This window comes from Azotobacter salinestris (genome assembly GCF_009363155.1).
In the GTDB taxonomy this organism is placed as follows: Bacteria; Pseudomonadota; Gammaproteobacteria; order Pseudomonadales; family Pseudomonadaceae; genus Azotobacter; species Azotobacter salinestris.
In genome coordinates, this window is sequence record NZ_CP045302.1 from 2,250,724 (window position 1) to 2,306,963 (window position 56,240).

Below are 56,240 nucleotides of genomic sequence, written 5' to 3' on the forward strand. Positions count from 1 at the left end.
GACCCAGGACACCCAGCCGGAGCACCTGCGCGAGGCCGATCTGGCCGGCCACCTGGGCAACGGCAACGGCGGCCCGGACAAGCCCAGCGGCAAGGCCGGCCAGGAAGGCAAGGCCCGCCCGCAGGACGACGACTACCAGTTGAGCCAGGCGCTCAACCTGCTCAAGGGGCTCAACTTGACCCGCGGGCAGCAGCAGTAGGCCGCGCAGCGAGCGGGTGGAGGGCCGCGCCGGCGCCCTCCGCCCGGCACCGGCCGGCTCAGCGCACCACTATGCCGCGGCCGGCCAGATAGGCCTTGGCTTCCGGCACCGTGTACTCGCCGAAGTGGAAGATGCTCGCCGCCAGCACCGCGTCGGCCTTGCCCTCGAGGATGCCGGCCGCCAGGTGCTCGAGGTTGCCGACGCCGCCCGAGGCGATCACCGGGATGCCTACCGCCTCGCTGATGGCGCGAGTCACCCCCAGGTCGAAGCCATTCTTCATGCCGTCCTGGTCCATGCTGGTCAGCAGAATCTCGCCGGCACCCAACCCCTCCATCTTCTTCGCCCAGGCCACCGCATCCAGTCCGGTGGGCTTGCGCCCGCCGTGGGTGAAGATTTCCCAGCGCGGCGCCTCGCCCGGACCCGACACCCGCTTGGCGTCGATGGCAACCACGATGCACTGCGAACCGAAGCGCTCGGCGGCCTCGCCGACGAACTCCGGGTTGAACACTGCGGCGGTGTTGATCGACACCTTGTCGGCACCGGCGTTCAGCAGGTTGCGGATGTCCTGTACGGTACGCACGCCGCCGCCCACGGTCAGCGGAATGAACACCTGGCTGGCCATGCGCTCGACGGTGTGCAGGGTGGTGTCGCGGCCTTCCGAGCTGGCGGTGATGTCGAGAAAGGTGATTTCGTCGGCGCCCTGCTCGTCGTAGCGGCGGGCGATCTCCACCGGGTCGCCGGCATCGCGGATATTCTCGAACTTGACGCCCTTGACCACGCGACCGTTGTCCACGTCAAGGCAGGGGATGATGCGTTTGGCGAGGGCCATGGCAATCTCTCTCGTCGATTGCATGCCGGCAATCTCGGCATGCGGCTTCTCGTGCTGATGGTTCCCACGCTCCGGCGTGGGAGCCTCGCTCGGGACGCTAAGCGTCCCCGGTTGCGCTCCCACGCCAGAGCGTGGGAGCGATCAAGCGCACCCTACGCGATAGATCACTGGAAACTGTCGCACAGCGCCTGGGCTTCGGCCACGTCGAGGGTGCCTTCATAGATGGCACGGCCGGTGATGGCGCCGACGATGCCCGGGGCACGCGCGTCCAGCAGCTTCTGGATGTCACCGAGGTTGTGGATACCGCCGGAGGCGATCACCGGGATGCGGGTGGCGATGGCCAGGGCTGCGGTGGCCTCGACGTTGCAGCCCTGCATCATGCCGTCCTTGGCGATATCGGTGTAGACGATGGCGGAGACGCCGTCGGCCTCGAAGCGCCTGGCCAGGTCGACGACCTGCACGGTGCTGACCTCGGCCCAGCCGTCGGTGGCGACGAAACCGTCCTTGGCGTCCAGACCGACGATCACCTTGCCGGGGAAGGCGCGGCAGGCCTCGCCGACGAACTCCGGCTGCTTGACCGCCTTGGTGCCAATGATCACGTAGCCGACCCCGGCCCTGACGTAGTGCTCGATGGTCTCCAGCGAACGGATGCCGCCGCCGATCTGGATCGGCAGGCTCGGGTAGCGTTTGGCGATGGCGGTGACCACCTCGCCGTTGACCGGCTGGCCCTCGAAGGCGCCGTTGAGGTCGACCAGGTGCAGACGGCGGCAGCCGGCCTCGACCCATTTGGCGGCCATCGCCACCGGGTCGTTAGAGAACACCGTGGCATCCTCCATCAGGCCCTGGCGCAGGCGCACGCAGGCACCGTCCTTGAGATCGATTGCGGGGATAATCAGCATGTCTTTTTCCTAACGTCAGAAGAGCCCGTAGGGTGGAAAACCGCGCAGCGTTTTCCACCAGAATCCTGCGGCGCCTACCAGCGCCCGTCCCAGGCGGCGAAGTTCTGCAGCAGCTGCAGACCGTGGGTATGGCTCTTTTCCGGGTGGAACTGCACGGCGAAGCGCGAGCCCTCGGCCAGCGCGGCGGCGAAGTCGACCCCGTAGTGGCCGCGGCCGACCACCTGGCGCGGATTGCCGGCCTCGATGTAGTAGCTGTGCACGAAGTAGAAGCGGCCGTGGTCCGGGATGTTGTGCCAGAGCGGATGGTCGACGCTCTGGGCGACCTCGTTCCAGCCCATGTGCGGCACCTTGAGGTGTTCGCCGTCCTCGACCAGATCCTTGCCGAAGAAGCGCACCCGTCCGGGGAACAGGCCGATGCAGTCGACCCCGCCGTTCTCCTCGCTGTGCTCCATCAACGCCTGCATGCCGACGCAGATGCCGAGGAACGGCCGGTTGGCGCTCACTTCGCGGACCAGGGCGTCGAAACCCAGCCGACGGATCTCGGCCATGCAGTCGCGGATCGCGCCAACGCCGGGGAACACTACCCGGTCGGCCTCGCGGATCACCTGAGCGTCACTGGTGATCAGCACCCGGCCGGCGCCGACGTGCTCCAGCGCCTTGGCCACCGAGTGCAGGTTGCCCATGCCATAGTCGATCACGGCTACCGTCTGCATCACAGGCACCCCTTGGTGGAAGGCGTCTGCCCGGCCATGCGCGGATCGAGCTCGATGGCCATGCGCAGGGCACGGCCGAAGGCCTTGAACACCGTCTCGATCTGGTGATGGGTGTTGCTGCCGCGCAGGTTGTCGATGTGCAGGGTCACTTGCGCGTGGTTGACGAAGCCCTGGAAGAACTCCTGGAACAGGTCCACGTCGAAGCTGCCGACCCGGGCGCGGGTGTAGGGCACGTGCATCGAGAGGCCAGGACGGCCGGAGAAGTCGATCACCACACGCGACAGTGCCTCGTCCAGCGGCACGTAGGAGTGGCCGTAGCGGACGATGCCCTTCTTGTCGCCGATGGCCTTGGCGAAGGCCTGGCCGAGGGTGATGCCGACGTCTTCCACGGTGTGATGGTCGTCGATATGCAGGTCGCCCCGGCACTCGATATCCAGGTCGATCAGGCCGTGGCGGGCGATCTGGTCGAGCATGTGCTCGAGGAAGGGCACGCCGATGGCGAACCGGGCCTTGCCGGTGCCGTCCAGGTTGATCGAGACCTTGATCTGGGTCTCCAGGGTGTTGCGCTCGACGCAAGCCGTACGTTCGGCCATCACAGCTCCGCTAGTCGTGGGACGAAAGGTCGCCATTATAGGCGCAAACCCGGAGGGCGGATAAGCCGTCCGGCACGGCCTGCCCGGTGCACGGACGGGCTCCGCTGGTTATCCTTGCCGATCCAGCAAGCGACAAGGCCCCCGAAAACCATGCCCGTCCACGTCGAAACGTTCACCACCGCCAGCCCCCAGGACCGCATCGACCTGGCGAAGATCTATGCCGATGCCCCCGCCTGGCTGCTGGCCCCCCATGCCGACGCCGAGCACCTGATCGCCACCGGGCTCGATCATGGCACGCTGATCGCCGGCCGCTTCAACGACCGCCTGCTCGGCGCCGCGCTGCTGGAAAGGAACGACGACTGCTGGCGGCTGTCGCACCTCTGCGTGCGCCGGATCACCCGCGGCCGCGGCGTCGCCCGCCGCCTGCTCGACGAGGCCCGGCGTCTCGCCGCGCAAGCCGGCAAGCCCCTGCATCTGGCCGGCCCCACCGACCAGCTGGAAGCCCAGGCCCTGGCCGCCCGCACCCAATTGCCGCTGGACGCCCTCTGAGGCCTCCGCCCGCCCCCGGCCGCCGGGCGCGCGGCTCGGCCACCATGGCGGGCCGCTATACTCGGCGGCCGATATCCCATCGCGAACCCCCAACAAGGACTCCGCCCATGAAAACGCTCGGCAAAATCCTTGGCCTGCTCGTTCTCGGGCTGCTGCTGATCGCCGTCGGCCTCGGCTTCGCCCTCACCCAGCTGTTCGACCCCAACGACTACAAGGACGAGATCCGCCAGCTCGCCCGCGACAAGGCCAATCTGGAACTGACCCTGAACGGCGATATCGGCTGGAGCCTGTTCCCCTGGCTTGGCCTGCAGCTGCAGCAGACCAGCGTGGCCAGCACCCGCACCCCCGACCAGCCAGTCGCCGACCTGGAGATGATCGGCCTGTCGGTGCGGGTGCTGCCGCTGCTGCGCCGGGAAATCCAGATGAGCGACATCCGCGTCGACGGCCTCAACCTGCACCTGCGCCGCGACAAGCAGGGCCGCGGCAACTGGGAGGACCTCGGCCGCCCGGCCCAGGCCAAGCAGCCGGAGGTCGCTGCCGGGGAAACCGCAGCGCCGGCCGGAGTACCCGTCGAGACGCCCGCCGACAACGGCGCCCGGGCGCTGCGCCTGGACATCGACAGCCTGACGCTGAACAACGCCCGGCTGGACTACCTGGACGAACGCAGCGGGCAGAAATTCAGCGCCGAGAGCATCCAGCTCACCAGCGGCGCGATCCGCCCGGACAGCGACATCCCCCTCAAGCTGACCGCCTTCTTCGGCAGCAACCAGCCGGTGATGCGCGCGCGCACCGACCTCGAGGGCATGCTGCGCTTCGACCCCGCGCTCCAGCGCTTCCAGCTGGGCAACGCCCGGCTGTCCGGCGAGGCCTCCGGCGAGCCGCTCAAGGGCAAGAGCCTGAATTTTGCCGCCCAGGGCGAGTTGCTCGCCGATCTGGCCGCCCAGGTGGCCGAATGGAATGGTCTCAAGCTCACCGCCAACCAGCTGCGCGCCATCGGCGAGTTGAAGGTGCGCGAACTGGACAAGGCCCCGCAGCTGAGCGGCGGCCTGTCGATCGCCCAGTTCAACCCGCGCGAATTTCTCGCCGGCCTCGGCCAGGAACTGCCGGCGACGGCCGACCCCGCCAGCCTGACCCGCCTCGAACTGAACACCCAGTTGAGCGGCTCGCCGAGCGCCGTGGCCTTCGACAAGCTCGACCTGAAGCTGGACGACAGCCAGTTCACCGGCCGCATCGCCGTCGCCGATCTCGCCCGCCAGGCCCTGCGCGTGCAGCTCAAGGGCGACCGGCTGGACCTCGACCGCTACCTGGCGCCGAAGAGCGAGAAGAAAGAGGCCGCCGGTGCCGCGCGCCAGGCCGAGGTCAAGGGCGCCGTGGCCAGCGCCATCCAGAACAGCGACACCCCGCTGCCCGATGCCCCCACCCAGCAGGCCTGGAGCGAAGAGGCCGTGCTGCCGGTCGACACCCTGCGCAAGCTGGATCTGCAGGCCAACCTCGATGTCGGCCAGTTGACCCTCGACCGGCTGCCGATCGGCAACGCCCACCTGCAGGCCACCGCCAAGGACGGCCTGTTGACTCTGCAGAGCCTGCGCGGCGAACTCTTCGGCGGCAGCTTCGACAGCCAGGCCCGCCTCGACGTCCGCCCGTCCACTCCCCAGTTGAGCGTGCTGAAGCGCCTCAGCCGGATTCCGGTGGAAAAATTTATCGAGACGGAAGGCAAGGAAAAGCCCCCGGTCAAGGGCCTGCTCGACCTGAACGCCGACCTGGAAACCCGCGGCAATAGCCAGAAGGCCTGGGTCGAGGGGCTCAACGGCACGGCCAGCTTCGTCCTCCACGACGGCGTGCTGCCCGACGCCAACCTCGAGCAGCAGCTGTGCCTGGCCATCGCCACCCTCAACCGCAAGGGGCTGAACAATCCGCCCAGCGCCAAGGACACGCCCTTCGAGGAGCTCAGCGGCAGCCTGCGGTTCACCAATGGCGTCGCCAGCAACCCGGACCTCAAGGCACGCATCCCCGGCCTGACGGTCAACGGCAACGGCGACCTGGACCTGCGCGTGCTCGGCATGGACTACCGCATCGGCGTGATCATCGAGGGCGACAAGCGCGCCATGCCCGATGCCGCCTGCCAGGTCAACGAGCGCTACGTCGGCCTGGAATGGCCGGTCCGCTGCCGCGGCCCGCTGGAACTGGGCGCCAAGGCCTGCCGCCTGGATCGCGACGGACTGCGCCAGATCGCCGCCAAGCTGGCCGGCGAGAAGCTCAACCAGAAGCTCGAGGAGAAGCTCGGCGACAAGGTCAGCCCGGAACTCAAGGACGCGCTGAAGGGGCTGTTCAACCGATGAGCCCCGAACAGTTCGGCAGCGCCGTGCTCGCCTGGTACGACCGCCACGGCCGCAAGGACCTGCCCTGGCAGCAGGACATCACGCCCTACCGGGTGTGGGTCTCGGAAATCATGCTGCAGCAGACCCAGGTCGCCACCGTGCTCGGCTACTACGAGCGCTTCATGGCCGCCCTGCCGACGGTGGAGGCGCTCGCCGCGGCGCCCGAGGACGAGGTGCTGCACCTGTGGACCGGGCTCGGCTACTACAGCCGCGCGCGCAACCTGCACAGGACCGCGAAGATCGTCGTCGAGCAGTACGCCGGCGCGTTTCCCCGCTCGCTGGAGGCCCTCGCCGGACTGCCCGGCATCGGCCGCTCCACCGCCGGCGCCATCGCCAGCATCAGCATGGGGCTGCGCGCATCGATCCTCGACGGCAACGTCAAGCGCGTGCTGGCCCGCTACCTGGCCGAGGACGGCTATCCGGGCGAGCCCGGGGTGGCGAAGCGCCTGTGGAACGCCGCCGAGCGTCTCACCCCCGAGGCGCGGGTCAACCACTACACCCAGGCGATGATGGACCTCGGCGCCACCCTCTGCACCCGTGCTCGCCCGGCCTGCCTGCTCTGCCCGTTGCAGAGCGGCTGCCGCGCCCACCTGCTCGGCCGCGAGACGGACTACCCGACGCCCAAGCCGCGCCGGGAGCTGCCGCGAAAGCGCACCCTGATGCCGCTGCTGGCCAGCCGCGACGGCGCCATCCTGCTCTACCGGCGCCCCTCCAGCGGACTCTGGGGCGGACTCTGGAGCCTGCCGGAGCTGGACGACATCGAAGCGCTCGCCCCGCTCGCCGCCCGCCATGCCCTGCGCCTCGGCGAGCGCCGCGCGCTGCCCGGCCTGACCCACACCTTCAGCCATTTCCAGCTGGCCATCGAGCCCTGGCTCATCGCGGTGGAAAGCGCCGCCCCCGCCGTGGCCGAGGCCGACTGGCTCTGGTATAACCTCGCCGCTCCGCCGCGCCTGGGCCTCGCCGCCCCGGTGAAGAAGCTGCTCAAGCACGTCCAGAGCGAACTGCAGCCTCCGGCGGATCAGCCGACTTCGAGGAGAGACCCATGACCCGCACCGTGCATTGCCGCAAGTACAAAGAGGAACTGCCCGGCCTCGACCGTCCGCCCTACCCGGGCCCCAAGGGCGAGGACATCTACAACAACGTCTCGAAGCAGGCCTGGGACGAATGGCAGAAGCACCAGACCATGCTGATCAACGAGCGCCGGCTGAACATGATGAATGCCGAGGACCGCAAGTTCCTCCAGGGCGAGATGGACAAGTTCCTCTCCGGCGAGGAATACGCCCAGGCCGAGGGCTACGTGCAGCCGAAGGAGTGAGCCTTCGACCGACGCGCCGGCTCACGCTAACCGCTTCAAAAAGCTAATTTTTTCGCCGGCTGCAGTTGACGCTCCGGCGGTAAAGAAGGTTTAATGCCGGCCGTTGTTGCCCAGGTAGCTCAGTTGGTAGAGCAGGGGATTGAAAATCCCCGTGTCGGCGGTTCGATTCCGTCCCTGGGCACCATTTCCCTCGAGTGGTACTCCCGCAGTCGCAACGCCCTTTCGCCCAGGTAGCTCAGTTGGTAGAGCAGGGGATTGAAAATCCCCGTGTCGGCGGTTCGATTCCGTCCCTGGGCACCATATTCGACGAAGGCCCCCGTACACCACGATGTGCGGGGGCCTTCGTGTTTCCGGCCCGCTCACTCCTGGGCTGAGCCCGCATCGACGCGCCGATGCCCTCCCGCCTTCCTGCCGGACACTCGCCAAGGCCCTTTTCCACACACCGGCCATGGCTATTCGAGGCCAGGTGTCGGCCAGCCGACAGACAAGCCCCTGCCTCCCCGCTACCGTGCCTGGGAATACCTTGTCTGCGGCATGGCCGCCGACGCGAAAAGGCTACGTTCGGAATTCACATTTGCTACTGATCCGCAGGCGACGAGCAGACTCGTGCGCCTCCCGGAACAGGAGAGAAGGCATGTCCAGAACCATCTTCACCGTGGTCGAGAATTGTGTCGCCTGCAAGTCGTGCGAAATCGCCTGCGCGGTCGAACACTCGCAGTCGAAAACCCTGGCCGGCGCCATCCTGGAGACGCCGCCCCCGCAGCGGCGCATCAACGTCGAAGGCGTCGGCGCCTACAGCTACCCGTCGCGCTGCCAGCATTGCAGCGACGCCTCGTGCATCACCGCCTGCCCCACCGGCGCCATGCAGCGCGATTGCGGTACCGATGCGGTGTTTTCCGACTCCAACAAGTGCATCGGTTGCTGGATGTGCGTGGTCGTCTGCCCCTTCGGCGGGGTGACGGCCGACCAGTCGAGCAAGAAGGCGCTGAAATGCGACCGCTGCCCCGAGCGCACGGCCAGGGGCGAGGCGCCAGCCTGCGTGGCGGCCTGCCCGACCGGCACCCTCCTCTACCTCACGCCGGAAGAATTTGCGGCGCAGCGCCGACAGGCCACGGCCCGCGCGGCCGTCTGCGGCGAGCAGCCCGCGCAAACCAATGGCATGGACATTCTGCGATCCTTGAAGGGAGCCAACTGATATGGCCGACACCACTCTTCCCGTCATCGAGGGCGCCCTTCTCAAGGTCGCCCACGACAAAGGCTTTGCCACCGCCCGCGACCGTCTGGAGGTCATGAGCCCGCAGTGCGGCTTCGGCGAACTGGGCACCTGCTGCCGCATCTGCTACATGGGCCCGTGCCGCATCGACCCGTTCGGCAACGGCCCGAAGACCGGCGTGTGCGGCCTGACGCCTGACGCCATGGTCGCCCGCAACCTGCTGCGCGACACCGTGGGCGGCACCGCCTCCCACGTCGGTCATGCTCGCCATGTGCTCCTGACCCTGCGCGACGCGCTGAACGGCAAGGCCCCCTATCAGGTCAAGGGCGTGTCCAAGGTGATGGCCCTGGCCAAGACCTTCGGCGTGCCGACCGAGGGCCGTGAAGTCAACGACATCTGCCGCGATCTGGTGAACATCGCCCTGGAGGACTTCGGCCGCCAGGACGAGCTGCCGAACAACTGGGTCAGCAAGCGCGCGCCGGCCGCGGAGCAGGCGCTGTGGAGCGATCTGGGGCTGATGTACTCCAACCCGCACAACGAGATCGAGACGGCGATGCACGCCACCTCGATGGGCAACGACGCCGATCCGGTCTCGCTGATGCTGCGGGTGCTGAAGATGAGCCTGATCGACGGCTGGACCGGCCTGACCCTGTGCGTCGACCTGCAGGACATCCTCTTCGGCGTGCCGGAGATCGCGGTGACCGAGGCCGCCGTCGGCGTGCTGGAGGAGAACAGCGTCAACCTCGCCGCCCACGGCCACAACCCGGTGCTCTCGGAAAAGATCCTCGAATGGGCCGAGAAGCTGGAGGGCGAGGCCCTCGCCGCCGGCGCCGAGCGCATCAACGTGGTCGGCGTGTGCTGCACCGGCAACGAGCTGAGCATGCGCCACGGCGTCAAGCTGGCCGCGCACAACTCGCAGACCGAGCTGATTCTCGCCACCGGCGCGGTCGATGCCATGGTGGTGGACATCCAGTGCATCTGGCCGCAGTTGGCCCAGGTCGCCAAGTGCTTCGACACCGCCTTCATCACCACCGACGCCATGGTGCGGATTCCCGACGCCCGGCACATCCCGTTCGAGCCACACCACGCCGACGAGAGCGCCCGGCAGATCGTCCAGGCGGCCATCGACGCCTTTCGCCGCCGGCGCGGCAAGCCGGTCGACATTCCCCAGCACAAGAGCACGGCGGTGGCCGGCCTGTCGGTGGAAGCGATCATCGACCTGCTCTCCAAGCTGGATGCCGAGGACCCGCTCAAGCCGGTGATCGACAACGTGGCCAACGGCAACATCTTCGGCTTCGTCGGGGTGGTCGGCTGCTCGAGCATCAAGTTCCGCGACAACGCCATGACCGAGGAGATGGTCAAGCACCTGCTGCGCCAGAACGTGCTGGTGCTGACCACCGGCTGCACCGCGCACATCTGCGCCCAGGACGGCCTGATGACCAGCGAGGCGACCTACCGCTACTGCGGCGACGGCCTCAAGGCGGTGCTCGTGGTGCTGGGCAAGGCCGCCGGCCTCGACGGCCCGCTGCCGCCGGTCTGGCACATGGGCGCCTGCGTCGACAACTCGCGCATCGTCGACCTGATGGTGGCGCTGGCCGAGCGCCTCGGCGTCAAGGTCGGCCAGCTGCCCGCGGTGGGTTCGGCGCCGGAGCTGGTGCAGGAGAAGGCCGTGTCCATCGGCGGCTCCTTTCTGGCGCTCGGCGTGTCCTGCCACATCGCCCCGGCCCCGCGCATCCTCGGCGGCCCGATGGTCACCAAGCTGCTCACCGAGGACCTGCAGGAGCTGACCGGCGCCGTGGTGCGGGTGGAACTGGAGCCCAAGGGCGCCGCCGACTGGATGGTCGCGCATATCGCCGGGAAGCGCGCGGCGCTCGGCATCTGACGGAGGCGGCATGAAGATCGTCATCATCGGCAACGGACCGGCGGCGATCGCCGCCGCCGAGACCCTCCGCGGACAGGACCGGAGCTGCGAGATCGTCATGCTCTCCCGGGAGAGCGTGCCCTTCTATTCCCCCTGCCCGCTGGCCGAGTACGTGGAAGGCAGCGTCCCCAAGGACCATCTCTTCCTGCGCGACCCGGACTTCTACGCCCGCACCGGGATCGACATCCGCTACGGATGCCCGGTGCGGCGGATCGACCCGCAGGCCCGCCAGGTCTGGACCGGGGACCAGGCCGTCGGCTACGACCGGCTGCTGATCGCTTCCGGCTCCAGGGCGTTCGTCCCGCCGATTCCCGGCCTCGCCACCGCCAGGGGGGTGTTCGAGCTGAAGACCCTGGGCGATGCCGACGGCATTCTGGAAAGGATCAGGAGCGCCCGGCGCGCCGTGGTCATCGGCTCCGGCTTCATCGGCCTGGAAGCCGTGCAGGCCCTGGTCCGCCAGGGGCTCGAGGTGACTCTGCTGGAAGCGCGCGAGCATGTGCTTCCGGCGATGCTGGACAGCGAAATGGCCGCCCTCGTCGAGCGGCGGCTGGTCGCGCACGGCGTGCAGGTGCGCACCGGCTGCGGCGCTGAGCGCATCCTCGAAGGCGACGACGGCGTGCGCGCCGTGCTGGCCGCTGGAGTCGAAATTCCCTGCGAGCTGGTGATCTGCGCCGCCGGGGTGCGTGCCGACCTGTCGATCCTCGAGGGCAGCGGCATCGCCAGCAACCTGGGCATCCTGGTCGACGCGCGGATGCAGACCAGCGTCGAAGGCGTGTTCGCCGCCGGCGACGTCATCGAGCGCCCGGACGCCCCGGACAAGCACCGGGTGGTGCCCAACTGGCCGAACGCGGTCTCCACCGGCCGGATCGCGGCATGGAACATGCTTGGCATCGACAGGCACCATCCGGGACTGGAAGCGGTCAACGTCGTGCGCGTCTTCGACCTGCCCATCGCCTCGTTCGGCGTGCAGGCCGGTGAAACCTGCCTGCGCTGGCAGGACGGCAAAGGCGCGGTGCGCAAGGTTCTGCTCAAGGAAGGCCGGGTGGCCGGCGGCCAACTGATCGGCGAGATCAACGGCACCGGCGTGCTGCACGGAATGATGAAGAAGGGCATCGCCGTCGAGCGCTTCGGCACCGACCTGGTCCATCCCGGTTTCGGTTACATCCACACCCTGGAACCCCTGAGGGCTATCAAATGGGCCTGAAAATCGCCATCAGCGGCAAGGGCGGGGTCGGCAAGACGACCCTGACCGGCCTGCTCGCTCACCACTACGCCAAACAGGGCCGCCGGGTCCTGGCCATCGACGCCGACCCCTCGCCCTGCCTGGGGCCGGCGCTGGGCTTCTCCGAGTCGGCGCTGCTCGACCTGCTGCCGATCTCCGAAATGGCCGAGCTGATCGCCGAGCGTACCGGCAGCGATCCGCGCGCCGGCAGCGGCGGGATGTTCAAGCTCAATCCGCGGGTCTCCGACATCCCCGAGCGCTTCTCCGCGAGCCTGGGCAACATCCGCCTGCTGCTGCTGGGCGCCGTGCAGCAGGGCGGCTCGGGCTGCATCTGCCCGGCCAGCACCCTGCTCAAGCGACTGGTGCGGCACGTGCTGCTGGAGCGCGACGAGGTGGTCCTGCTCGACCTCTATGCCGGCGTCGAGCACCTCGGCCGCGGCACCGCCGAGGCCGTCGATGTGATGCTGGCGGTGGCCGAGCCGACCAACCGCAGCATGCGCACCGTCCGCCAGGTCCAGGTGCTGGCCCGCGACATCGGCATCGAGAAACTGCTGCTGGTCGGCAACAAGGCGGGCGGCGCGGAGGACCGGGCGTTCTTCGAGGGCGCCGCCGTGAACATGCCGCTGGCCGGCTGCCTGGAGATGACCCCGGCGGCGATGGCCGCCGACCGCTCCGGCGCGCCGCTCTACGAACTGTCGCCCGAGCTGGCCCGGGAAGTCGCCTCGATTGCCGAAGCCATCGAGCGGCTGGCCCGATCCGGCGAACCTGCCTAGAGGAGCAAACGAGCATGTGCGAGAACTGCAATTGCGGCACCGCGTCCAGCGGCCATGTCCATGCTGCACAGGGACAGGCCTTCGAGCACGAGCATGAGCACATCCATGCCGACGGCACGGTGCACAGCCATGTCCACTTCCACCTGGCGCCCCATGCGCCGGGCGCCGTCCACCACCACTCCCATTCCAACCTGCCGGGGGCGAGACGCCCCGCCGACGGGCAGCACTGAGCCCGCCGGAACCGACCCCAGGAACTATCGACATGAAAACACGCCACCTTCTGCCCCTGCTCGCCCTGCCCCTGCTGCCCGGCGCCGCCTTCGCCCACCCCGGGCATGACGGGAGCGGCCTGATTGCCGGCCTGCTGCACCCCTTCGGCGGCGCCGACCACCTGCTGGCGATGCTGGCCATCGGCATCTGGGCCGCCCTGCAGCCGCGCGCCATGAAATTCGCCATGCCGGGGGCCTTCCTCGCCGTCCTGCTGGGCGGCTTCCTGCTGGGCGCCAACGGCATCGGCCTGCCGCTGGTGGAAACCGGCATCGCCCTCTCGGTGCTGCTGCTCGGCCTGCTGATCGCCTCCGCCGCACGCCTGCCGGCCAGCGTCTCGCTGGCCCTGGCCGGCGTCTTCGCCCTGTTCCACGGCCACGCCCACGGCGCCGAAGCCAGCGGCAGCCTGGCCGCCTTCGCCGGCGGCTTCCTCGCCGCCAGCCTGGCCCTGCACCTGGGCGGCGGCCTGCTCGCCGCGGCCGTGCAGCGCCGCCTGCCCCTGCTGACCCGCGGCGCCGGCGCGCTCATCGCCGCCAGCGGCGCGCTGATGATGATCTGAGCGCCAGGCCCGCGCCCTGACGAAGAGGCTCACCCGTGCGGTGGGCCTTTTCGCTTTCTGGCCGGCTCAGACGCCCCGGGGCTCGCCGTGCGGCTCCCGCGCTCCGGCAGCGCCGACACCTCCGCTCCCCTGCCCGAAGACCAGCGCCGCCATGCGCGCGTGCTCCCCGGCCGTCGGCAGCGCGCTCGCGTCGACGGCGCCGGCGGCTTCGCCATTGCCCGCGGCCGGTACCGGCCGGAAGCGACCGTCGGCATCTATTTCCACCCAGCCGTACCACTCGTTCAGCAACTGCTCGGCGACGCCGTCCCGCAGGCGCACATACCAGTCGGCGAGCCGGAAGCGCCTGCCGGCCAGCGCGGGCAATGCGGACTCGGCGTGCACCAGCGCCACGTAGAGTGGGTGCGGCAGGGAATGGATCTGCCCGGCCTCGTCCAGCAGGAAGGTATGGGACCGGTACTCACCCGGCTCCGGCGTGCCGCCCCGGCCGAATTCGCTCAGGGTGAACACCGGCGCGAAGCCGCCGCCCTCGGTGCGGAAGTTGGTGGTCTGCCCCTGGTAGACGCGCGCGGCCAGCCACTGGATCCGCCCGTCGTAGACGTAGGCGCGCAGGTCGTATTTCATCGGGCGGCCCGCCGCGGTACGCCGCTCGCCCGGCGCCACCAGCGCCTGGGCGACGTAGCCGCCGCCCAGGATGTCCTGCCAGACGCGCCTGGTGAGCTTGTCGCCGCGGTAGGCGCCACGGCTGCCGAAGCCGCTGACCGGCTTGAAGAACAGCCCGCGCCGTTCGGCCCACAGGCGCTCGGCATCCTCGGCCCGCACCAGCCGCGTGCGCGGCACGTCGCGCAGCAGGATCGCCTGCGTCTCCTGCGCGACGCCCAGGCGCGCCAGCACCTCGGGATCGCTCAGATCGGCCAGGCGCCGCTTGTCGGCGTAGAGGGCGTGCGCCTGCGGATGCGGTGTCAGCACCACGGCATCGCTCAGATAGGCCTCGCGCAAGGCCCGGCAAGCGTCGCCCTGCAGATAGAAATCGGTCAGGCGGTTGTACACCAGGTCGATGGCCTGCTCGCCGAGAAACAGCGCGCCGTCGTGCAACGTGAAGTCCGCCGGGTCGGCGATCAGGGTCTCGATGCCGTGCCCGCCGAGCAGGTGCCGGAACAGCAAGAACTCCGGATACAGGTATTGGCGCTCCGGCGCCTCGTCGACGATCGCCACACGGCGCAGCGGCGCCTGCTGGCCGGCCGCGCGCCACTCGCGCCGGAACATCTCCAGCATGGCCCGCTCGAAGCCCTCCACGCCTTCGCGGCTCGGCAGCAGCGGCGCGACGCCCTCGCAGCAGACGCGCTGCGCCCGCGCCAGCACCGCGTTGAGCATCGCCCCGCCGGCATTGGTGTTGATTTCGATGAGGCCGAGCGTGTCGCCCTCGACGTGGAAGTCGTAGCCGAAGAACACGCCCCTGACCCCGCGCACGTCGTGGCGGGCGATGGCCGGCGCCGCCGCCAGTGCCTGTTCGCGCCACGCCGGCAACGCCACCACCTGCTCCACTGCCCTGACCACCGCCTCGATGCGCTGCAGCTGCGCCGGCGCCACGAACACGGGGTACTCGGCGAAGACATGCGGACAGCGCTCGCGCAGCAGCGCCGCGAGCCGCGGATCGCCCAGCTCGGTTGCGAGGGCCGCGTCGAGGGCCCGGTGATCGAGACTGATGCAGAAACAGGCATCGTTCAGCGCATCGACCGTAGTCCCGCAGGCCTGGCGGAGAAGGCCGGCGCCAGCGGCAGGCCCGGTCGCCCGGCCGCAGCCGGAATGTTCATCGCCCATACTTCCTCCCTTCCCGCGCCGTGCCGGACGCTCTGGACACCAGCATAGCCAGCGGGCACGGACGACCACGGTGATCCGGCGCAACCGAAACGCAATGGCCGGACACGAAAACGCCGGGCGAACCCGGCGTAAACGGAAAGCGGCGAAGCGGACGGCAGGAGCTACAGCGGCTGCTCCCTGGACTCGCGCTCCTGCTGGACGATCTCGGCGCCCGCCGTGGCGGGCTTCTTGGGCTTGATCAGGCTGAAGTCGATCAGGTTCTTCGGCTGCCCCGGATTGCCGATCAGCAGCGGGCGCGGGCGGAACTCGGCGCTCACCAGGCTCTTGCTCGGGTCGAACGCGTCGAAGCGCAGGCCGGCCAGGTCCGCCCAGGTGTGGATGAAGTGCGAGCTGCTGTAGGGGCGGTTCAGCGCGGACGCGAAGTCGCGCGGCTGCTGCGCCTGCCACTTCGGCGAGTTCCAGAGGATGAAGGGCACGGTGTACATCGGACCGGTCGGCGCGGCCTCGTTGCGGCCGAGCACCTCTGGATCGGGCGCATCGAACACCGCCTCGCCGTGGTCGGCCAGATACAACAGGAAGCCGCTGGGATCGGTGGCGCGGAAGCGCTCGATCAGCGAGGAGACGACATGGTCGTTGTACAGCACGGCGTTGTCGTAGCTGTTGTAGGTCGGCAGCTGGTCGTCGGTGACGCTGTCCGGCACGCCGCGGCGGTCGGTGAAGCGCTCGAACTCCTCCGGGTAGCGGTACTGGTAGCGCATGTGGGTGCCCAGCAGGTGCACCACCACGAACTTGCGCGGCGCGTCGTCGGCCAGCACCTGGGCGAACGGCTCTAGCACGCTGCCGTCGTACTGGCGGGCGTTCTGGTCGCGGTTGTTGTTCAGGTAGAACTGCTCGTCCGCCTGCTTGGAGAAGGTGGTGAGCATGGTGTTGCGCTTGGTGATGGTCTGCTGGTTGGTGATCCAGTAGGTCTTGTAGCCGGCCTGCTTCATCACGCTGACCAGCGATGGCGTGGTCCGGTACAGGTCCGGACTCTCCTGGTCGGCGAAGGTCAGCACCTGCTGCAGCGCCTCGATGGTGTAGGGGCGCGGGGTGACCACGTTGTCGAACACCTGCAGCTCGCCGCGCAGCCTGTCGAGGTTGGGCGTGGTCGGCCGCGAATAGCCGTAGAGGCTCAGGCGCTGTCGGTTGGTCGACTCGCCGATCACCAGCACCAGGGTCGAGGGCTCTCCGGCGTGGGCGTCGACCAGGTTCTTCAGCGGCGGGATCTGCTCGCGGCTGGCCAGCAGGGCCTCCATGTTGGTCAGCTGCTGCAGGTAGTGGCGATAGCCGATCACCAGCTGCCAGGGCGCGGCCGCCTCGATGCGCTTCTCGAAATCCTCCAGGGCGGCCAGGGGCTCCTCGTGCTTGAAGAACTGGCGCACGCCCTGGTAGCCGACCGAGACGGTGAACAGCAGCAGGCTGGCGAGCAGCGCCGCCCGGCGCGGCAGGTACACCGGGCGCACCTTGCGCCACAGCAGCCAGCCGCCCAGACCGTAGGCGACCACGGCCAGCACGATGCTCCAGGAGAAGTAGTGGCCCAGGTACTCGGTCGCCTCGTTCACGTTCGACTCGAACATGATGAAGATGACGCTCTGCGAGAACTCCTGGCCGTACACCAGGAAATAGGCGAAGCCGGTCAGCGAGCACAGCCAGAGCACGGCGCCGATCGCCCCCGCCAGCAGCCGGGCGCGACCGGGAAACAGCAGCAGCGGTACCAGCCACAGGGCGCTGGCCAGCAGAGCCTGGCGGGAGCCGGTGGAGCCGGTGGTGCCCGAGGCCCAGAGCAGGGCCTGGGTCACGCCGGAGAAATACCAGAAAAACAGGAACATCCAGCCCAGTCCGGCCCAATCGATACCGCTACGCCCGGCGGGTGCAGATTTCGTCGTTGCCATGAAGTTCCTCGATCACTGCATGCGGATGCCGGGCTCGCCCGGCCTTGCATGGACTATGCCGCACCTCCGGTGAAAACTTCGTCAAAAAACCTAACGACCAAACGCCAGTCCGAGAGGGTGCAACACTGACCGCCAGCGGCTACGGATGGCCGTCTCAGGAACAGGTCGACGCCTCTGCCGCCAGGCGGACCACCTCGTCGAAAATGCGTGCGGCAACCTCGTCCAGAGCGGCGGCAACCGGGCCGCTCAGGGGGGTGCCGACGGTGAAGCGGCTGCCCTCCACCGCATAGACGACCATCCGTGGCGGCGCCGTTCCGAGGGCACGGGCCAGCCCCACCGCCTCGGCCAGCCCGAAGCCGTGGCTGGAGGTGAGCGAAAACTCTTGAAACAACTCGTCCGCCGCCAGGTCGAGACGGCGGATGCGCCCCGGCTCGCCCTGCGGCGTCGACGCATCGACACAGACCAGCGCCTGCAGGTCGCGCCACTCCTCGACCAGCCCCAGCACGTCGCCGCTGCACAGCCGCAGTGCGACGCCCGGCGGCAACCGGCCGTGCAAGCGGGCAGCGACCGCCGGGCCAACGCCATCGTCGCCGCGCTCCGGGTTGCCCAGCGCGAGCAGCTGTAGCCGAGCGCTCATGTGCGGTGCATGGACAGTCTGAGGAAGTGGGTCGAGCAGGAGATGCAGGGGTCGTAGTTGCGGATGGCGAGCTCGCAGCGCTGGCGGATGACCTCCTCCGGCTGGTCGAGCAGCGGCGTGGCAACCGCCTCCAGATCCGCCTCGATGCTCGGCTGGTTCTGCGCGGTGGGCGGGACGATGCGCGCGTCCTCGATCGAGCCGTCGGCAGCCACCTCGTAGCGGTGCCAGAGGGTGCCGCGCGGTGCCTCGGTGCAGCCGAAGCCGGTGGCGGCGCGCGGCTCCACCGGCACGGCGGCGACGGCCGGCATCCGGTAGGCGGCGATGATGCCGAGCGCCTCCTCGCAGGCATAGAGAATCTCCAGGGCGCGCACGACAATGCTCTGGAAGGGGTTGCGGCACACCGCCCCGAGGCCGACCTCGCGGGCGAGCGCCTGGATATGCCCCGGCAGCCGGTCGAAGTTCAGTGCATAGCGCGCCAGCGGCCCGACCAGGTAGGCGCCGCGGCGCTTGATCTGCGCGTGCAGCGCCGTCGAGTGGGGCACCTGGCGCTCCTCGAATTCGGTTTCGAAATCGGCGATGTCGAGGTCGAGGCCGCGGCTGGACGCCAGCCGGCCCTCGCTGAGGGGATATTCGTGCGGATGGCGCAGCGCGACGAACTCGTAGTCCCGCTCGAGCTGCGGAAAGGCAAAGCCCGCCACCCAGCGCACCAGCTCGACAGCGCTCTCGCGGGCGCGGCCCAGCTCCTCGGCCAGCGGCATCAGTTCGGCATGGCTCGGCACCCGGTAGAAGCCGCCGACGCGGACGTTGACCGGATGGATCTCGCGCCCGCCGAGCAGACGGATTATCGAATTGCCGGCCTTCTTCAGGGCCAGGGCGCTGCGCACCCGCTCGCCGTGCTCGGCCGCCATGCGGATCGCATCCGGATAGCCGAGAAAGTCCGGGGCGTGCAGCATGACCACGTGCAGCGCATGGCTCTCGATCCACTCGCCGCAGTAGATAAGCCGGCGCAGCGCCCGCAGTTGCCCTTCGACCCGCACGCCGAAGGCGTTCTCCAGGGCGTGCACCGCGCTCATCTGGTAGGCCACCGGGCAGATGCCGCAGATCCGCGCAACGATGTCCGGGGTTTCAGCGAAGCCCCGCCCGCGCAGGAAGGCCTCGAAGAAGCGCGGTGGCTCGAAGATGCCGAGCCGCGCCGCGCTGACCCGACCGTTCTCGATGTGCAGGTCGAGAGAGCCCTCGCCCTCGACGCGTGCCAGGTAGTCGACCCGAATCCGCTTAGTCGTCATGGGCCTCGCCCTCCTCGCGGAACGCCGGCGCCCAGGCGTTGAAGGTGTGGAAGGCGCGGCGGATGTCCCGCGGCGCGACGCCCATGGCGCTCCACTGGCGCGCCAGCATGGCGGTGTCCGGGGTTTCCATCGGCCCGTAGCAGCCGTAGCAGCCGCGCCGGCAGCCCGGGCAGAGGGCGCCACAACCGGCGTGGGTCACCGGGCCCAGGCAGGGCGTGCCCTGCACCATCACGCAGAGGTTGCCGCGCCGCTTGCACTCGATGCACACGCTGTAGGTGGGGATCGCAGGCTTGCGCCCAGCGAGGAAGGCCGAGATTACTTCCAGCAATTGCACCTTGTTGATCGGGCAGCCGCGCAGCTCGAAGTCCACCGGCACGTGGGCGGCGATCGGCGTCGAGGTGGCCAGGGTCTCGATGTACTGCGGCGAGGCATAGACGACCGCGAGATAGTCGTTCACGTCGGCGAAGTTGCGCAGCGCCTGGATGCCGCCAGCGGTGGCGCAGGCGCCGATGGTGACGAGGAATTTCGACTGCCGGCGCACCTCGCGGATGCGTTCGGCATCGTGGGCCGTGGTGATCGAGCCCTCCACCAGCGAGAGGTCATAGGGGCCTTCTGCGAGGGTGCTGGAGGCCTCGGCGAAGTAGGCGATCTCCAGGGCATCGGCGAGCAGCAGCAGCTCGTCCTCGCAGTCGAGCAACGACAGCTGGCAGCCGTCGCAGGAGGCGAACTTCCAGACCGCCAGGCGCGGGCGCGGATTCTTCTTGTCCATATCAGGCCTCCGGCACGCCGAGGATGCCGCCGCTGCGGGCGCTGCGCGGCAATGGCCCGTACCGGCCGACGGCGCCTCGTCCCAGTAAGCCTGCCCGGCAGGCGAGCACTGCACCATAGCCGCTCATTCGGAGTTCCTCCCAGCCGCCAGGCCTGGAGTCTAGATCAACCTCGGCAGGCGGAGCCTGACGAAATCCAGCCCTTGGCCATGTTCCGGCATCCGACGCCTTTGCATGTTGCCTTTCGTCGCGATGCTGCCTCTATCTAAGTGATGGCAAAATGATTTCGCAGACTGGGAAGAAAATAACAACGACGGGAGATGTCCGCACATGCACCAGGAAACACATACCCCGCAGGCATCCGCTCCGGTCCCCGACCGGCTTTCGACGCGCCAGCTGCTCAGACGCATCCGCCTGGTCGAGTTCGGCGGCATCCTCTGCACCGGCATACTGGTCGGCCTGGCCACCCTGCTGCCGATGCACTGGCAGAGCCACCGGGAAGTCGAGCAGTCCCTGGAGTTCCACCTGCATACCCAGGCCCAGGCGGCCAGCCAACTGTTCGCCCACTACAGCAGTCTGGCCTCCCAACTGACCAGCCGCACGCAGATCCGCAACGCCATGGAGCGCCATGCCAGCGGCCAGCTCTCCCGCGCCGAGCTGGGGGCCTACGCCGCGCCGCGCCTGCGCGACGCCCTGCAGCACTCCCCGGAGCTGCTCGGGCTGGTCCGCCTGGACCGCGACGGCCACCCCCTGGCCAGACTCGGTCTGAACCCGCCGGAAAGCCTCTGGCAGCTGCCGGAAGAGAGCGGCGACGCGCAGCAGCGGCACGGCCCCTTCATGCTCGACGGACGCGCAGTGCTGGTGATCGGCACGCCGATCCTCGCCCACGACGGCCAGCGCCTGGGCACCGACATCGCCACCTTCGGCCTGGCCAGTCTGGAGCAGGTGCTGAGCGGCCAGCCACCGCACGCCGGGGCGGTCCGCTGGTACCTGGCGCATCTCGCCGACGGCAACCTGGCGCAGTTCGCCGGAAGCGTCGCCGGATTCGTCAGGCTCGCCGCGGACCATCCCCTCCACGCCCTGCTCGCCGATCTGCCGGCCCTGGCCGTGCCGGCGCCCGACCACGCGAGCCGGCTGGCCTTCGCCGACCGGCTGCCGGGCCTCCCCGACTGGGCGCTGATCCTTACCGCCGAAGACACGGCGATCCACGCGTTCGCCGCCCGGGAGCTGCGCTGGCCGATAATCGCCATCCTCCTGCTGATGCTGTTCAGCAGCGCCCTGACCTTCATCGCCGTGCGCCCGCTGGCGCGGCGCATCATCGATCAGGCCCAGCACCTGGCCCTGGCCGCCAACGTGATCCGCTGCAGTGGCGAGGGCATCCTGCTGCTCGACGCGCAGCGGCGGATCCTGGAGATCAACCCGGCCGGCTGCCGCATGCTCGGCCAGGACGAGGCCCGGCTGCACGGCACCCGCCTCTGCGCGCTGACCCTGCCCAACGGGGAGGAGCAGTGCGAGGCCGCCTGGCAGCGTTCCGAACAGACTGGACACTGGCAAGGCGAACTGCCCCTGCGCTGCGCCGATGGGACGCTCATCGCCCGGCTGTCGCTGGTCGCGGTGCGCGACGAGTCGGGGGCACTCGCCCACTACAGCCTGATCATCACCGACGTCACCGCGCAGAAGGCCGCCGAGGCGCGCATCCGCCAGCAGGCCCACTACGACGAACTGACCGGCCTGCCGAACCGGGCGCTGATGCAGGACCGCCTGACCCAGGCGCTGCGCCAGGCGCGCCGGTCCGGCAGCCCGCTGGCCGTGCTGTTCCTCGACCTCGATCACTTCAAGCAGGTCAACGACAACCACGGCCACGCCCTCGGCGACCGCCTGCTGCAGGCCGTCGCCGAGCGCCTGACCGACATCGTGCGCGAAGCGGACAGCGTCGCCCGGCTGGGCGGCGACGAATTCCTGGCAATCCTCACGGATACCCCGCCCGAGGGCACGGCACTGGTGGCGGCGAAGATCGTGCGCAGCCTGCAGGAACCTTTCCTCCTCGATGGGCACGAGCTGCACATCGGCACCAGCATCGGCATCAGCCTGTACCCGCAGCACGGCGAGAGCCACGAGCGTCTGGTCGAGCAGGCCGACGCGGCCATGTACGCGGCCAAGAAGGCCGGACGCAACACCCATCGCTTCTGGTCGGCCGGGCTGGCGGTGACCGGGTCGGCCGATGCCTGAGTGCGGCCCGTGCCCCGGACGGCTCCGGCCAGGGCGGTCAGATCTCCGGCACGGCGAGGATGCCCGCGATACGGTCGTAGCGCAGCACCGGTCCTTCCCGGCAGACGAAGAAGGGCCCGAACTGGCAGTGGCCGCACTGGGCGACGGCACATTTCATGTTGCGCTCCATGGACAGGTGGATGCGCTCGGGCCTGATCCCGGCGGCGAGCAGCGCATTGGCGGTGAATCGCATCATCACCTCCGGTCCGCAGACCAGCGCCAGCGTCTCCACGGGGTCGAGGCCGGCATGCGGGATCAGCGCCGGCACCACGCCGACATGGCCGCGCCAGTCGGCGTCGGCATGGTCGACGGTCAGCAGCACCTCGAGGTCGGAACGCCGGCGCCAGTGCTCCAGCTCGCGGCGATAGAGGATGTCTTCGGGGCTGCGGCTGCCGACCATGATCACCACCCGGCCGTAGCGCTCGCGCCGGGCAAGGAGCGCGTAGACCGCCGGGCGCAGCGGCGCGAGGCCGAGCCCGCCGGCGACCAGCAGCACGTCGGCGCCCTCGGCCTCGGCCAGCGGCCAGCCGCTGCCGAAAGGGCCGCGCACGCCGATGCTCGCGCCAACCTCCAGACGGGTCAGCGCGCCGCTGACCGCGCCGACGTTGCGCACCGTGTGCACGAAGGCCGTGCCGCGCTCGGCGTCGCCGCTCAGGCTGATGGCCACCTCGCCGACGCCGAACACGTAGAGCATGTTGAACTGGCCGGGCAGAAAATCCGGCCGCTCGCCGGCCAGCGGGGCGAGCTCCAGGGTCACGGCGCCGATCAGCTCGCGGCGGCGCCGCTCGACCCGCCAGGGCTGCGGCAGGAAGGGATCGGGCGCGGCCATCTCAGCGCTTTCCGTAGACGTCCAGCAGCTGCAGGCGGGTGGCCTGCAGCCGCTCCACCAGGATCGGCAGAAAGCGCTTCATCATCTCGTAGCCGAGATGGTGGTCCGCCTCGCACTTGCCGCGCAGGCAGGCGGCATCGATGCCGATCGCCCGGGTCAGCTCCACGGCGCGGGCGGCGAGACGCCAGCGGTAGGGCGGCAGCAGCCAGGAGGCGCCGACGATCTCGCCCTCGCCGAGGGTGGCGAAGACCACCGGCGGCCGTCCCGGCTCGATCAGCTCCAGGGCCACCTTGCCGTGGCGGATGAGGAAGAACTCGTCGGCCGGATCGCCCTCGCGGAACAGGTACTGGCCGGCGGCGAAGCGCACGTTGCGCGCGCAGCCGGCGACCAGCCGGCCATGCGCGGCCTCGAAGCCGGCGAAGAAGGGATGCCGGCCGAGGATGTCCTCAAGGCTCTCCATGGGTTCCTCCCTGGACGTGCGGGGTGGCGCGGATGGCCGCCGCCTCTTCCGTGATGTCGATGCCCACCGGGCACCAGGTGATGCAGCGCCCGCAGCCGACGCAGCCGGAACTGCCGAACTGGTCGAACCAGGTGGACAGCTTGTGGGTCATCCACTGGCGGTAGCGCCCCTTGTCGGTCTGCCGCACGCTGCCGCCGTGGATGTAGGAGAAATCCAGGGTGAAGCAGGAATCCCACAGGCGTACCCGCTCGGCGGAGCCGCCCGCCAGGTCGCTGTGATCCTCCGCCGTGGTGCAGAAGCAGGTCGGGCAGACCATGGTGCAGTTGGCGCAGGTCAGGCAGCGCCCGGCGACCTCGTCCCAGCGCGGATGCTCCGGATTGTCCTGCAGCAGCGCCTGCAGGCCGGCGGTGTCCAGCTGGCGCCCCATGCGGCCGGCGGTACGCGCGACGACTGCCGCGGCCGCCGCCCGGTCGGCATCCAGCGCCGGCCGCTGCGGCAGGCCGGCCAAAATATCTGCACCCGCCGCGCTGCCGACCTCGACCAGGAACTCGTGGCGGCCCCCGTCGAGCAGCTCGGTCAGCGCCAGGTCGAAGGCGCCTTCGGCCTTGGGCCCGGAGCCCATGGACACGCAGAAGCAGGTGTCGCCGGCCTCGGAGCAGTTCAGCGCGACGATGAAGGCGTCGCGCCGCCGGCGCTCGTAGGCGGTATCCCGATAGTCGCCCTCGCCGAGCACCCGGTCCTGGATGGCGATGGCCTTGAGATCGCAGGCGCGCACGCCGAGAAAGGCGTATCTGGGCGTCGCCTCGGTGGCGGTGGTGAAGAGCAGTCCGCCCTCCCCCTGCCGCACCCGCCAAAGGGTTTCGACCGGCGGATGCAGGAAGCGCTTCCACGACTGGGGCGTGGCGGCGAAGCCGAACAGCGCCTGATCGTCGCGCCGCTCCAGGCGGTACTGGCCGGGCGCCTGGCGGTCGGTCCAGCCGGCCGGCAGGTCGGCCACCCCGGCGATCTCGTCGTAGACGATCGCCTCGTCGCGCACAAGCGGCCCGAGTACCTGGAAGCCGCGGGCGGCAAGGGCCTCGATCAGGGCCTGCAGGCCATCGAGATCGAGGACCGCACCGGTCGTTGTGGTCGGCAGAGCGTCCATCTCTCTCGCCTCCTCGCCATGTCGGGGATCGAACCTGCCGGCGGGTTCAGCGGACCCCCTGGCCGGGCTTGAGCCCGCCGCAGTCGCTGCCCACCCAGCGGGCATGGGATTCCATGTGGGTGACGCCGCTCTTGCCGGCGGTGACGATGTTCACCACGGTGGTGAATTCGCGCTCGCTGGCGAAGCGGGTCTCGCCCTCGCCCTGGGAGTCCGGGCAGTGGAAGCGGAACTTCCAGAGCTGGTCGCTGCGCTCGGTCACTTCCTGGTTGCAGCCGGGGCGGTCATCCTGGAACGGCAGCGCCTGGGACTTGACCTGCTCCTCGCTCAGACAGGCGCGCACGCCCTTGTCGCCCATCTCGACGCCTTGGCGGGCCAGCATCTCCTCCATCGCCTGGCGCTGTTCGGGCGGCAGCTTCTGCATTTGCGCGCGGACCTCCTGCATGTCGGGCAGCGGCATGCCGCCCGCCACCACGCCCCTGGATTCGAACTCCCAGAGGCCGGGGAGGATTTCCAGCGCCTGCGCCGGCAGCGCGGACACCGCCAGAGCGGTCGTGAGCAACAAGAATAGCGGGGATTTCATGGGGGAACTCCTGTTCGAAGGGCCGGAAGGCCTCAAAGCGCGTGCCGCTCGGCCTCGGCCAGGGGCATGACGGTGACGCTCACCTCCGGGTCGTGGCTGCCACCGCCGAGGATCACCCCGCGCAGCGGCGAGACGTCGGCGAAGTCGCGGCCCCAGGCCAGGGTGATGTGTTCGAGGGCCGGGCGCATGTTGTTGGTCGGATCGAAGTCGACCCAGCCCTGGCGCGGGCAGTAGACCGAGATCCAGGCATGCGAGGCGTCGGCGCCGATCAGCCGCGGCTGGCCGGGCGGCGGCGTGGTCAGCAGGTAGCCGCTGACGTAGCGCGCCGCGAGTCCCCGGGAGCGCAGGCAGGCGAGCATCAGGTGGGCGAAGTCCTGGCAGACGCCGCGGCGCTCCTCGAGCACCTGGGCCAGGGGCGTAGCCACCTGGGTCGCCGAGGCATCGAAGGTGAACTCCTCGAAGATCTTCTCCATCAGCGCCTGCACCGCCAGCAGCAGCGGCCGCCCGGCGACGAAGCAGTCGTCGGCGTAGGCGGCAAAGGTCTGCTCGAGCAGCACGTAGGGCGAGTCGAAGCGAAAGCGCGCCGCCTCCAGTTGCTCGGCGTCCAGCGGCCGGCCGCTGTAGGCCAGGTCCAGGCAGACCTGCTCCCAGGCCGGCGAGTCGCCCAGCTCGAAGGCCGGACGCGGCAGCACCTCCACCTGCAGGCGGGCGCGCACCTCCAGTTCGTCGTGGGGACACTCGAAGGCCATGCGGGTCAGCGGGTTGCCGAAGGCATCGAGGTCGTCGATCCGCCAGGTCGGCGGCGGGCCGATATGCAGCTCGCGGCTGTGGCAGCGCTGCCAGGCGCAATCGCGCGGCCACAGGTGGGCCAACTGCTTGGCCAGGGACACCGGCGCCGAGTAGCGGTAGCAGGTGGCGTGGACGATGCGGTAATGGGCAGAGGTCATCGCGACTGGGTCCGTTGGCTGGCGTCGACGTGAACGAAGAAGCGCAGGCCGAGGTGGTCGGAAAGCCGTCCCACCTCCGCGGCGACCTCGCACAGCAGATCGGCCAGCTCGTTCGGCGCGGCGGGGTTGTCGGGGTAGGCGAAGGGGTTGTACTCCAGACGGCCAAGGTCGAAGGCGGCCAGGCGGTCGTGCAGGGCCTGCAGGTCCACCTCAGGGGCCATCTCGAAGCTCGCGCCGAGGCGGCGCAGCGAGGTGCGCAGCACGTGCAGCTGGTAGAGCACCGCGTGGGGATTCTGCTCGTCGAGCAGGAGCAGGTCGAGTACCGGGATCAGTTGCGCCGTGGCCAGGTAGCGGGTGCGATAGGTGATGCTGCTGTTGCCCAGCTCAAGCAGCCAGGCCAGCGCCGACTGGTCGTGCACGGCGGGGCCGCGCAGGAAGCCGGCGATGCTCTCGGCGAGGAACTGCAGGCGCTCGATGCGGCAGCCGATCAGCAGGAACAGCCAGCCGTGGTCGCGGGTCATGTCGTCGAGGACGAAGCCGGCGAGGGCCGCCATGGACACCAGCTGGCTGTCGAGGAAATCCAGCAGCTCGCCCAGATCCGCCTGCTCGTTCTCCAGGCAATGCGCCGCCCGCTGCAGTTCCAGCAGGGCTTGCCAATTCTGCTGCGAGAGCTTGCCGCGCACGCTGGCCGCGGCCATGTGCAGGTACTGCAGGTTGTTGCGCAGGCTGGACGGCCAGTCCTTGCCGAGCACGGCGCGGCGCAACCGGCCCTCCAGGTCGCAGTCGCAGGTGGGCACCGGCAGCAGGCCGAGGCCCTCGGCCATTGCCAGGGCGGCCTGCTGGGCCTGGGGGTCGTTGCCGTTGTCGACGTAGCCGGCCAGCATGATGCGCAGCAGACGCGCGCCCTCCTCGCAGCGCTCGCTGTAGCGGCCGAACCAGTAGAGGTTCTCCACCACCCGCGACGGCAGGTAGGGATCGCTGCGCACGATGTCGGACACGCCCAGCGGGCGCACCCACTGCCAGGGTTCGCTGGCCGCATGGCGCCCGCCGAGCACCCAGGTGTCCTTGCTCGCCCCGCCGCGCTGCATCGACAGCATCTCGGCATTGGCGTGGGCGGCGACCCGGGTCAGGCCGCCGGGCATCACCCGGTAGCCGTCGGCGCTGGCCACGGCGAACACCCGCATGCCGATCGGCCGCGCCTCCAGCTTGCCGTGCTCGCCCTGCCACACCGGGGCCCGCGACAGCTGCGGGCGCTCCAGGCCGACATAGGCGTAGGGCCGCTGGCGCAGGCGCTCGGCCAGCGCCGCACGCTGCCTGGCGTCCAGCTCGGGACCGAACAGCGGATCGAAGTGGCGCGACGGATAGGCCGAGCGGATCATCAGCTGCGGCAACTTCTTCAGCACCTCCTGCAGCACCGGCGGCTCGCCGCACCACCAGCTGGCGATGGACGGCAGCAACAGCTCCTCGCCGAGCAACTTCTGGCTGATCGCCGGCAGGAAGCCCGGCAGCCCCGGGGATTCCAGCACACCGCTGCCGAGGGCGTTGGCCACCAGCACCCGGCCCTCGCGGACCGCCTCGAGCAGGCCGGGCACACCGAGGGCGGAGTCGGTGCGCAGCTCCAGCGGATCGCAGTAGTCGTCGTCGAGGCGGCGCAGCAGGGCGTGGACCCGCTTCAGGCCGCCCAGGGTCTTCAGGTAGACGGTGGCGTCGCGCACCGTCAGGTCGCTGCCCTCGACCAGCGGATAGCCGAGCTGGCGGGCCAGGTAGAGGTGCTCGAAGTAGGTCTCGTTGAAGCGCCCGGGGGTCAGCAGCACCACCAGCGGCGTCTCGCCGTCGGTCGGCGCCTCGCGCGCCAGGGTCTCGCGCAGGGTGTGGAAGTAGCCGGCCACGTACTGCACGCGCAAGTCGCGGTACAGGTCGGGGAAGGCGCGCGAGACGAACTGGCGGTTCTCCAGCGCGTAGCCGGCGCCGGAGGGGGCCTGGGTGCGGTCGGCGGTGACCCACCAGCGGCCGTCCGGCGCCCGCGCCAGGTCCACCGCGTAGACGTGCAGCCAGGTGCCGCCCGGCTGCTCGATGCCGCGGCAGGGCCAGAGGAAGTTGCTGTGGCCGAACACCAGGTCGGTGGGCAGCAGCCCCTCGGCGAGCAGTCGCTGCGGACCGTAGATGTCGGCCAGCACCGCGTTCAGCAGGGTCGCGCGCTGAGCTACGCCCTCGGCGAGCTGCTCCCACTCCTTGGCGGGAATGATGTTGGGCAGCAGGTCCAGCTCCCAGGGTCGGTCGGCGCCGTCGGGATCGGCGTAGACGTTGTAGGTCACCCCGTTTTCCTGGATCTGCCGGGTCAGCAGGGCCTGACGCTGGCGCAGCTGCGCCGGCGTGAAGCGCCGCAGGGAATCGAACATCGCGCGCCAGTGCGGACGCACCCTGCCGGTGGCGTCGAAGACTTCATGGTAGGTTGCGCCTTCGCGCGGATAGTCGGCAAACAGATTGGACATGGGTGACTCGAAATCAGGGAGATTGCGCCTTGCGCTCCCCTCCCCGGCGCAGGGGCCCGGGGAGGAGATCCGCGCAGATCGGTCCCTCCGGGCCACTCCGCCGGGACGGAAGGACACTCAGCGGCGGCGCAGGTCCAGGGTCATCGGCATCTCCCTGTTCTCGACCGGCACGACAGGCACGACAGGCACGACAGGCACCAGTTTGCCCGGTGTGTGGCCGATACGGAAGAAGCGCGACAGACGGCGGCTTTCCGCCTCGTAGGCGTTGACCGGCTGGGTCTCGTAGCTGAGCCCGCCCGGATGGCTGACATGGTACTGGCAACCGCCCAGGGAACGCTGCATCCAGGTGTCGACCAGGTCGAACACCAGCGGCGCATGCACGCCGATGGTCGGGTGCAGGCTGGAGGCCGGCTGCCAGGCGCGATAGCGCACGCCGCCGACGAACTCGCCGACCGTGCCGGTCGGGCGCAGCGGCACCGGCTGGCCGTTGCAGGTCAGCACGTAGCGGTCCTGGGGCATGCCGCTGACGCTCACCTGCAGGCGCTCCAGGGAGGAGTCGACGTAGCGCGCGGTGCCTCCGGTGGCGCCCTCCTCGCCCATCACGTGCCAGGGTTCCAGCGCCTGACGCACCTCCAGCGCCATGCCCTGCACGGCGAAGTCGCCGAGTCTCGGGAAGCGGAACTCGAAGTGCGGGGCGAACCACTCCGGACGCAGCGGATAGCCGTGCCGGTCCATTTCGTAGAGCACGTCGTGGAAGTCCTGGGCGACGAAGTGCGGCAGCAGGAAGCGGTCGTGCAGCTCGGTGCCCCAGCGCACCAGGCGCTGCGGCTGGTACGGCTCGTCCCAGAAGCGCGCGATCAAGGAGCGCAGCAGCAACTGCTGGGCCAGGCTCATCTGCTCGTGCGGCGGCATCTCGAAGCCGCGGAACTCGAGCAGGCCGAGGCGCCCGCTGGCGCTGTCCGGCGAGTACAGCTTGTCGATGCAGAACTCGGCGCGGTGGGTATTGCCGCTGACGTCCACCAGCAGGTTGCGCAGCAGGCGGTCGACCAGCCACGGCGGGCAGGCGGCGCCCGGCTCGGGCATCTGCTGGAAGGCGATCTCCAGCTCGTAGAGCGCGTCGTTGCGCGCCTCGTCCACCCTCGGCGCCTGCGAGGTCGGGCCGATGAACAGGCCGGAGAACAGGTAGGACAGCGACGGGTGGTTGTGCCAGTAGCTGATCAGGCTGCGCAGGAGGTCGGGGCGGCGCAGGAACGGCGAGTCGGCCGGGGTCGCACCGCCGAGGACGAAGTGGTTGCCGCCGCCGGTGCCGACGTGGCGGCCGTCGATCATGAACTTCTCGCTGGACAGCCGCGTCTGGCGCGCCGCCTCGTAGAGGAACTCGGTGCGTTCGACCAGCTCGTCCCAGTTCTCCGCCGGATGGATGTTCACCTCGATCACGCCCGGGTCCGGGGTGACGCGGAAATGTCGCATGCGCGGGTCGGCCGGCGGCTCGTAGCCTTCCAGCAGCACTGGACAGTCCAGTTCGCGGGCGGTCGTCTCGATGGCCGCGACCAGCTCCAGGTAGTCCTCCAGCCGCTCCAGGGGCGGCATGAAGAGGTACAGGCGGCCGTCGCGCGGCTCGACGCAGAGCGCGGTGCGCACGATGCCGCGGGCCGACTCGAAGGGCGCCGGCGCCGCCTGGCGCGCGCCCTCGGCCGGGCCGACCTCGCCGCGCCCGGCAGCGCCGAGAGCCGCGCCGGCACGCGCCACGCCCAGCTGGCCGGCCGGCACGCTGCGCAGCTGCTGGAGGATGCGCTGGCGGCTCGGCAGCGGCGGGAACGGCTGGTTGGGGTCCGGCGCATGCACGTAGGGCTGGTCCATGTCGCGGGCCCAGGGCAGCGAGTCCAGCGGCAGGCGCCAGCCCAGCGGCGAGTCGCCGGGGATCAGCCGGCAGTATTCGTCGCGCAGGAACCAGGAGCCGGTCAGCCACTGGCTGCCGTCGAGGCTGCGCATCAGCGGCAGGACATGCCCGACCGCATGGTTCAGCCCCTGCTCGAAGACCCGGCGCAGGCGCTCGCGCTCCAGCGGATCGGCCAGCCGCGCGTCTTCCGGGGTGACGTTCTCCGGCAGCTGGCGCTCGCGCCACAGGTAGTACATCCAGTCCTCGTAGGCTGGGAAGAAGTGCTCGCCGGTCACCCCGAGGAAGCCGCAGAGGGTGTCGAGGAAGCGTGCGCTCAGCTGCGCGTCGGCCCCGTAGTGGCGGCTCTCGTCGGCATACAGCGCCGGGTCCTGCCAGACCGGCTCGCCGTCCTTGCGCCAGAAGCAGTTGAGCGACCAGCGCGGCAGCTGCTCGCCCGGATACCACTTGCCCTGGCCGAAATGCGCCAGGCCCTGCGGCGCGTAGTGGTGGCGCAGGCGGTGAAACAGCTCGGCGGCCAGACGGCGCTTGTTCGGCCCCATGGCCTCGGTGTTCCACTCGGGATCGTCCGGATAGTCGAAGGCGACGAAGGTCGGCTCGCCGCCCATGGTCAGGCGCACGTCGCCGCGCGACAGGTCGGCATCGACCTGGCGGCCGAGCGCGAGGATCGCCCGCCACTGCTCCTCGCTGTAGGGCCTGGTCACCCGCGGCGCTTCCCAGATGCGCTCGACGCGCATCTCGTGGGAGAACTCGCACTCGCACTCGTCGACCAGGCCGCTGACCGGCGCCGCCGAGGACGGCTCGGGGCTGCACGCCAGCGGGATGTGGCCCTCGCCGGCGAACAGCCCGCTGGTCGGGTCGAGGCCGATCCAGCCGGCGCCCGGCAGGTACACCTCGCACCAGGCGTGCAGGTCGGTGAAGTCCACCTCGGTGCCGCTGGGGCCGTCGAGCGACTTCACGTCGGGCTTGAGCTGGATCAGGTAGCCGGAGACGAAGCGCGCCGCCAGGCCCGTGTGGCGCAGCAGCTGCACCAGCAGCCAGGCCGAATCGCGGCAGGAGCCGGAGGCCTTCTCCAGGGTCTCCTCGGGCGTCTGCACCCCCGGCTCCATGCGGATCAGGTAGCGCACGTCGCGCGCCACGCGCTGGTTCAGGGCGACCAGAAAGTCCACGCTGCGGGTCGGCGTCAGGTCGATGCCGGCCAGGTAGCGGGCGAACAGCGGCGTCGCCGGCAGCTTCACCCGATAGGGTGCCAGCTCGCGCTGCTCGCCCTCGGTGTAGTCGAAGGGAATGGTCTCGGCGTAGGGCTCGAGGAAGAAGTCGAAGGGGTTGAACACCGCCATCTCGGCGACCAGATCGACCTCGACTTTCAGCTCGCGGGTCTTTTCCGGAAACACCAGACGCGCCAGGTAGTTGCCCTGCGGGTCCTGCTGCCAGTTGATGAAATGCTCGCCCGGCGCCACCTTCAGCGCATACGAGAGGATGCGGGTGCGGCTGTGGGGTGCCGGACGCAGACGGACGATCTGCGGCCCCACGTTGACCAGCCGGTCGTAGCGATAGTGGGTGACATGGTGCAAAGCGACATGAATCGACAAGGCGGGCCTCCTGCGCGGCCAGAGCGATGACAGATGGGAAAGATGTTAGCAACTCTCATACCTACATCTTTATGTCAACGCGGGGGACTTTACGCCCCCTTTTGGGTCTGCGAATGGCAAAACGGCGCCCCGCGTGAGCCAAAAAAGTGCATGGCTCCGCGTCCTGATCCGCCTGCCGGGAAACCGGCCGAATTCTAGCAGGCGTCCCGAAGCCCGCATCGGCGTTCCGACAAAGCTGCCTGTCCCCTATGCCGTGCGCCGAAATCCCCCCGCTATAATCGCCGCCCCAGCCGAGCCACTCACGAACCATGCCAGACGTCCTACCTCTCAGCGGCCCGCGACTGCTCGAACGCTTCCGCGCCCTCGACGACTTCCTGCTCGCCCACCAGGACCTCTGGCGGCCGCGGCCATTCAACTTCCTGCAGCTGCCCTGGGAAGCACGGCACCCCGAACTGGCCGCCTGGCTGCGCCGACGCTCCCTGGAAGACGCCGAGGCCGCCCATAACCACCCCGAACACCTTGCCGCCCCCGCGCCCTTCGGCACACTGGCCGCCACCTCGCTCGCCCTGAGCGAAACCGGCGAGCTGCCCACCACGGAGCAGCCCCGAGCCCCGGAGCGCTTCGCGGTCGACGTGCCGGGGCGCAAGTGGCAGCAGATCCGCCACTTCGCCAGCCGCCTGCAGTTCGCTACCCCGCCTGCCCACTGGCTCGACTGGTGCGCCGGCAAGGGCCACCTCGGCCGCGCCCTGGCCCACGACGGCACGCCCCTGACCTGCCTGGAATACGACGCCGAACTGGTCGCCTCCGGCCAGGCGCTTAGCGACCGCCTGCAACTGGCGGCCGAACACCGCCTGCAGGACGTGCTCGCCGCCGACGCCGCCGACCGGCTCGACGCCCGCCACACTCCGCTGGCGCTGCATGCCTGCGGCGAACTCCACGTGCGCCTGCTGCAGCTGGCCAGCGCCGCCGGCTGCCGGCAACTGGCGGTGGCGCCCTGCTGCTACAACCGCATCGACAGCAAGGACTACCGGCCGCTGTCCGCCGCCGCCCGCGCCTCGCCGCTGCGGCTGTCCCGCGACGATCTGCGCCTGCCGCTCAGCGAAACCGTCACCGCCAGCGCCCGGGTGCGCCGCCAGCGCGACCAGTCGATGGCCCGCCGCCTGGCCTTCGACCTGCTGCAGCGGGAACTGCGCGGCGTCGACGCCTACCTGCCGACCCCCTCGCTGCCCCTCGCCTGGCTGCAGAAGGACTTCGCCGACTACTGCCGCGAGCTCGCCGCCCTCAAGGACCTTCCCGCCCCCGCCCCGCGCGACTGGCAGGCCCTGGAAGCCCGCGGCTGGCAGCGCCTGGCCGAAGTGCGCAACCTCGAACTGCCGCGCGCCCTGTTTCGCCGCCCGCTGGAGCTCTGGCTGCTGCTCGACCGCGCGCTCTACCTGGAGGAACAGGGCTACCAGGTCCGCCTGGGCCGCTTCTGCGTCCCCCGGCTGACCCCGCGCAACCACCTGCTGCTGGCCGAACGGGTTACCCACACCGCCTGTGGATAACTTTGTTGATGATTTCCGGAAAAACTTGCCCGCAGCCCATCGATGGCGCCATCCGGAGCACTGCTCGCTTTTCGACCAAAAACCAAAAATCCTGAAAAAACAGTTGTTTGCAAAAGCGACCAAAAGTCGCATGGTCTTGCCTGTCAAAAGGCTTGCCAAGCGCCGCCGATGTGAATAAACGCAACGGCAACGCCCCGCTGCCTCACGCCGCCTGCAGCCAATCATTTACTCGGCAAACCAAACGGCTATAATAGCCGCCCTCCCCCGCCGGTATAGCTCAGCAGGTAGAGCAACTGACTTGTAATCAGTAGGTCTCGGGTTCGATTCCTGATGCCGGCACCAGTTAAATCAACGACTTAGGCTCGCAGCGATGCGGGCCTTTGTTGTTTCTGGGGCCTGATACCCTGTTTTGGTCACAGCTTTGGTCACAGCTTCTCGGGCGGTTGAACTGCTCGACCGCAATCTCTCCACACGGATGACTCCCTGCTGGCGCTGGTGATCGCCTTCACTCCCTCGCCTCAGGGTGGTGGTCCGCCAATGGTGGATGACGTTTCCGCCGCTGGTGGTGATTCGATGATCGGCACCAGGGGGCGGCAATTCACCGGCCCCTCGCGTGCGTGCGCGTACTGGTCGCGAAAGTCCGGCACGGTGATCGGTCGGTAGGGTCAGCCTCGCTCCTCAAAAGTGAGGAGCCAGCCTGTACCTCGGGAGGCTACCTGCTTGGCAAGGGGGCCTCAGATCGGGGCATCCTTCCAGGCGATCATCCATCAGCAGCCGGCGCGCCGAATATCTCCCGACTTCTCCCGACTTCTCGGGCGATCACCAGGCGAGCGCGGGCAGGTAGATCGGCTGAACTTCCAGCCGATGGCCGAAACCGCCATGGCGGTGGTTTGAGCATCCGAGCATGGTCCAATTCTGGGCCATCCTCCCCATACGGGGGAAAGGAGGCGCGCTCAGTGAGACGATTTGGCCTCAGTGAGACAGATCGGTCTGTTTCGGCTCGGCTGGTCCGAGTCGGGTTAGTTGGTCTGTTTCGACTGCTCCCGACTGCCTCAGACAATCATGATAATTTCGGTAGCTTGCTCGCCTGCTGGGACTTGTAGGGACACAATTTGAAAATATTACGATCTTCTCGTTTTATTGCGGCGGGCCTGCTCTGCGGGCTGCTGGTCACTCCCCTTGCTAGCGCTGACCCCTTGCAGTTCGCATTGGTCGCCAAGCGGATTGATCATGATTTCTTCATCTCGGCCGCCAAGGGCTGCGCTGAGGCTGCCCAGGCCCAGGGCGATACCTGCCTGTTGTTGGGTGCTTCGGGGGCGTCGCATTTTCGCCGGCAAAATGAAGCCCTGGAACAGGCTCTCGCTAGAGGTCTGGATGGTATCGCCCTGTCGGTGACCCATTCAAAGTGGCTGGCCAATCACGCCCTGAAACGGGCAAACAAGACACCACTGATCACTTTCGATTCGGATTTGGAACCCGCAGAGCAGCATCTGCGCAGGGGATACGTCGGACTCGACAATCTGGCCTTCGGCCGGCAACTGGGCATGCTCGCCCAACGCCTCAGGCCACAAGGCGGAAAGCTGTGCGTCCTGAGTGGTAGCTCGCGGGACACCAACCATCGGGAGCGTCTGCGAGGCATTCGCCAGCAGTTGCGCGGTGACCAAGCCGAGAGTAGAGCAGCCGACCGGCTGAACAGACAGAATGGCTGGAGCGAGCCGAATCGCTGCCCGTTATATGACACTGATAATCAAGAGAGCGCGTTACTCAAGCTCACCACCCTGCTGAACTCCACCAACCAGTACGACACCATCATCAGCCTTGGCAGTTGGCCGGTTCATCACGCCGATATCTATCGCCGGCAACTCGGCCCACTACTTGCCAGACTCAAGGCAAAGGGTACGTCCCCGACCATCATCATCGCTATTCCCGAGTTCGACACAGCGCTGCGCCCGCTGCTTGAAGATGGCCTAGTACAGGCCTATCTGAGCATGGAGAGCCGCGAAATCGGTCGCCAGAGCTATCGGCTACTGAAGAGCTTGGTGCGAGGCGAGCCCATTCCGGAGAGGATTTTCGTCGATAGCCACGCCTACCTATCCGAGGTGCCGTCGGATATTCCCACGGAGCGTTGAAGCACCCCATTTATCATCATTCAGCCATAGCGTGACTCCCTGTTTTTTAATTTCGCGGGCGTGAAAAAAGACTTCAGGGCGCGGTCTAGGCGTACAAGGGCTGAAAGTTTCGACCTTCCCCCTCCCCATCGGCCACCAGCACCAGGCACGAACAGGATCAGGCCGGGCCATCGGCTACCTATAACCTCCCTGTGCCTTAGCGTGGGGCTGGTGCCTGCTCTGGCCTGCTGTCAGGCGCTCGCATCACCCCAATCTCACCCTTCCGGCCTTGTTGCGATCTTGCTGCGTCCACGGCTTGACGGCGGGCATTCATGGGGTTGTTTTCGCAAAAGCCGGAATGCCGGCCTTTTAGGGAGTCAAAAAACTAGGGGCGCTCGGCCTCATTCATGGAGTGTTTCGCAGATCGGCCAGCGCCAGCCGGTAATCCGTCAAGAGCTAGTCAGGATGGCTGGCAGCAAGCTGCCCAAGCCTGTCCAGAAAAATCGAACTTTGCGGCCAGTGTTTCCGACCTCGCGATTCTTGACGGCTGGTAGCTGTGGGCAGCCCACATTCCCCTTTTTCCGGGTATCTACTGATAGCCATCAGGGACGCAGTTGCTGCTGGGTAATGCCGGATTTTGCTTACCAGGGGCGGCAAATGTTGCTAGGGGCTGCTGAAGCGCTTGTCTTCGGCACAAACAAAAACGGCGAGGGGTTAGCCTCGCCGCTTCTGTTGTCTCACCTCATCCCTGGGAGTCATCATCCTGATGATGCCGCGATCCTTGCGACTGTTCCCTTAGCTTCAATCCCTAGCAGCCTTCATCGATCCTTCGATGCCGGTATGGAAGTCAATCTACCCAAGTGGCCGCTTCGAGCAAATTGGGAAAGTTCTCGATCTTTTGTAGGTCATGGCTTACAGGGAAGCGCCTGGCATGCTGGCGCTCGAGTTTGATCGGCACCAGGGCGCAGGCGGATGGGCGCCAGCGGTCACAGCCCTAGCTAGTACGCGATCTCCTCGGCGCTCATGCCTCGCTGCCTCTCGCGCCTCCATGGATACCGGTGCTTGGATACCGGCGATGGAGCTGCCTTGCTCGCACACACTCATTGTCCACGAGGTTCGCTTATTGATCAGCAGCAGATAACGGGCGGAGATCGGCCAGGAGCGGACAACGATACTTTTAGAAAGCAGACATTCAATGTTCGACATGAGCGGTAGCTGTCTGCTTGCCGGCGGATGCCAGCCCTTCTTTATATAGCCTCGGCCAGTTGAAGCGCCGGATACGCCGGCGCTTCAACGTGAGGAGGGTTAGGAGCGCTTCAGCCAGACCGCCGTGTTACCCGGCAGCTTGCCCGGCTCCTGCAGAGGTTCGCTGGACAGCAGCACCTGGCTGCCCGCCGGCAGCACGGTGGCCTGCGCCCCCATATTGATCACCACGCGCAGGTCGCCGTTGTCGAAAGCCAATACGTCCTTGTCGGAGTCAAGCCAGTGCAACTGGCCGTTACCCAGCGCATGCTCGTGCCGCAACTGCAGAATTTGCCGATACAGTTCCAGCGTGGAGCCGGATATGCCATCCTGACGGTCCACGGCATAGCGTGCGTACGATGCTGGCTGCGGCAGCCAGGTCTTGTTGCCCGGGCCGAAACCGAGGGACGGCGCTTCCGCTTTCCAAGGCAGCGGCACGCGGCAGCCGTCGCGGCCAACGTCCTCGCCTTTGGTGCGGAAAAACAAGGGATCCTGGCGGTATTTGGCCTCCAGGGTGGTATGTTCGGGCAGCCCCAGTTCTTCGCCCTGGTAAACATAGGTCGAGCCAGGCAGGGCCAGGGTGAGCATGGCCAGGGCACGGGCCCGGCGCTGGCCCAAGGCCTCGTCAGGCTGTGGACTGGATGGACCAACTCCTGCCCCTGCCCGGCCGGCACCCAGTTCTTTCAGACCGTAACGTGAGGGAGGACGCATGGTGTCGTGGTTGGAGGTCACCCAGGTGGTCGGCGCCCCCACCGTGGCCGACAGGGCCAGGGAGCTGTCGATGACCTTCTTGAAGGCGCCGGCATCCCACTTGGTCATCAGGTAGTCGAAATTGAACGCCTGATGCATCTCGTCGGGACGGACGTAGTTGGCCAGTCGAGCGGGCGGGCTGACCCAGGCCTCGGCTACCATGATGCGCTTGCCTGGGTATTGATCGAGAACCTTGCGCCAGGAACGATAGATCTCATGCACGCCGTCTTGGTCCCACATGGGGCCAACGTGCCTACCGGCGTCACTGGCTATCTTGGCTAACTTCTCGTCCTGGTCGGGTAGCCCTGGCGCCTTGATCAGGCCATGCGACACGTCGACCCGGAAGCCGTCCACACCGCGGTCCAGCCAGAAGCGCAACACCTTCTCGAATTCGGCCCGGACTTCTGGGTTGTCCCAGTTCAGGTCGGGTTGCTTGGTGTCGAATAGATGCAGATACCACTGCTTGTCGCCCGGCGCCTTTGCCCAAGCTCCGCCGCCAAATAGGCTTTGCCAGTTGTTGGGGGGCAGCTCGCCATTCTCGCCGCGGCCGTCGCGGAAGATGTAGCGGGCGCGTTCGGGGCTGCCGGGCGGCGACTTCAATGCTGCCTGGAACCAGGCATGTTCGTCGGAGGTATGGTTGGGTACCAGGTCGACGATCACCTTCATGCCCAGCGAATGAGCCTTCTGCAGCAGGTTATCGAAGTCTTCCAGTGAGCCGAACAGGGGATCGACAATGCGATAATCGGCCACGTCATAGCCGGCGTCGGCCTGGGGCGATTTGTAGAAGGGCGACAGCCACAGCGCATCCACGCCCAACTGGTCCAGGTAGGGCAGCCGCGAGACGATGCCCGGCAGGTCGCCGATGCCATCGCCATTACCGTCGGCGAAAGAGCGCGGATAGATCTGGTAGATCACCGAATTACGTGCCCAGTTCTGGTCGCTGTGGGCTGCTGTAGGGTCGGCGGCGTAGGCGCTGCCGTAGAGCGACGCCAGGGACAGGGCGACAGCGGTCGCGAGGGTGGTGCCGAGGAATTTACGACGAAACATACAAGCTTCCTATTATTGAACTTATTGACAAGCTAGCTAGTGGGCACTCCAGATTAATTCGAAAATCTGTTTTTTGATTGATTAGTACCTCTACTCCGAAAAGTTAGTAGCTTAGAAAGTCATTTTTAAATAAACGAAATAAATAAGAGGTCCGCTGTCGTCAGTTTCATGACACGAAAGCATTCACAAGGGAATGCCCGAACAAAAAGCATATTTATTTCTACAGGCCGATGCATTTTTGCAACATAAAAGCTCAGACTTTCATCCAGAGGAAAACTCTTATTCAAATTGCTTGGTTGATTTTCTCGCGTCGCAAAAAAACAGCAGCAGGCTTCACTTTATGTTCAAAGCCCGGTTGATCGACGTGGATGAAATAGGTCAGCACTATCCCTACGACATAAAGCAAGGCGTAGATCCAGACGATGCCCCCCACTCCCACCGTGGAGATGCCCAAGGTGGCAATGGCCGGTCCCATGAAGCTGGAGAGGCCGGCCGCCAGGTTATGCGCGGAGAGGGCCGCGCCCTTGTGTTCCGGGGCCATGGTGGGAAAGATCGCGCCCATCGGCACGAAGGCGGACACGCCGACGCCCAGGGCGACCGCGGCCAGGATGGCGGCCGGGAAGCTGGCGCCGTAGGTGAGCGGCACGTAGTAGAAGGCCAAGGTGGCGAGCGCGCATCCGGCGCAGCCGAACCAGCGCATCTGGTACACCCAGCCGATCCGGTCGCCGATCAGGCCCCACATCACGTTGGTGAAGATGGTGACGATGAACAGGGCGCCCCAGATGCGCAGCCATTGCTCCATGCTGAAGCCCACCTCGGGGGAGGTAAAGAACAGCGGCATGATCACGGGAAAGCCGAACAGCGGCAGATTGCAGATAATTCGCACAAGGGCAGCGATGAAAATGCTGCGATGGTCGAATAGGATGGTGGCGCCACGGCTCAACTCACGAAGACGTCCGGCAAGACTCGTATTGGCACCGGTATCTACCCTCTGCCAATCTCTCACTAGAAGCATGACCATAACGCCCGCTACTGCCACCCAGGCGACTGCCATCCACAGGGTGCCCATGAAGCCGATGTGCGGGATGGTGAAGCTGGGCAGATAGGTCCCCAAAAAGCCGATACCGATGGAGTACATCGTCCAGTACCAGCCCATGGCCGAGGCCTGACGCTCTCTCGGAGCAACGTGCGCGACCCAGACGACGAAGGCATAGATGAACAAGGGATAGGCCAAGCCGCGGATCCCATAGAACAAGACCATCAAGGCGTAGTTCTTTTCACCCAGGCCAAAGAGCAGGAAAAGCACATGGAATACGATCCAGGCGATCACTCCGATGCGCATGATCCGGCGCGGTCCGAAAATATCAGCCAGTACGCCGGAACTCCAACTGGACAGGGCTGCCAGTAATCCATAGACGGTAAAGAGGAAGGAGGCCTGGGTGGGCGAGAAACCGAGGTCGACGACATAGCGCGACAGGAAGGCTAGTTCAATGCCGTCTCCCGTCATGAACACGGCAATAGCGATATAGCCCCAAATCAGGGACAAGGGCATGCCGAATAGCAGCCTCCGTGATTCTTCAGGCGGAACCATTATATTTTCCTTTTTTGTTGTATTTATAAGTGGCAGGCTACCGAATAAATAAGCTGTCATTAATTCAGCGGGCCGCCCTTTCTAAAGTAACGAGGGCGATGCTTGATGGCTAGTACGTTTTTTCTAGGATCTGGTACTTTTTTACAGACTATCTACGGCGCAGCGAGGCTCAACAGCTGGCTCTATCGCAATAAGAACAATCGAGAGTCCAGAAGGGACATGGTGCTCTGGGTTTATCCTGCCAAGGATGGTCTGAAGTAGTCATGTATTTCTGGCTGACTTCAGCCCCCCGCCGACTTTGAAAGCGGAGAATCGATCAAAAACGATCAGATCACCCGCTCGTTTCTGCGTTTTTTAGCTGCCGCGAGCACGTCGCAGCAACCGTTTCCCGCATTACAGGCGCACCTCTCCTGCATTCGCCAGTAAATATCGGCGCGCCATCCACAGATTCGACAAGGCGAACAGCGTCACCAACTGTGACGTGTTTTTGGCCAATCCCCGGAAGCGCACCTTGGTGTAGCCAAACTGGCGCTTGATCACGCGGAACGGATGTTCGACCTTGGCTCGTACCTGGGCCTTGGCCTTCTCGATCTTGCGGATCGCTTTGTATAAGGCGCTACGCTTGCCATGCTTCTTGTAGGTACTGCGCCGGGCCGCGACCTGCCAGATGACCTGCCGACCTTCATGCTCGGGGCGCTTCTCTACGCCGGTATAGCCCGCATCGGCACTCACTACGTTTTCCTCGCCATGCAGCAGTTGGTCGACTTGGGTGACATCTGCCACGTTGGCTGCCGTGACCACCACGCTGTGCACCAGACCCGACTCAGCGTCGGCACCAATGTGAGCTTTTGCGCCGAAGTAGTACTGGTTGCCCTTCTTCGTCGAGTGCATTTCCGGGTCGCGCTTGCCGTCCTTGTTCTTCGTCGAGCTCGGCGCATGGATCAGGGTGGCGTCGACAATGGTGCCCTGGCGCAGCGACAGTCCGCGCTCGCCCAGATAGCCGTTGATCACCTCCAGTATTCCCCCGGCCAGTTCGTGCTTCTCCAGCAGGCGACGGAAGTTGAGGAGGGTCGTTTCGTCCGGGATGCGCTCCAGGCTCAGGCCGGCGAACTGGCGCAGGAGAGTGGTTTCGTACAGCGCTTCCTCCATCGCCGGATCGCTGTAGCCGAACCAGTTCTGCATCAGGTGCACGCGCAGCATGGCTGCCAGCGGGTAGGCGGGCCGACCGCCTTCGCCCTTGGGATAGTAGGGCTCGATCAGGGCGATCAGCCCCTGCCACGGCACCACCTGGTCCATCTCGAGCAGGAAGCGCTCGCGGCGGGTCTGCTTGCGCTTGCCGGCATACTCGGCATCGGCGAAGGACAGTTGCTTCATCGGGAAACTCGGACAAGGGAGCGGGTGTATTTCACCAGAATCGGGAAGTCTTTTTCAGGATTTCCCCAAAGAATAAAATTGCTGCGCGGGGGACGGGCGAGTGCTGCCTTTAAACTTTGAGTGATCCCCAGAAATTTTCCCGGAAAATCAATGCGGTAAGACTTGAAGAGGTCTGCATGGATGGGCGACGTTGATTGTCGCCAAACAAAAACAGCGCTCCCTTACCCATGCAGACCCTTCAATTCTTGCACGCTGCACTCGCCGAGGCACTCCCCACGATCCATGCCCGCCGTCTCGAGGCCCTGATGGCCGCGGTGGCTGCCCTGCTGCAGGACCGCTGCCTGACACTGGCCGCTCTGGGTCGTTCTGCGCCGACCAAGCGGCTTGTAATGGTCACCATCTTCTGCAATTTCGGGGCCTCCTCAAAATACCAGCGAGGAGGCTAGGCCCCATCGGGCTAGCTGGTGCTGGTCACTGCACTGGCTGGCCTGTCGAAATTACCAACTCCGGTAATCTCGACTGAAACAGGTAATTTCGCAGTCGCCAGCCACCAGGGCATTGCCACGATCAGAGACGCGATAGAGCCGCCCCGGCAATCTTCACGCTGCGCTCGATGCTGGCGAGCATGGCGCGGGCTTCGGCCAGGGCGCGGGCATCCACCTGCTTGAGCTGTTCTATCTTCCGCTCGAACGTTCGCCAGTGCATGCCCTTGGGCTTGCGGATCAGCTCGGCCGGACGGATCAGGAACCCCTCCCGACAGCCCAGGGCGCGGCGCAGCTCCAACGATCTTTCCGAAGCCCGGTCGCGCTTGTTGGCCTGCTGGCTGGCGTAGTTCAGGCGCAGGCAGTGACGGCAGGCGAACACGCTTTGCAGGTACAGCTTCGCCACGCGCCGGCCACAGCACGGGCACAGGAACCACGGGCGTTCCCCTCCCAGGTGGCAGGGCGTCCAGGTCACGGGCACGGAGTAGTCCTTCGCCTGGCGCTCGCCCCGGACTGTTACTTGATAACGCAGGCGCACGCGGTCCCGGCTCTCGGCCTCGATGCCGATGGTTGCCACCACGGCGCCCCGTCGCTTCCAGTGCCAGCCTTCACGCCAGCCAGGCGCCAGCACACCAGCCTGATGCAATGCCCGCACGTCCAGGGCGCGGTAGTCCTCGGTCGCGGCCTTCTCCTTGTCTCTGCTCATTGGTGAACCTAAATCAATTGGAAAGTTTGGTAACTGGAAACCAGCGTGCGTACTTCAGCAGTCGGCTGGTCCGCAGTCCGCACTCGCGCGTAAGGGGTTGCGGACTGCGGACTGCGGGCCTGGCGCTTCAAGTTCGCAGTTCGCACTCGCGCGTAAGGGGGTGCGAACCACACTGCGAACTTACCGCTTCACCACACGGGATCCGCTGGCGTCATGCACGGTCAGGTCCGGGCGCTTGATCGTGACGGTGCCGTCCGGGTTGACCATGCGAACTGGGGCGCCGTACAGCGGACCACCGGGGGCGAACGGATCGGGCAGCGTGCCCTTGGGGGCGGTGCGGATGAAGTGCCCCATGGCAGCGAAACACGCCTCGAACAGCGGGCCACGCTTGAAGTCCTCGCCCCGATGGCTGGCGCTGTCCTCCAGGTTGCGAACAAAGATCAGGTCGGACAGATCGTCTACCCCCTCCAGACGGGCCTGCTCCCGCTCCACCGTGTTGACGTTGAGCACGTCGCACACCCCGTCGAAGCCCAGGGCGGCCAGGTAGCCGTCACGGTCGCGGAGCAGCGACTGCCCGAAGGCTCGCAGCGTGTGGCGGATACCCTCCAGCTCGGCAGCACGATGGTCCTTGGCCCGCCGCTCCAGGGCGTCGGCCTGCTGCTTGGTGAACGGCTCGAACTCCCTCAGCTTGGCGGCCTCCCGGCGCAGAAGTCGGCGCTCGTCGTGGATGGCCTCGGCGCTCTCGCAGAAGTAGCGCGCCAGGCGGCGAGCGACTATCAGGCTGTCGCGCTTGCTGATGGTCGGCTTCATGGCAATGCCCGCCAGGGCAGTAGCTTGGGTCGGGGTCATGGGTCAGTTCTCCAGAATATCGGCATCCGGCCAGCGCCAGCGCGCTTCGGCCAGGGCTTCGTCGTAGGTCATGGGGGCGCCGCAGATCGTGCAGACCGGCTTGCCCCCTCGGGTGATCGTCCAGGCGTTGCGGCGGGCCTCTGCCGGGCGCTCCGCTGCTGGCGCTGGGGTTGGTACTGGTAACGTTGCTGTCGTCGCTTGTAGCGGCTCCGGGGCGGGCTGGTGGTCATTGATGGCTGTCGGCCTGCTGGCGACCTCCACCACGCTCGCCAAAGGGATGGACTTACCTGCCTTTTCAGGGCAGGTGCCTGCTTTTTCAGGCTCGTTTTCCAGTCGCTCGAACAGTTCCGCCAGCAGGGTCATGGGGCCTTCCTCGCGTTACTCATCACATGTTTCTCTAAAAACGAAAAATCCAAGGGAACGAGGGAATAAAACGCTACAGCCCTAGTGCCATGCAGGTTTCAGCGTTCCCTTTGGGCTAGGGAACGCGTTCCCTGGCAAGGGATAAGGGAACAGCACCAGCGCCCGGACGAAGTGACTCGGGAAGGGAAAGCACGCCTCTTTTCACAAGGTGGTGTGTGTTCCCTTGTTCCCTTCCTCTCTCTCTTCAAGGGAACAGGTAAGCCGGGCTGAAAGCCGCGTCGTTGCTGGGGTTTCGCCATCCCGTTCCCTTGTTCCCTCTGTTCCCTTGGTTTCTAGGTTCCTGTGTGTTTGTTGTCGTCGGTGCCGGCCATTTCCAGCCGGGCAGGGTCGATGACGTACAGGCTTTTCGGCGCTCCCCCTCCGGGTAGCCGGTACTTCTTGGTGTTCCGCTTCTGGCCCCTCTCTATGTCCCGCTTGGCGATGGCGCCGGCCGTATCCAGCGCCGTGACGATGCGCGCCAGCCCGAAGCCATGGGCGGCCTCCTGCAAGCCGGAGGTGTTGAACAGGTACAGGCGCCGTCCTGGCTCGTCCTCCCAGTAGCCGGCCCGGTTGGTGACGCGGCTGTCCGTCTCGGCGGCATGCACACTGGAGAATCGGCTGTCGCCGTGGCGCTCGATGAACCGGGCGATGCTGGCGAGTATCTGGCGGTCCTCGGCATTGCCGCTGCCCACCCGCTCCAGCCACTCGCGGTAGAGCAGCAGGCTGTCGGCCAGCCCGGTGCCCACCGGCCAGGGCAGCAGCCCGTAGGCGATGGCCATCTCGCCGGCCAGGGCGATGACGGCGAAACGATCCGCCACCCGCCCGGCCTGCGCGCTGTCGGACTGGAACCGGGCACGCACTTTGGCGAAGGCCTCTAGCAGCCCGGCGCGGTCGTCGCCTTGTACCAGCCGCTCGACGAAGGCCGGCCCCAGGTGGCCGTAGTGCTCCCCCACGGCGCCGGTCATGGCACGGTGGAAGCCCGCCCCGTCCATGCCGTGCACGTCGTCGAAGGCTCCATGCAGGCGGGTGCCCGCGTTCACGTCCACCATGCGCAGCTCGGCGCCGGCATGGGCCGGATCGCCCGACAGCGCGGCGTGCTCGGAGAGCGACCGCTCGCCGCTGGAGAGGGTCAGCAGCCGCCAGCTGAGCTTGGCGCGTCCTTCCCGCTCGCGGTTCATGGTGCCCTTGCCGCAGCCGTTGGCCAGCGAATAGGCCATCTCCTGAATGTCCTTCGGGTTGGCGCGCTTGATCTCGTCCAGCGACAGCAGGGTGTCGTTGCGCGAGGCGGCCTCGATCTCCAGGCCGTTCTTGGTCATGCACCAGGAAGCGCCGAAGCCGGCCGGTCCCGGATCGCCCCACACCGACGCGCCGATCAGTTGCGCCAGCGACTTGCCCTTGGAGCTGTCGCCGACCAGATGGACGCCACCGCCATTCACCTTGACCAGATTCAGCAGCGGCCCGGCCAGTGCGCAGCCCACGGCCAGGGTCAGCACCGGATTGCCCACGCAACGGGCGGCCACCAGGGCCTGCCACTGCGCCAGGTCGCCACGCACCCGGAACAGGTCCGGCGCACGGCCCGACGACTGGAAGCGCACACCCTCGCCGCCGATGGTGCGATGGGGCAGGACGAACACGCCCGACGCATGCCAGCCGGGCCGGCTGGTGGTGGCAATGGTCTGGCGCGGCTGCTGGTCTAGCAGATACTCCATGAAGCGGCCACGCTGGCGCGGGGCGATCACCGCCCCCATGGCGAACAGGGCGCGCCGGATTTCCTCGCCGCTGCCGCCCAGCATCTCCATGGGCATGGTCCACTCCCTGCTCCCGCCATGCGTCACCAGGCGCAACAGGCGGCCCTCGGTGCCGTCGTCGCTGTTGAGGGTGCGGGCATCGACGAACACCGGGGTAGCTATCCAGTCGTCTCGCACGGGGCGCTCGCGGTCGTCGCTCAGCTCTGCCTCCTCGTCCTCCTTGGTGCGCCGGTAGCCGTGCCAGTAGACGCCCGGCTTGAGCCTGGCGCCCTTCTCATTCCGTACCCATCCGTCATAGACGCCCCAGCTTGGGCGCTCAGGCATCACCGTGGGCGCCTCTGGCTTGGCCAGCTCGGCGAGCTGCCGGTCGAGCTGCTCTATCCGCTCATGCGCCAGCGCCATCCGGGCCACGTCGTCGTCGGACAGTTCCGCGCCCCTGGACAGCGAACCGTTCCCGGCCTCGATCACCAGGAGCTCGAAGTGGCGTTCCTTCTCCAGTTGCTCGCGGCGGTACTGCTGGCGCTGCTCCCGACTCAGGTTGTCGGGGAACAGGTCTTTCAGTTCCAGGCCGACCGCCGCCAGCACGTCGCGGGTCGCGCAGCCGGCGTGGCAATGGACCAGGACGCGCCCGTCCTGGCCGCGCGACAGGCTCAGGGAGGGCGACTTGTCCTTGTGGGCCGGGCAGTGGGCGACATGGCGCTCGCCGTGCTTCTTCACGCCTTGCAGCCGCGCCAGCAGCAGTTCCAGCGGATCGCAGTGACTGTTCATGCGGCCCCCTTCGGCGGGGTGAACCGCTCGGCCAGACGCTCCAGCCGCACGGTCAGATCACGCATGGTTTCGAGCTGGGCGCGATGCTCCGGCGTGATCGGATAGACAGGCTCGGCGCACAGCTCCAGAAAGCCGATCAGGGTTTCCACCAGCAGCGCATAGCTTTCTTGGTCGATGTGCGGCGGTTCCCCGCCACTGCCGCCGCGCTTGAACGGGACAACGGTCATGGGCGGTCCTCCCCGAGGCTTTCCAGCCGAACAATCAGCGCCACGGCCAGCCGCTCGGCTGCCGAGATCCAGGCGTCACGGTCGGCGGGGGTGGCGTGCTCCTTGATCGCGCACTGGAGCGCGGCCCGCGCTTCGCGGACCAGCGCCAGGTGGTGATGGGTCAGTCGCAGGTCAGCCACGGGCCACCTCCACCAGCACCAGGCCGACCAGCATCAGCAGGTGCGCGACGATCAGGAAGGCAGTGGGGCTGCCCTCCAGGTAGGCGAGGGCTTTCTTCAGGCCGAGCGGGGCCTGCGCCGCCTTCTGGCAGCGTTGAAAATCAGTCATGGGTTAAGCCCTCAGCTTGGCGTGTGGCAGTGGCTTGGCGTCTGGTCCGAAGTAGCCAATGAGTCGAAGGAACTCATGGCCAGGACGATGCGATCCGCGTAGGCGGATGACTAAATCCTTCACACGGTCGGACTCGCGTTCAGCCTCGGGAAAGTTGCGTAGTTCGCGGGGTATGCGGCTGATGCTCAACGTGCAGCCGGGGAACTCGGGGCGGAGCATTTTCAGCAGCTCACCGGCAAGTGCTCCGCTGATAACGCCGGGCATCGTTCGCCGGAGGCCGTCAGGGAAATGAATGGCTACGTAAGCCTGAGCAAATCCCGCATGGGCGACTGTCACCAGTTGGCCGCTACCGAGTCGGATTTGCTTCATTGCGCACCCCCTTGCTTGGCGTTGCAGCGGTCGTTGATGCAGTTGCCGGTGTCGGCCAGCTTGGCGGAGAGCTTTCCGAGCGATTCAAGCAGCCAGCCCAGGTCGTGGATCGCAGCAGGATCGAGGCCTTGATTGCTCGATGCGGCGCCCGCCAGCAGGTTGCCAATGGCGGCGATCCCGTGACTGAGGGTCGAGGAATAGATATCGGCCGCCATGGCTGCGGCTTCCAGCTTCTCCGGGCTCATGGCCTGAATGGCTTCATGACTCGGCAGCAGGGCATTCCAGTCGCCGCGGATCATTTCGCCACCTCCTGCGCGTCCAGCTCGCGGCGAAGGTCGCTGGCTTGCGTGTCCAGGTAGTTGGCGCAGTCGCTGGCCAGGTGCTGCCCCAAGGTAGCCAGATCGGCCACGCGGCGACCTTTGTTGTGCTCGGCATCAAGGCGGATGGCGACCATCAGGGCGGAAAGCCAGATCGATTGCTCGCGGCCAAACCCCACAACGTCGAGGGCGTCATCAGCGACGCAAAGGGCATCGATGGCGAAGCGGTTGCTGGTCTTGCTCACCGTGCCACCTCCATGACTTCCATGGCCTTGGTGCGAACCTCGGCGGCGAGTTGCTGCTCGATGTGCTTCTCAAGCGACGGAGAGCCAGCTTCGAAGGCCAGACGCTCCAGATCGGCCAGACGCACACCAGCCGGTAGACGCAGATTGCCCAGCACGCGCCCGGTGCTGTCGATCAGTTGAACGGCGATCACAGGGCCACCTCCTGCGCTTCCAGGGCGCGGGCCTTGGCCATGTGATCGTTGTAGCGGCGCAGGCGGGTGGAAAGACTGGAGTCGGCGCGCAGGGCGGCCAGGGCCATTGCTCGATGGGCGGCGGCGCGGGTGCTTGCGGTAGACGGACTACGGGCGGGGATGTGTCGCATGGGTATAGCTCCTAACGTTGAGGAGCCGTCACCGCTTGCGGCCAAGCAAGGATTGGTGACGACTGTACGCGGGTTGGCCGACCGGGACGTTAGGCACCCGGCACACCCGAAGGTGTCCCACGCACAGCCGCCATAACACGAAACAGCAGGCGTAAAAAAAGCGCCTACGTTCGGACGGGGGGCGCTTGTGCGCCTAACGTTGATCGACCGGCCAAGGTCGGCCACGGGACTTACCGTGACGGGCGCACGATAGCGCCAGCTGGAAGGCTTGGCAACACTCGGGGGCATGTGGGCAAACATCATCAATGCACACCCTCCGGCGCGTAGTGGGTCGGCAAGCGGGCGGCGTCGATGGCGCGGACCAGCACGTCACGGCCCAGCCCCTTGGCTTGCAGGATGGTCGCCAGGGTCAGGAACGCGGCGAAGGTGACTACCTCCGTGGGGGTGTCGCTGGCGCCAGCATGGTCGACGATCAGCGGCAGAAGCTGCTCCAGGATGAAATCCTCGTGGTCCTCGACGCGGTGTCCGGTGTAGGTCGTCATGCGGGCACCTCCGCGCCGAACAGGTCGCCCAGGTCGATGCCGTAGACCTCCCTCCACGCATCTGCCGGCCATGACACGGCCTTGCCGTAGCGCGGGCACGGAACCTTCGGCGGCGTCACGTCATGCGCCTTGCACCACTTCTTCAGCGGGCGGAAACCTTGAGTTCCGAACTTGCGGCCAGACGCCTTCTCGACAGCGATGACGGTCGCGTGCTGAGTGCCGCGCCCTAGCTCCTGCTCAAGCTGGCGGGCTTTCTTGGTGGCGGCCGACGCGGTAGCCATGGCGGTCGCTTCGCGCTTGCCGCCGATCAGTGCCTTGGTGGCGATGGCATGGTCACGCTCGGCGATGGCTTGGAGCTTCTCCCGCTCGCTGGCCAAGGCCATTTCCAGCAGTTCCAGGCGGGAAAGCTCGGCAGGCGCTGCCGGTCGGAAATAGCTCCTCACCAGTTGGCGCTGAACCTCCCAAGCCAGATCGTCGGTAAAGCTCTTGACCAGCATCAGGTAGCCCGATTCGGTCAGCAGGGTAAGGCCGTTCGGGGCGTTGATTCCCATTTGCCGGGCTTCGTACGAATTTCGTACGAAGAAGTCTTCGGCCTCGATGAAGCGCGGACGGTTCTCGTTGAAGTTGCGGCGGGCGGTGCCCTCCGGTCGCTCGTGAACCTTATCCACCATGGCCAGCGTGACGACTCGCTGCCCTTGGTGCTCGATGATGGGCAACTGGTGGCCGCAGATCGTGACGGTATTCATGCCGCCACCTCCTTGCGGTCCTTGGCCGGCTTGTTCAGCAGCGCCAGGACGGCACGGGCGCGCTGGTGCTGGCTTTCCGGCAGGCTGTAGCGGGTCACGTCGCAGGGAGCGCCCCAGCGGTTGGGCACCTTCTCCGGTTGGCGCTGGAACTCAAGGCCGTACTGGTTCGCCAGCTTCGCCACGGTCGAGTTCAGGCAGTGGTCGCCCAGGAGTTCGGCCTCGAAGCGGTTCAGCGAATTGCAGGGCACCAGCATGTAGGCCAGGACGCGGGCGATCTTGCTCGGCGCCTTGTCCAGCAGCTCGGCGGGGCTGGCGCTTTCTTCAGCCAAGCCGGGAGCGTCCCCAGCCTGTTGGCAGGGTTGTTTGATCGGCATGGATTAAGCCTCCTGCTGGGTCAGGAAGGCTTCGCAGGCGGGATCATCCCAGCGCACAGAACGCCCGAAGCGGATCGGCTTGGGGAAGCCCGGCATCTGCGACCAGCGCCACCAAGTCGTACGGCTGACTTGGTACTTGGTGCATTGCTGCTCAGTGGTGGCGTATGCGCCGCGAATCGGCAGGTTGGGTGCTGAGGTGTTGCGGGTGGCGGTTTGCGCCATAGATTGGGTCTCCAACGGAGTTGAAAATCGTTGAAAAACCCGAGGGAGCGAACAGAAAACGCCTATTCCGCTGGTCTGATCACTTAGCGTATTGCTAAACGATTCATTGCCGTATATGGCTACAGGGAATATTCTGTTTGTGGCACAACCAATGGTTGTACCCATGAAGCCCGTCGAAAAAGCTTCTCCCCTCGGGGTTGTACTGGCCTAGCTGGTGCAACAGGACGCGCCAACGTCCTTTCCCGTCAAAGACCCCGGTACGCCAATACCGGGGTTTTCTCTTTTCAGGGTGCCGCATTCAGCTTCGGCAAGAGTAACGGCTATCGCCAGCCATACAGCGGCGTTTCGCTTGATTACTGTTTGCCCGCCAGTGGCCCCATAGTACCACCACGTTTTATAAGGTGGGTGCAGAGCAGCGCGTTGTTCATCCATCCAATGGAGCCGGCGGAAGTGAACATGCCTTTTGGGTCCGCACTCATAGGCACTCATAGGCACCTATCGGCAATCCGCGACGTTTCGTTATGTTTCACATGGAACGCGACCAACGAAACAATTTGTTACGCTTTCTTCTTTTCAAGCTTGACCACGTTATCGGCCTGCTCGACGACCTCTCCCAGCACCATTACCAATGCCCGGTCGAACAGCTCGATGGCTCGCAGCTTCTCCGGCAATGCCGCCTCGGGATTGTTGCGGTAGTGCCGCCCTACCACGCCGGTTTGCCCGTGCGCTTGCAGCAGGTCGGACAGGCTGTCGCTGACGCCGTGCTTCTGCATCAGTTGGGCGCAGGTACGGCGCAGATCGCGCGGCGAGAAACTGGTGATCTCCTTCCCGTCGATGCCCGCATGATCGGACGCCAGCCAGTCGGCTACGGCATGGCGCGGACTGCTGACGACGATGTGCTGCTTTCCGGTAGTGGTCCACGGCCAGGGATGGCAACCATTGACCGCCCTCACCCGCTCCAGAATCTCGACGGCACGCGGCGACAACGGGACAAGGTGCGGCCTCTCGCTGGCGCCAGCCCCCGCATCTTTGCGGCCCTTGCGATGGACCAGACGCACAGTGCCGGCTTCCAGGTTGTAGTCATCCCATGTGGTCTGACAGATGTTGAAGATGCGCTGCCCGCCCGTGGCGATGACGAACTTGAACAGCAGCGCCATAACCGGCCCGACGCCTTCGGTGCTCTCGATGGTGGTCCAGAACTGGCGCAGCTCGGCATCTGATAGCGCGCGCTCGACAGGCGCCGAGACCTTCTCGACGGCGACCACGGCGGCGGGGTTGCTCTCCAGGCTGTAGCGCTTGGCATTCGCTCTGCCGACCGCGTTCTCTGCCCGAAGCCCGTGATTGAAAGCGGCGACCAGGAAAGAGCGCATCCGGTCGGCTTGTACCTTTGCCCCCCTGCTCCAGATCGGATCAAGGATGGCGAGGATATGGTCGGGGCGGATATCGCGTGCCTTTATTGCCACGATGGCGGGATGGGGCGTCAGCATGTTGGCCTGATACAGCCGCTCCAGCTCCCTGATAACGCCGGGCGTGGCCTTGCCCCGGCGTGCCTCGATGTAGTCAAGGAACAGCTCGCCCAGCGTGCCGCGCGACGCCTCGATCTCGGCCAGGCGCTGGCGCTCTCGGGCTTCCTCCTCCGCGTTCAGGCGTGCCGCTTCGACCGCGCGCTCTTGCTCGATGCGTGCCGCTTCGGCATCCGATGCCTGCTTCGCCAGGTAAGCCTTAACGTCGCCGTGCTCTTTGGCTATCTGCGCCATTGCGGTGGCCTTGTCGCGCAGCTCAGGCAGGGTGAAGCCAACTTCCCGAGTCGTGCGCCGGTATGAGCCGAGTTTCAACAGCACTGGCTTGCCGGCCAGGTGATAGCGGTAGTAGCAGGCGGGCGGGCCATCGTTCGGGCGCTTGAACACCAGCGCCCCTGTGCCACGTCCCGGCAGGCTTTCGACCAGAGGCGAGCAGCCGGGCGTCATGCCCCGCACCTTCTGGTCATTCACTGTCTTCGATGTGTTGCTCGCCATAGTCGCCTCGGATTTGGTCACAGCTTTGGTCACAGCTTCTCGGGTGACAAAAGGCTACAGCGTGCAACACGGCGAAACAACGGAATAAGGTTAACCCCTTTAATATCAAAGGATTGAGCCGTTTCGTGCTATCAGCTGAATCATGGAAAAACGCCAAGACAAGCCGCTTGTAATCAGTAGCTCAAGGGTTCGATTCCTGGTGCCGGCACCATATAAATAAAGGCTCGCAGCGATGCGGGCCTTTGTTGTTTTTGGGGTTCTCGCCTCGATTGGGTCACAGCATCTCTGGCGGCTGGACTGCGCGACTGCAATCTCATCCTCATCACCCAAGTGACGCACTGCCGGCGCTGGCGATCAGCGTCACTCCCTCGCCTCGGGCGGTGATGTGGTGGTCCTCCATCGGCGGAACACGCGGCACCACACCAGCCATCCCCAGGCGCACGAAGAGCCGGCCAGCATTCTCTTCATGCCGCCCAGGAGTAAGCCACCCCCGGCTTCAAGCACAGGCGGGCGCATGACAGGCACGCCTCAGCAAAGGCAGCGACACCACCATGAGGGCATCACTCTCTCCACTGCCTTTTTCTGCCGACGGATGGCCCGGGATCCGGGTCCGGACTACGGTTTCAGCTCTACCTGTCGGCCGGAAAGCCGCGCCTGGCGCCAGCGACCTCGAGCGCCAGCATGCCAGGCGTGCCTCTGTAAGCCATAACCTACAAAAGATCGAGAGCTTTCCCAATTTATCCAGGACGGCAACCCCGGTAGACTCACTTCCACACCGACGTCGAAGGATCGACGAAGGCCGCCAGGGATGGAAGCCAGGGACTGTCGCAGGATCGCGGCATCATCAGGACGATGACCCACGGAAGAAAGGAAGAACATGAAGCGACAAGGCGATCCCTTGTCGCTTTTTGTTTGCGCCGAATAAAAGCGGCCCCGCGCGCGCGGTCATCGGGCCGGCAGAGACTCCGCCTTCAGGGACAGGTCCACAGCCCTGCCTTCCGGCATTCAAGCTCGGCCAGACTCCCGACCGCCCCTTGAACCGGTGCCAGAAAAACCCGTCGCTGCGGACCTGTGCCCTGGACTGCCGATCACCGCCGAGCTTCTCCCAGCCCTCGCCCTCCTCCCTGAAACGACCGCCCATCGCCTGGACGGACGACCGCTTCACGCTGTCACGGCCAAAGGCTTGCTTGCCGCAGAAGGGAAGACAGCCCTTCGGAAGGGCGCTCATCGCGTAGCGAACATGCCGACTTCATTGCTGATTCACGCCTTTTGCCAGTCCGGGAAAAGGTTTGAGGAAGTCGATGAGGGCTACTGGTGAATCGATTTATCAATGACTAGAATCCAGAAATCGAACCACTTGCCAAACGCCAAACCAGGCACTAAGGTAGCGCTACCTCAGCGGTTCGACCCTATTCCAGGGGCATGGTTCTGTCCCCCGCCGGCCGCTCCGGAATAATGCCCACGAGGCAATCGACAAGAACAACAAGCAGGACGGCAGCAGGGCTCTCTGTTTTGCAGTGAGCGTCACCCCTGAAAGATAGCGCTGTCTATGCTCCGAGGTGCCTTATGCGTCCATCCAGCGCCATGTTGATCGACCAAGGGACTGCCAGTCGCAGCCAGTTCCGTCCTGCCCGGGCACCCCGCCAGCACCGCGCGGCGACTCCCGAGCCCCGAAGACGCCGCGTTCGTCCCTCTCGCGGCACCACTGCGCCGATACGCATCGCGCACTCGACAGCCGCCGCCAGCTGAGTCTCTGCCGCAACTGTCAGGGTTGCGGCAAACGGCGGTTGCAAACCTCGCCCTTTCGGAAAGATGCAGACCCCAGACTGCCGCCAGAGCCGCTCAAGGCGCGGCCGCACGGCAGACAGCATTCCGGTACGACCGGACGGCTTCAGTCTCGGCAAATGTGCCGGGCCGAAGGCAGCACCGTCCGGTTCACGGCAGGAAGCCGTAACGGTTTGATCCGGGCCAGCCGGCTCTCGGATTGAAATCCTGCCTGGACAGCGCCGACGCGCACCCGGCAGAAGACTCCTAGAAGCAACAATCACAACAAGAGGAAATGCACGATGACGACGGTAGAAACGAACCTCGGCGGGGCCGGCACGGACAGCCTGGCGACACCCCAAACCCAGAAACTGGGCCTCTATGTTTTTGCCCTGTTCTTCATTTTCGGGGGACTGACCAGCCTCAACGACGTCCTCGTTCCAAAGCTGAAAGACCTGTTCAGCCTCAGTTACACCGAGGCCATGCTGGTGCAGTCGGCGTTCTTCTTCGCCTACTTCGTCGCCTCCATACCGGCCGGCCTGCTGATCTCGCGCATCGGCTACATGAAGGCCGCCGTCGTCGGTCTGCTGACCATGGCCGCCGGGTGCCTGCTGTTCATTCCGGCGACCCTGTCGACCCTGTTCCCGGCCTTCCTGGGCGCCCTGTTCATCCTGGCGGTGGGCGTCACCACCGTTCAGGTCGTCGCCAACCCCCTGCTGTCGCTGCTGGGGCCGAGCTCGACCGCGCACAGCCGCCTGACCCTGGGCCAGGGCTTCAACTCGCTGGGCACGACCGTGGCCCCCTACATCGGTGCCATCCTGATCCTCGGCGCGCTGAACGAAGTGGACCCGGCCACGCTGTCGGGAGCCGAACTCAAGGCCTTCCTGGCCCATGAGGCCAGCGTCATCAGCAACACCTATGCCGGCATCGCCCTGGTGATCTGCCTCATCGCCGCCATCGTCTGGCTGCAGCGTAATGCGCTTAAGTCCTCGAAAAAGCCCGAGCGCTTCAATCCGTTTTCCGCCCTCGACCTGCTGAAGCAGCCGCGCTTCGCCTTCGGTGCCGCCTGCATCTTCCTGTACGTCGGCGCCGAAGTGGCCATCGGCAGCCTGCTCACCGACTACCTGATGCTCCCGACCACCCTGCATCTGGCCGCGGAAGAAGCTGGCAAGCACGTGGCCTTCTACTGGGGCGGCGCCATGGTCGGCCGCTTCATCGGTGCAGCCCTGATGCGCCGCTTCGCGCCCGGCAAGCTGCTGGCCTTCGCCGCCGTCGTCGTCATCACGCTGCTCACTCTCTCCAGCACCTCGACGGGCAGCATCGCCGGCTGGTCGCTGCTGGCCGTGGGGCTGTTCAACTCCATCATGTTCCCGACCATCTTCAGCCTGGCCTCCGAAGGGCTCGGCGAGCGGGCGGCCGAGGGATCGGGCCTGATCTGCTGCGCGATCGTCGGCGGAGCCATCATTCCGCCGATCACCGGGTTCGCCGCCGACCTGTCGACCCTCGCCCTGGCCCTGGCCGTTCCGGCCATCTGCTATGCCGGCATCGCCGCCTACGGCTGGTACGCACGCCGCCCGCACATTGCCGGCTGATAGCGCGTCCGTCACGCCCCTGCCGTCCCGGGCCGCAAAGGCCCGGGACGTTCTGCCGACCAGCCCTCTCGCCGCCCCTGGCGACCGGACGCCACACGTTCCGCAAATCTCCCGCCGCCTCATTCCAGCGTCCAACGCCTGGCCGCCTGCCGGGTCCAATCCTGCCACTCACCCGAGACGAGCCATCACACCATGCGTCTTCGCCGCATTCACCATGCCGCCATCATCTGTTCGGACTACGAGGTCTCGAAGCGCTTCTACACCGAATGCCTGGGCCTGCGCATCCTGGCCGAGCACTACCGGGCCGGGCGCCAGTCCCACAAGCTCGACCTGGCGCTGCCCGACGGCTCGCAGCTCGAGCTCTTCTCCTTCCCCGCCCCTCCGGCGCGTCCTTCCTATCCGGAAGCCTGCGGCCTGCGCCATCTGGCGTTCGAAGTCGAGGACGTGGCC

52 protein-coding genes, 3 tRNA genes and 1 pseudogene (2 of these 56 only partly in view) are annotated in these 56,240 nt (G+C 66.7%); 20 read left to right on the plus strand and 36 right to left on the minus strand.

Features of this window, described 5'->3' with window-relative positions; all coding sequences use genetic code 11:
* Nucleotides 1-199, plus strand: partial view of a S41 family peptidase gene (locus GCU53_RS10495; protein WP_152387567.1) — the end only. 1,124 nt of this gene lie to the left of the window's left edge; the window shows 199 of its 1,323 coding nt (coding positions 1,125-1,323); its start codon lies beyond the left edge, outside the window; its stop codon occupies nt 197-199.
* Between the two features lie 58 nt (nt 200-257).
* Here the strand turns inward: GCU53_RS10495 and hisF are convergent, their stop codons facing one another.
* From hisF to hisB, 4 genes are all read right to left on the minus strand, one after another.
* Entirely contained in the window at nt 258-1,028 is a 771-nt protein-coding gene (gene hisF, locus GCU53_RS10500) for an imidazole glycerol phosphate synthase subunit HisF (RefSeq protein ID WP_152387568.1), read from the minus strand.
* 164 nt (nt 1,029-1,192) lie between these two features.
* The gene (gene hisA, locus GCU53_RS10505; protein ID WP_152387569.1) at nt 1,193-1,927 is read right to left on the minus strand and encodes a 1-(5-phosphoribosyl)-5-[(5-phosphoribosylamino)methylideneamino]imidazole-4-carboxamide isomerase; all 735 of its coding nucleotides are present in this window, start codon (nt 1,925-1,927) and stop codon (nt 1,193-1,195) included.
* A gap of 74 nt (nt 1,928-2,001) precedes the next feature.
* Nucleotides 2,002-2,640 (minus strand): imidazole glycerol phosphate synthase subunit HisH, encoded by a 639-nt coding sequence (gene hisH / locus GCU53_RS10510; protein WP_152387570.1) that lies wholly within the window; start codon nt 2,638-2,640, stop codon nt 2,002-2,004.
* Nucleotides 2,640-3,233 carry an imidazoleglycerol-phosphate dehydratase HisB gene (hisB, locus tag GCU53_RS10515; protein WP_152387571.1) on the minus strand — a complete coding sequence of 198 codons (594 nt, stop codon included), beginning with the start codon at nt 3,231-3,233 and terminating at the stop codon, nt 2,640-2,642. Before hisB ends, hisH begins: the two co-directional genes overlap by 1 nt.
* Before the next feature lie 150 nt (nt 3,234-3,383).
* On the opposite strand from hisB, the gene GCU53_RS10520 reads away from it, so the two are divergent.
* The 12 genes from GCU53_RS10520 to GCU53_RS10575 all read left to right on the plus strand — a co-directional run bounded on the left by GCU53_RS10520 (nt 3,384) and on the right by GCU53_RS10575 (nt 13,430).
* Nucleotides 3,384-3,782: an acetyl-CoA sensor PanZ family protein gene (locus GCU53_RS10520; RefSeq protein ID WP_152387572.1), complete on the plus strand. Its 399-nt coding sequence runs from the start codon at nt 3,384-3,386 to the stop codon at nt 3,780-3,782.
* A gap of 107 nt (nt 3,783-3,889) precedes the next feature.
* The gene (locus GCU53_RS10525; RefSeq protein WP_152387573.1) at nt 3,890-6,121 is read left to right on the plus strand and encodes an AsmA family protein; all 2,232 of its coding nucleotides are present in this window, start codon (nt 3,890-3,892) and stop codon (nt 6,119-6,121) included.
* Nucleotides 6,118-7,206 carry an A/G-specific adenine glycosylase gene (gene mutY, locus GCU53_RS10530; RefSeq protein ID WP_152387574.1) on the plus strand — a complete coding sequence of 363 codons (1,089 nt, stop codon included), beginning with the start codon at nt 6,118-6,120 and terminating at the stop codon, nt 7,204-7,206. Before GCU53_RS10525 ends, mutY begins: the two co-directional genes overlap by 4 nt.
* Complete coding sequence (locus tag GCU53_RS10535) at nt 7,203-7,475, plus strand: oxidative damage protection protein (protein ID WP_152387575.1); 273 nt, start codon at nt 7,203-7,205, stop codon at nt 7,473-7,475. Before mutY ends, GCU53_RS10535 begins: the two co-directional genes overlap by 4 nt.
* Before the next feature lie 108 nt (nt 7,476-7,583).
* A tRNA-Phe gene (locus GCU53_RS10540) sits at nt 7,584-7,659 on the plus strand.
* A gap of 40 nt (nt 7,660-7,699) precedes the next feature.
* Nucleotides 7,700-7,775: transfer RNA gene (locus GCU53_RS10545), tRNA-Phe, on the plus strand.
* A gap of 334 nt (nt 7,776-8,109) precedes the next feature.
* A complete protein-coding gene (locus tag GCU53_RS10550; RefSeq protein WP_152387576.1) occupies nt 8,110-8,670 on the plus strand; it encodes a 4Fe-4S dicluster domain-containing protein in 561 nt (186 codons plus the stop codon).
* A 1-nt stretch (nt 8,671) separates the two neighbouring features.
* A complete protein-coding gene (gene cooS / locus GCU53_RS10555; RefSeq protein ID WP_152387577.1) occupies nt 8,672-10,570 on the plus strand; it encodes an anaerobic carbon-monoxide dehydrogenase catalytic subunit in 1,899 nt (632 codons plus the stop codon).
* A gap of 10 nt (nt 10,571-10,580) precedes the next feature.
* Nucleotides 10,581-11,813, plus strand: coding sequence for an NAD(P)/FAD-dependent oxidoreductase (locus GCU53_RS10560; protein WP_152387578.1), 1,233 nt, complete (start codon nt 10,581-10,583; stop codon nt 11,811-11,813).
* Nucleotides 11,804-12,604, plus strand: a complete 801-nt coding sequence (locus GCU53_RS10565; protein WP_152387579.1) for an ATP-binding protein — start codon at nt 11,804-11,806, stop codon at nt 12,602-12,604. Before GCU53_RS10560 ends, GCU53_RS10565 begins: the two co-directional genes overlap by 10 nt.
* 14 nt (nt 12,605-12,618) lie before the next feature.
* The gene (locus GCU53_RS10570; RefSeq protein WP_152387580.1) at nt 12,619-12,834 is read left to right on the plus strand and encodes a carbon monoxide dehydrogenase; all 216 of its coding nucleotides are present in this window, start codon (nt 12,619-12,621) and stop codon (nt 12,832-12,834) included.
* Nucleotides 12,835-12,866: 32 nt separating this feature from the next.
* Nucleotides 12,867-13,430, plus strand: coding sequence for a HupE/UreJ family protein (locus GCU53_RS10575; protein WP_152387581.1), 564 nt, complete (start codon nt 12,867-12,869; stop codon nt 13,428-13,430).
* Nucleotides 13,431-13,496: 66 nt separating this feature from the next.
* Here GCU53_RS10575 and GCU53_RS10580 read toward each other — a convergent pair whose 3' ends face one another.
* The 6 genes from GCU53_RS10580 to GCU53_RS26525 all read right to left on the minus strand — a co-directional run bounded on the left by GCU53_RS10580 (nt 13,497) and on the right by GCU53_RS26525 (nt 19,998).
* Nucleotides 13,497-15,248, minus strand: coding sequence for an ATP-grasp domain-containing protein (locus GCU53_RS10580; protein WP_244307109.1), 1,752 nt, complete (start codon nt 15,246-15,248; stop codon nt 13,497-13,499).
* Between the two features lie 161 nt (nt 15,249-15,409).
* Entirely contained in the window at nt 15,410-17,179 is a 1,770-nt protein-coding gene (gene cptA, locus GCU53_RS10585) for a phosphoethanolamine transferase CptA (RefSeq protein WP_152387582.1), read from the minus strand.
* Between the two features lie 154 nt (nt 17,180-17,333).
* Nucleotides 17,334-17,816, minus strand: coding sequence for a hydrogenase maturation protease (locus GCU53_RS10590; RefSeq protein ID WP_152387583.1), 483 nt, complete (start codon nt 17,814-17,816; stop codon nt 17,334-17,336).
* Nucleotides 17,813-19,102 carry a Ni/Fe hydrogenase subunit alpha gene (locus GCU53_RS10595; protein WP_152387584.1) on the minus strand — a complete coding sequence of 430 codons (1,290 nt, stop codon included), beginning with the start codon at nt 19,100-19,102 and terminating at the stop codon, nt 17,813-17,815. Before GCU53_RS10595 ends, GCU53_RS10590 begins: the two co-directional genes overlap by 4 nt.
* Nucleotides 19,092-19,871 (minus strand): NADH-quinone oxidoreductase subunit B family protein, encoded by a 780-nt coding sequence (locus GCU53_RS10600; RefSeq protein WP_152387585.1) that lies wholly within the window; start codon nt 19,869-19,871, stop codon nt 19,092-19,094. Before GCU53_RS10600 ends, GCU53_RS10595 begins: the two co-directional genes overlap by 11 nt.
* A 1-nt stretch (nt 19,872) precedes the next feature.
* Nucleotides 19,873-19,998 carry a hypothetical protein gene (locus GCU53_RS26525; protein WP_280115874.1) on the minus strand — a complete coding sequence of 42 codons (126 nt, stop codon included), beginning with the start codon at nt 19,996-19,998 and terminating at the stop codon, nt 19,873-19,875.
* A gap of 201 nt (nt 19,999-20,199) precedes the next feature.
* On the opposite strand from GCU53_RS26525, the gene GCU53_RS10605 reads away from it, so the two are divergent.
* Nucleotides 20,200-22,098 carry a diguanylate cyclase domain-containing protein gene (locus tag GCU53_RS10605; protein WP_152387586.1) on the plus strand — a complete coding sequence of 633 codons (1,899 nt, stop codon included), beginning with the start codon at nt 20,200-20,202 and terminating at the stop codon, nt 22,096-22,098.
* Between the two features lie 37 nt (nt 22,099-22,135).
* Here the strand turns inward: GCU53_RS10605 and GCU53_RS10610 are convergent, their stop codons facing one another.
* The 7 genes from GCU53_RS10610 to GCU53_RS10640 form a co-directional block, all read right to left on the minus strand.
* The gene (locus tag GCU53_RS10610; protein ID WP_152387587.1) at nt 22,136-22,966 is read right to left on the minus strand and encodes an FAD/NAD(P)-binding protein; all 831 of its coding nucleotides are present in this window, start codon (nt 22,964-22,966) and stop codon (nt 22,136-22,138) included.
* Nucleotide 22,967: 1 nt separating this feature from the next.
* A complete protein-coding gene (locus tag GCU53_RS10615) occupies nt 22,968-23,426 on the minus strand; it encodes a cyclic nucleotide-binding domain-containing protein (RefSeq protein WP_152387588.1) in 459 nt (152 codons plus the stop codon).
* Entirely contained in the window at nt 23,413-24,570 is a 1,158-nt protein-coding gene (locus GCU53_RS10620) for a 4Fe-4S dicluster domain-containing protein (RefSeq protein WP_152387589.1), read from the minus strand. Before GCU53_RS10620 ends, GCU53_RS10615 begins: the two co-directional genes overlap by 14 nt.
* Nucleotides 24,571-24,616: 46 nt before the next feature.
* Nucleotides 24,617-25,150, minus strand: coding sequence for a DUF3617 domain-containing protein (locus GCU53_RS10625; RefSeq protein ID WP_152387590.1), 534 nt, complete (start codon nt 25,148-25,150; stop codon nt 24,617-24,619).
* A gap of 32 nt (nt 25,151-25,182) precedes the next feature.
* Entirely contained in the window at nt 25,183-26,097 is a 915-nt protein-coding gene (locus tag GCU53_RS10630) for a transglutaminase family protein (protein WP_152387591.1), read from the minus strand.
* Nucleotides 26,094-28,589, minus strand: coding sequence for a circularly permuted type 2 ATP-grasp protein (locus GCU53_RS10635; RefSeq protein WP_152387592.1), 2,496 nt, complete (start codon nt 28,587-28,589; stop codon nt 26,094-26,096). The genes GCU53_RS10630 and GCU53_RS10635 overlap by 4 nt, the downstream gene beginning before the upstream one ends.
* A gap of 117 nt (nt 28,590-28,706) precedes the next feature.
* Complete coding sequence (locus tag GCU53_RS10640; protein WP_152387593.1) at nt 28,707-32,078, minus strand: transglutaminase family protein; 3,372 nt, start codon at nt 32,076-32,078, stop codon at nt 28,707-28,709.
* Nucleotides 32,079-32,386: 308 nt separating this feature from the next.
* Here GCU53_RS10640 and GCU53_RS10645 point away from each other — a divergent pair, with 308 nt between their 5' ends.
* From GCU53_RS10645 to GCU53_RS10655, 3 genes are all read left to right on the plus strand, one after another.
* Nucleotides 32,387-33,622, plus strand: coding sequence for a methyltransferase (locus tag GCU53_RS10645; protein WP_152387594.1), 1,236 nt, complete (start codon nt 32,387-32,389; stop codon nt 33,620-33,622).
* Between the two features lie 266 nt (nt 33,623-33,888).
* Nucleotides 33,889-33,964, plus strand: a tRNA-Thr gene (locus GCU53_RS10650).
* 770 nt (nt 33,965-34,734) lie between these two features.
* Complete coding sequence (locus tag GCU53_RS10655) at nt 34,735-35,751, plus strand: substrate-binding domain-containing protein (protein WP_244307111.1); 1,017 nt, start codon at nt 34,735-34,737, stop codon at nt 35,749-35,751.
* A 1,284-nt stretch (nt 35,752-37,035) separates the two neighbouring features.
* On the opposite strand, the gene GCU53_RS10660 is transcribed toward GCU53_RS10655, so the two are convergent.
* The 3 genes from GCU53_RS10660 to GCU53_RS10670 all read right to left on the minus strand — a co-directional run bounded on the left by GCU53_RS10660 (nt 37,036) and on the right by GCU53_RS10670 (nt 41,734).
* Nucleotides 37,036-38,769: a glycoside hydrolase family 13 protein gene (locus GCU53_RS10660; protein ID WP_152387595.1), complete on the minus strand. Its 1,734-nt coding sequence runs from the start codon at nt 38,767-38,769 to the stop codon at nt 37,036-37,038.
* Between the two features lie 283 nt (nt 38,770-39,052).
* Nucleotides 39,053-40,321 (minus strand): MFS transporter, encoded by a 1,269-nt coding sequence (locus GCU53_RS10665; RefSeq protein WP_280115875.1) that lies wholly within the window; start codon nt 40,319-40,321, stop codon nt 39,053-39,055.
* 432 nt (nt 40,322-40,753) lie between these two features.
* On the minus strand, nt 40,754-41,734 hold the full coding sequence (locus GCU53_RS10670; RefSeq protein ID WP_152385958.1) for an IS5 family transposase: 981 nt from the start codon (nt 41,732-41,734) through the stop codon (nt 40,754-40,756).
* Between the two features lie 227 nt (nt 41,735-41,961).
* Between GCU53_RS10670 and GCU53_RS10675 the strand changes: the two are divergent.
* Nucleotides 41,962-42,108, plus strand: a pseudogene (locus GCU53_RS10675) (IS4 family transposase); the annotation flags it as partial.
* 193 nt (nt 42,109-42,301) lie between these two features.
* Here GCU53_RS10675 and GCU53_RS26055 read toward each other — a convergent pair.
* The 16 genes from GCU53_RS26055 to GCU53_RS10745 form a co-directional block, all read right to left on the minus strand.
* Complete coding sequence (locus tag GCU53_RS26055; protein WP_244307113.1) at nt 42,302-42,922, minus strand: hypothetical protein; 621 nt, start codon at nt 42,920-42,922, stop codon at nt 42,302-42,304.
* Between the two features lie 180 nt (nt 42,923-43,102).
* On the minus strand, nt 43,103-43,771 hold the full coding sequence (locus GCU53_RS10685; RefSeq protein WP_152387597.1) for a hypothetical protein: 669 nt from the start codon (nt 43,769-43,771) through the stop codon (nt 43,103-43,105).
* Nucleotides 43,772-43,774: 3 nt separating this feature from the next.
* Nucleotides 43,775-44,134, minus strand: coding sequence for a hypothetical protein (locus GCU53_RS10690; RefSeq protein WP_152387598.1), 360 nt, complete (start codon nt 44,132-44,134; stop codon nt 43,775-43,777).
* A gap of 332 nt (nt 44,135-44,466) precedes the next feature.
* On the minus strand, nt 44,467-46,689 hold the full coding sequence (locus tag GCU53_RS10695) for a DUF927 domain-containing protein (RefSeq protein ID WP_152387599.1): 2,223 nt from the start codon (nt 46,687-46,689) through the stop codon (nt 44,467-44,469).
* The gene (locus GCU53_RS10700) at nt 46,686-46,916 is read right to left on the minus strand and encodes a hypothetical protein (RefSeq protein WP_152387600.1); all 231 of its coding nucleotides are present in this window, start codon (nt 46,914-46,916) and stop codon (nt 46,686-46,688) included. Before GCU53_RS10700 ends, GCU53_RS10695 begins: the two co-directional genes overlap by 4 nt.
* On the minus strand, nt 46,913-47,095 hold the full coding sequence (locus GCU53_RS10705) for a hypothetical protein (protein WP_152387601.1): 183 nt from the start codon (nt 47,093-47,095) through the stop codon (nt 46,913-46,915). Before GCU53_RS10705 ends, GCU53_RS10700 begins: the two co-directional genes overlap by 4 nt.
* Nucleotides 47,088-47,243, minus strand: a complete 156-nt coding sequence (locus GCU53_RS25460) for a hypothetical protein (RefSeq protein ID WP_167520060.1) — start codon at nt 47,241-47,243, stop codon at nt 47,088-47,090. The genes GCU53_RS10705 and GCU53_RS25460 overlap by 8 nt, the downstream gene beginning before the upstream one ends.
* Before the next feature lie 365 nt (nt 47,244-47,608).
* Nucleotides 47,609-47,911 (minus strand): hypothetical protein, encoded by a 303-nt coding sequence (locus GCU53_RS10710; RefSeq protein ID WP_152387602.1) that lies wholly within the window; start codon nt 47,909-47,911, stop codon nt 47,609-47,611.
* The gene (locus tag GCU53_RS10715) at nt 47,908-48,174 is read right to left on the minus strand and encodes a hypothetical protein (protein ID WP_152387603.1); all 267 of its coding nucleotides are present in this window, start codon (nt 48,172-48,174) and stop codon (nt 47,908-47,910) included. Before GCU53_RS10715 ends, GCU53_RS10710 begins: the two co-directional genes overlap by 4 nt.
* The gene (locus GCU53_RS10720; RefSeq protein WP_152387604.1) at nt 48,171-48,365 is read right to left on the minus strand and encodes a hypothetical protein; all 195 of its coding nucleotides are present in this window, start codon (nt 48,363-48,365) and stop codon (nt 48,171-48,173) included. The genes GCU53_RS10715 and GCU53_RS10720 overlap by 4 nt, the downstream gene beginning before the upstream one ends.
* The gene (locus tag GCU53_RS25465; RefSeq protein WP_167520061.1) at nt 48,362-48,535 is read right to left on the minus strand and encodes a hypothetical protein; all 174 of its coding nucleotides are present in this window, start codon (nt 48,533-48,535) and stop codon (nt 48,362-48,364) included. Before GCU53_RS25465 ends, GCU53_RS10720 begins: the two co-directional genes overlap by 4 nt.
* Nucleotides 48,536-48,837: 302 nt before the next feature.
* Nucleotides 48,838-49,077, minus strand: a complete 240-nt coding sequence (locus tag GCU53_RS10725) for a hypothetical protein (protein ID WP_152387605.1) — start codon at nt 49,075-49,077, stop codon at nt 48,838-48,840.
* Entirely contained in the window at nt 49,074-49,823 is a 750-nt protein-coding gene (locus GCU53_RS10730) for an ORF6N domain-containing protein (protein ID WP_152387606.1), read from the minus strand. The genes GCU53_RS10725 and GCU53_RS10730 overlap by 4 nt, the downstream gene beginning before the upstream one ends.
* Nucleotides 49,820-50,197 (minus strand): hypothetical protein, encoded by a 378-nt coding sequence (locus GCU53_RS10735; RefSeq protein ID WP_152387607.1) that lies wholly within the window; start codon nt 50,195-50,197, stop codon nt 49,820-49,822. The genes GCU53_RS10730 and GCU53_RS10735 overlap by 4 nt, the downstream gene beginning before the upstream one ends.
* A 3-nt stretch (nt 50,198-50,200) precedes the next feature.
* Entirely contained in the window at nt 50,201-50,419 is a 219-nt protein-coding gene (locus GCU53_RS10740) for a helix-turn-helix transcriptional regulator (protein WP_039806617.1), read from the minus strand.
* A gap of 557 nt (nt 50,420-50,976) precedes the next feature.
* Complete coding sequence (locus GCU53_RS10745; protein ID WP_152387608.1) at nt 50,977-52,434, minus strand: tyrosine-type recombinase/integrase; 1,458 nt, start codon at nt 52,432-52,434, stop codon at nt 50,977-50,979.
* Nucleotides 52,435-54,500: 2,066 nt separating this feature from the next.
* Between GCU53_RS10745 and GCU53_RS10750 the strand changes: the two genes are divergently transcribed.
* A complete protein-coding gene (locus GCU53_RS10750) occupies nt 54,501-55,790 on the plus strand; it encodes a sugar MFS transporter (RefSeq protein ID WP_152387609.1) in 1,290 nt (429 codons plus the stop codon).
* Between the two features lie 192 nt (nt 55,791-55,982).
* Nucleotides 55,983-56,240, plus strand: partial view of an SMU1112c/YaeR family gloxylase I-like metalloprotein gene (gene gloA2 / locus GCU53_RS10755; RefSeq protein ID WP_152387610.1) — the 5' portion only. 147 nt of this gene lie beyond the right edge of the window; 258 of the gene's 405 nt are visible here — the first part of the coding sequence; its start codon is at nt 55,983-55,985; its stop codon lies beyond the right edge, outside the window.

Coding starts and splice junctions, on each gene's coding strand:
- hisF (WP_152387568.1), bottom strand. CDS start 1,028: ATGGCCCTCGCCAAACGCATCATCCCCTGCCTTGACGTGGACAACGGT.
- hisA (WP_152387569.1), bottom strand. CDS start 1,927: ATGCTGATTATCCCCGCAATCGATCTCAAGGACGGTGCCTGCGTGCGC.
- hisH (WP_152387570.1), bottom strand. CDS start 2,640: ATGCAGACGGTAGCCGTGATCGACTATGGCATGGGCAACCTGCACTCG.
- hisB (WP_152387571.1), bottom strand. CDS start 3,233: ATGGCCGAACGTACGGCTTGCGTCGAGCGCAACACCCTGGAGACCCAG.
- GCU53_RS10520 (WP_152387572.1), top strand. CDS start 3,384: ATGCCCGTCCACGTCGAAACGTTCACCACCGCCAGCCCCCAGGACCGC.
- GCU53_RS10525 (WP_152387573.1), top strand. CDS start 3,890: ATGAAAACGCTCGGCAAAATCCTTGGCCTGCTCGTTCTCGGGCTGCTG.
- mutY (WP_152387574.1), top strand. CDS start 6,118: ATGAGCCCCGAACAGTTCGGCAGCGCCGTGCTCGCCTGGTACGACCGC.
- GCU53_RS10535 (WP_152387575.1), top strand. CDS start 7,203: ATGACCCGCACCGTGCATTGCCGCAAGTACAAAGAGGAACTGCCCGGC.
- GCU53_RS10550 (WP_152387576.1), top strand. CDS start 8,110: ATGTCCAGAACCATCTTCACCGTGGTCGAGAATTGTGTCGCCTGCAAG.
- cooS (WP_152387577.1), top strand. CDS start 8,672: ATGGCCGACACCACTCTTCCCGTCATCGAGGGCGCCCTTCTCAAGGTC.
- GCU53_RS10560 (WP_152387578.1), top strand. CDS start 10,581: ATGAAGATCGTCATCATCGGCAACGGACCGGCGGCGATCGCCGCCGCC.
- GCU53_RS10565 (WP_152387579.1), top strand. CDS start 11,804: ATGGGCCTGAAAATCGCCATCAGCGGCAAGGGCGGGGTCGGCAAGACG.
- GCU53_RS10570 (WP_152387580.1), top strand. CDS start 12,619: ATGTGCGAGAACTGCAATTGCGGCACCGCGTCCAGCGGCCATGTCCAT.
- GCU53_RS10575 (WP_152387581.1), top strand. CDS start 12,867: ATGAAAACACGCCACCTTCTGCCCCTGCTCGCCCTGCCCCTGCTGCCC.
- GCU53_RS10580 (WP_244307109.1), bottom strand. CDS start 15,248: ATGGGCGATGAACATTCCGGCTGCGGCCGGGCGACCGGGCCTGCCGCT.
- cptA (WP_152387582.1), bottom strand. CDS start 17,179: ATGGCAACGACGAAATCTGCACCCGCCGGGCGTAGCGGTATCGATTGG.
- GCU53_RS10590 (WP_152387583.1), bottom strand. CDS start 17,816: ATGAGCGCTCGGCTACAGCTGCTCGCGCTGGGCAACCCGGAGCGCGGC.
- GCU53_RS10595 (WP_152387584.1), bottom strand. CDS start 19,102: ATGACGACTAAGCGGATTCGGGTCGACTACCTGGCACGCGTCGAGGGC.
- GCU53_RS10600 (WP_152387585.1), bottom strand. CDS start 19,871: ATGGACAAGAAGAATCCGCGCCCGCGCCTGGCGGTCTGGAAGTTCGCC.
- GCU53_RS26525 (WP_280115874.1), bottom strand. CDS start 19,998: ATGAGCGGCTATGGTGCAGTGCTCGCCTGCCGGGCAGGCTTACTGGGA.
- GCU53_RS10605 (WP_152387586.1), top strand. CDS start 20,200: ATGCACCAGGAAACACATACCCCGCAGGCATCCGCTCCGGTCCCCGAC.
- GCU53_RS10610 (WP_152387587.1), bottom strand. CDS start 22,966: ATGGCCGCGCCCGATCCCTTCCTGCCGCAGCCCTGGCGGGTCGAGCGG.
- GCU53_RS10615 (WP_152387588.1), bottom strand. CDS start 23,426: ATGGAGAGCCTTGAGGACATCCTCGGCCGGCATCCCTTCTTCGCCGGC.
- GCU53_RS10620 (WP_152387589.1), bottom strand. CDS start 24,570: ATGGACGCTCTGCCGACCACAACGACCGGTGCGGTCCTCGATCTCGAT.
- GCU53_RS10625 (WP_152387590.1), bottom strand. CDS start 25,150: ATGAAATCCCCGCTATTCTTGTTGCTCACGACCGCTCTGGCGGTGTCC.
- GCU53_RS10630 (WP_152387591.1), bottom strand. CDS start 26,097: ATGACCTCTGCCCATTACCGCATCGTCCACGCCACCTGCTACCGCTAC.
- GCU53_RS10635 (WP_152387592.1), bottom strand. CDS start 28,589: ATGTCCAATCTGTTTGCCGACTATCCGCGCGAAGGCGCAACCTACCAT.
- GCU53_RS10645 (WP_152387594.1), top strand. CDS start 32,387: ATGCCAGACGTCCTACCTCTCAGCGGCCCGCGACTGCTCGAACGCTTC.
- GCU53_RS10660 (WP_152387595.1), bottom strand. CDS start 38,769: ATGTTTCGTCGTAAATTCCTCGGCACCACCCTCGCGACCGCTGTCGCC.
- GCU53_RS10665 (WP_280115875.1), bottom strand. CDS start 40,321: ATGCCCTTGTCCCTGATTTGGGGCTATATCGCTATTGCCGTGTTCATG.
- GCU53_RS10670 (WP_152385958.1), bottom strand. CDS start 41,734: ATGAAGCAACTGTCCTTCGCCGATGCCGAGTATGCCGGCAAGCGCAAG.
- GCU53_RS26055 (WP_244307113.1), bottom strand. CDS start 42,922: ATGAGCAGAGACAAGGAGAAGGCCGCGACCGAGGACTACCGCGCCCTG.
- GCU53_RS10685 (WP_152387597.1), bottom strand. CDS start 43,771: ATGACCCCGACCCAAGCTACTGCCCTGGCGGGCATTGCCATGAAGCCG.
- GCU53_RS10690 (WP_152387598.1), bottom strand. CDS start 44,134: ATGACCCTGCTGGCGGAACTGTTCGAGCGACTGGAAAACGAGCCTGAA.
- GCU53_RS10695 (WP_152387599.1), bottom strand. CDS start 46,689: ATGAACAGTCACTGCGATCCGCTGGAACTGCTGCTGGCGCGGCTGCAA.
- GCU53_RS10700 (WP_152387600.1), bottom strand. CDS start 46,916: ATGACCGTTGTCCCGTTCAAGCGCGGCGGCAGTGGCGGGGAACCGCCG.
- GCU53_RS25460 (WP_167520060.1), bottom strand. CDS start 47,243: ATGACTGATTTTCAACGCTGCCAGAAGGCGGCGCAGGCCCCGCTCGGC.
- GCU53_RS10710 (WP_152387602.1), bottom strand. CDS start 47,911: ATGATCCGCGGCGACTGGAATGCCCTGCTGCCGAGTCATGAAGCCATT.
- GCU53_RS25465 (WP_167520061.1), bottom strand. CDS start 48,535: ATGCGACACATCCCCGCCCGTAGTCCGTCTACCGCAAGCACCCGCGCC.
- GCU53_RS10725 (WP_152387605.1), bottom strand. CDS start 49,077: ATGACGACCTACACCGGACACCGCGTCGAGGACCACGAGGATTTCATC.
- GCU53_RS10730 (WP_152387606.1), bottom strand. CDS start 49,823: ATGAATACCGTCACGATCTGCGGCCACCAGTTGCCCATCATCGAGCAC.
- GCU53_RS10735 (WP_152387607.1), bottom strand. CDS start 50,197: ATGCCGATCAAACAACCCTGCCAACAGGCTGGGGACGCTCCCGGCTTG.
- GCU53_RS10740 (WP_039806617.1), bottom strand. CDS start 50,419: ATGGCGCAAACCGCCACCCGCAACACCTCAGCACCCAACCTGCCGATT.
- GCU53_RS10745 (WP_152387608.1), bottom strand. CDS start 52,434: ATGGCGAGCAACACATCGAAGACAGTGAATGACCAGAAGGTGCGGGGC.
- GCU53_RS10750 (WP_152387609.1), top strand. CDS start 54,501: ATGACGACGGTAGAAACGAACCTCGGCGGGGCCGGCACGGACAGCCTG.